Origin of the sequence: Adhaeribacter aerolatus (assembly GCF_007991635.1) — a bacterium.
GTDB lineage: Bacteria > Bacteroidota > Bacteroidia > Cytophagales > Hymenobacteraceae > Adhaeribacter > Adhaeribacter aerolatus.
The window spans coordinates 1-57,671 of record NZ_BJYS01000026.1 but is presented as its reverse complement, the minus strand read 5'-3'; the positions used below and the strand labels follow the sequence as shown (position 1 = coordinate 57,671).

47 protein-coding genes and 1 pseudogene are annotated in these 57,671 nt (G+C 44.6%); 24 read left to right on the top strand and 24 right to left on the bottom strand.

The genetic code is table 11. The features are described 5' to 3' along the window. Positions 1–8 precede the first annotated feature (8 nt). The 6 genes from AAE02nite_RS17015 to AAE02nite_RS16990 all read right to left on the bottom strand — a co-directional run bounded on the left by AAE02nite_RS17015 (position 9) and on the right by AAE02nite_RS16990 (position 8,940). Positions 9–377: a transposase gene (locus AAE02nite_RS17015; RefSeq protein ID WP_307725552.1), complete on the bottom strand. Its 369-nt coding sequence runs from the start codon at positions 375–377 to the stop codon at positions 9–11. A gap of 325 nt (positions 378–702) precedes the next feature. Next, the gene (locus tag AAE02nite_RS17010; RefSeq protein WP_146900280.1) at positions 703–3,972 is read right to left on the bottom strand and encodes a tetratricopeptide repeat protein; all 3,270 of its coding nucleotides are present in this window, start codon (positions 3,970–3,972) and stop codon (positions 703–705) included. 557 nt (positions 3,973–4,529) lie between these two features. Further along, positions 4,530–5,471 (bottom strand): TerC family protein, encoded by a 942-nt coding sequence (locus tag AAE02nite_RS17005; RefSeq protein ID WP_146900277.1) that lies wholly within the window; start codon positions 5,469–5,471, stop codon positions 4,530–4,532. Positions 5,472–5,932: 461 nt separating this feature from the next. Further along, on the bottom strand, positions 5,933–6,385 hold the full coding sequence (gene tnpA, locus AAE02nite_RS17000; protein WP_146900274.1) for an IS200/IS605 family transposase: 453 nt from the start codon (positions 6,383–6,385) through the stop codon (positions 5,933–5,935). Positions 6,386–6,756: 371 nt separating this feature from the next. After that, positions 6,757–8,070, bottom strand: coding sequence for a 30S ribosomal protein S12 methylthiotransferase RimO (rimO, locus tag AAE02nite_RS16995; RefSeq protein ID WP_146900271.1), 1,314 nt, complete (start codon positions 8,068–8,070; stop codon positions 6,757–6,759). A 405-nt stretch (positions 8,071–8,475) separates the two neighbouring features. After that, positions 8,476–8,940, bottom strand: a complete 465-nt coding sequence (locus tag AAE02nite_RS16990) for a carboxypeptidase regulatory-like domain-containing protein (protein WP_146900267.1) — start codon at positions 8,938–8,940, stop codon at positions 8,476–8,478. A 302-nt stretch (positions 8,941–9,242) separates the two neighbouring features. Between AAE02nite_RS16990 and AAE02nite_RS16985 the strand changes: the two genes are divergently transcribed. The 6 genes from AAE02nite_RS16985 (at position 9,243) to AAE02nite_RS16960 (ending at position 17,351) form a co-directional block, all read left to right on the top strand. Beyond that, positions 9,243–9,983, top strand: a complete 741-nt coding sequence (locus tag AAE02nite_RS16985) for a YoaK family protein (protein ID WP_146900264.1) — start codon at positions 9,243–9,245, stop codon at positions 9,981–9,983. A gap of 303 nt (positions 9,984–10,286) precedes the next feature. After that, a complete protein-coding gene (locus tag AAE02nite_RS16980; RefSeq protein WP_146900261.1) occupies positions 10,287–10,826 on the top strand; it encodes a DUF922 domain-containing protein in 540 nt (179 codons plus the stop codon). Positions 10,827–11,453: 627 nt separating this feature from the next. After that, positions 11,454–14,525, top strand: coding sequence for a T9SS type A sorting domain-containing protein (locus AAE02nite_RS16975; protein WP_146900258.1), 3,072 nt, complete (start codon positions 11,454–11,456; stop codon positions 14,523–14,525). A gap of 253 nt (positions 14,526–14,778) precedes the next feature. Then, positions 14,779–15,153, top strand: a complete 375-nt coding sequence (locus AAE02nite_RS16970; RefSeq protein WP_146900254.1) for a TM2 domain-containing protein — start codon at positions 14,779–14,781, stop codon at positions 15,151–15,153. Between the two features lie 126 nt (positions 15,154–15,279). Beyond that, a complete protein-coding gene (locus AAE02nite_RS16965; RefSeq protein WP_146900251.1) occupies positions 15,280–16,680 on the top strand; it encodes an RtcB family protein in 1,401 nt (466 codons plus the stop codon). Between the two features lie 110 nt (positions 16,681–16,790). Beyond that, complete coding sequence (locus AAE02nite_RS16960) at positions 16,791–17,351, top strand: DUF2911 domain-containing protein (RefSeq protein ID WP_246151123.1); 561 nt, start codon at positions 16,791–16,793, stop codon at positions 17,349–17,351. Between the two features lie 130 nt (positions 17,352–17,481). Here the strand turns inward: AAE02nite_RS16960 and AAE02nite_RS16955 are convergent, their stop codons facing one another. After that, on the bottom strand, positions 17,482–18,120 hold the full coding sequence (locus AAE02nite_RS16955; protein WP_146900248.1) for a hypothetical protein: 639 nt from the start codon (positions 18,118–18,120) through the stop codon (positions 17,482–17,484). Positions 18,121–18,726: 606 nt separating this feature from the next. On the opposite strand from AAE02nite_RS16955, the gene AAE02nite_RS26335 reads away from it, so the two are divergent. Continuing rightward, positions 18,727–18,873 (top strand): hypothetical protein, encoded by a 147-nt coding sequence (locus tag AAE02nite_RS26335; protein WP_170252628.1) that lies wholly within the window; start codon positions 18,727–18,729, stop codon positions 18,871–18,873. Positions 18,874–19,059: 186 nt separating this feature from the next. After that, complete coding sequence (locus tag AAE02nite_RS16950; RefSeq protein WP_146900245.1) at positions 19,060–21,216, top strand: PKD domain-containing protein; 2,157 nt, start codon at positions 19,060–19,062, stop codon at positions 21,214–21,216. Positions 21,217–21,269: 53 nt separating this feature from the next. Here AAE02nite_RS16950 and AAE02nite_RS16945 read toward each other — a convergent pair whose 3' ends face one another. Further along, entirely contained in the window at positions 21,270–22,685 is a 1,416-nt protein-coding gene (locus AAE02nite_RS16945; protein WP_146900242.1) for an APC family permease, read from the bottom strand. Between the two features lie 255 nt (positions 22,686–22,940). On the opposite strand from AAE02nite_RS16945, the gene AAE02nite_RS16940 reads away from it, so the two are divergent. From AAE02nite_RS16940 to AAE02nite_RS16930, 3 genes are all read left to right on the top strand, one after another. Then, positions 22,941–24,527, top strand: a complete 1,587-nt coding sequence (locus tag AAE02nite_RS16940; protein ID WP_146900238.1) for a hypothetical protein — start codon at positions 22,941–22,943, stop codon at positions 24,525–24,527. A gap of 97 nt (positions 24,528–24,624) precedes the next feature. Further along, positions 24,625–25,101, top strand: a complete 477-nt coding sequence (locus AAE02nite_RS16935) for an OsmC family protein (protein WP_146900235.1) — start codon at positions 24,625–24,627, stop codon at positions 25,099–25,101. Positions 25,102–25,222: 121 nt separating this feature from the next. Next, positions 25,223–25,636, top strand: a complete 414-nt coding sequence (locus tag AAE02nite_RS16930) for a hypothetical protein (RefSeq protein ID WP_146900232.1) — start codon at positions 25,223–25,225, stop codon at positions 25,634–25,636. 267 nt (positions 25,637–25,903) lie between these two features. Here AAE02nite_RS16930 and AAE02nite_RS16925 read toward each other — a convergent pair whose 3' ends face one another. The 4 genes from AAE02nite_RS16925 to AAE02nite_RS16910 all read right to left on the bottom strand — a co-directional run bounded on the left by AAE02nite_RS16925 (position 25,904) and on the right by AAE02nite_RS16910 (position 28,266). Further along, positions 25,904–26,656 (bottom strand): ZIP family metal transporter, encoded by a 753-nt coding sequence (locus tag AAE02nite_RS16925; protein WP_146900229.1) that lies wholly within the window; start codon positions 26,654–26,656, stop codon positions 25,904–25,906. Positions 26,657–27,073: 417 nt separating this feature from the next. Then, a complete protein-coding gene (locus AAE02nite_RS16920; RefSeq protein WP_146900226.1) occupies positions 27,074–27,367 on the bottom strand; it encodes a heavy metal-binding domain-containing protein in 294 nt (97 codons plus the stop codon). 49 nt (positions 27,368–27,416) lie between these two features. Beyond that, on the bottom strand, positions 27,417–27,710 hold the full coding sequence (locus tag AAE02nite_RS16915; RefSeq protein ID WP_146900223.1) for a hypothetical protein: 294 nt from the start codon (positions 27,708–27,710) through the stop codon (positions 27,417–27,419). A gap of 82 nt (positions 27,711–27,792) precedes the next feature. Then, positions 27,793–28,266 carry a YcxB family protein gene (locus AAE02nite_RS16910; RefSeq protein WP_146900220.1) on the bottom strand — a complete coding sequence of 158 codons (474 nt, stop codon included), beginning with the start codon at positions 28,264–28,266 and terminating at the stop codon, positions 27,793–27,795. 370 nt (positions 28,267–28,636) lie between these two features. Between AAE02nite_RS16910 and AAE02nite_RS16905 the strand changes: the two genes are divergently transcribed. Then, positions 28,637–29,821 (top strand): hypothetical protein, encoded by a 1,185-nt coding sequence (locus AAE02nite_RS16905; RefSeq protein ID WP_146900216.1) that lies wholly within the window; start codon positions 28,637–28,639, stop codon positions 29,819–29,821. A 398-nt stretch (positions 29,822–30,219) separates the two neighbouring features. Here AAE02nite_RS16905 and nadC read toward each other — a convergent pair whose 3' ends face one another. Both nadC and AAE02nite_RS16895 read right to left on the bottom strand, forming a co-directional pair. After that, positions 30,220–31,080, bottom strand: coding sequence for a carboxylating nicotinate-nucleotide diphosphorylase (gene nadC, locus AAE02nite_RS16900; RefSeq protein WP_146900213.1), 861 nt, complete (start codon positions 31,078–31,080; stop codon positions 30,220–30,222). A gap of 83 nt (positions 31,081–31,163) precedes the next feature. Then, complete coding sequence (locus AAE02nite_RS16895; RefSeq protein WP_146900210.1) at positions 31,164–31,568, bottom strand: DUF4783 domain-containing protein; 405 nt, start codon at positions 31,566–31,568, stop codon at positions 31,164–31,166. 160 nt (positions 31,569–31,728) lie between these two features. Between AAE02nite_RS16895 and gpmI the strand changes: the two genes are divergently transcribed. From gpmI to AAE02nite_RS16880, 3 genes are all read left to right on the top strand, one after another. After that, positions 31,729–33,255: a 2,3-bisphosphoglycerate-independent phosphoglycerate mutase gene (gpmI, locus tag AAE02nite_RS16890; RefSeq protein WP_146900208.1), complete on the top strand. Its 1,527-nt coding sequence runs from the start codon at positions 31,729–31,731 to the stop codon at positions 33,253–33,255. A gap of 5 nt (positions 33,256–33,260) precedes the next feature. Then, on the top strand, positions 33,261–33,860 hold the full coding sequence (locus AAE02nite_RS16885) for a hypothetical protein (RefSeq protein WP_146900205.1): 600 nt from the start codon (positions 33,261–33,263) through the stop codon (positions 33,858–33,860). Between the two features lie 84 nt (positions 33,861–33,944). After that, on the top strand, positions 33,945–35,450 hold the full coding sequence (locus AAE02nite_RS16880) for a M43 family zinc metalloprotease (RefSeq protein ID WP_146900201.1): 1,506 nt from the start codon (positions 33,945–33,947) through the stop codon (positions 35,448–35,450). Between the two features lie 23 nt (positions 35,451–35,473). Here the strand turns inward: AAE02nite_RS16880 and AAE02nite_RS16875 are convergent, their stop codons facing one another. From AAE02nite_RS16875 to prfA, 5 genes are all read right to left on the bottom strand, one after another. Beyond that, positions 35,474–35,893 carry an META domain-containing protein gene (locus AAE02nite_RS16875; RefSeq protein WP_146900198.1) on the bottom strand — a complete coding sequence of 140 codons (420 nt, stop codon included), beginning with the start codon at positions 35,891–35,893 and terminating at the stop codon, positions 35,474–35,476. Positions 35,894–36,221: 328 nt separating this feature from the next. Beyond that, positions 36,222–36,644 carry a secondary thiamine-phosphate synthase enzyme YjbQ gene (locus AAE02nite_RS16870; protein ID WP_146900196.1) on the bottom strand — a complete coding sequence of 141 codons (423 nt, stop codon included), beginning with the start codon at positions 36,642–36,644 and terminating at the stop codon, positions 36,222–36,224. A 3-nt stretch (positions 36,645–36,647) separates the two neighbouring features. Continuing rightward, complete coding sequence (locus tag AAE02nite_RS16865; RefSeq protein WP_146900193.1) at positions 36,648–38,078, bottom strand: hypothetical protein; 1,431 nt, start codon at positions 38,076–38,078, stop codon at positions 36,648–36,650. Positions 38,079–38,103: 25 nt separating this feature from the next. Next, positions 38,104–38,676 (bottom strand): DinB family protein, encoded by a 573-nt coding sequence (locus AAE02nite_RS16860; RefSeq protein WP_146900191.1) that lies wholly within the window; start codon positions 38,674–38,676, stop codon positions 38,104–38,106. Positions 38,677–38,788: 112 nt separating this feature from the next. Beyond that, on the bottom strand, positions 38,789–39,859 hold the full coding sequence (prfA, locus tag AAE02nite_RS16855; RefSeq protein ID WP_146900188.1) for a peptide chain release factor 1: 1,071 nt from the start codon (positions 39,857–39,859) through the stop codon (positions 38,789–38,791). A 168-nt stretch (positions 39,860–40,027) separates the two neighbouring features. Between prfA and AAE02nite_RS16850 the strand changes: the two genes are divergently transcribed. From AAE02nite_RS16850 to AAE02nite_RS16840, 3 genes are all read left to right on the top strand, one after another. Then, positions 40,028–40,651 (top strand): c-type heme family protein, encoded by a 624-nt coding sequence (locus AAE02nite_RS16850; RefSeq protein WP_146900185.1) that lies wholly within the window; start codon positions 40,028–40,030, stop codon positions 40,649–40,651. Positions 40,652–41,113: 462 nt separating this feature from the next. After that, positions 41,114–41,431 carry a thioredoxin family protein gene (locus AAE02nite_RS16845; protein ID WP_146900182.1) on the top strand — a complete coding sequence of 106 codons (318 nt, stop codon included), beginning with the start codon at positions 41,114–41,116 and terminating at the stop codon, positions 41,429–41,431. Between the two features lie 4 nt (positions 41,432–41,435). Beyond that, positions 41,436–41,678, top strand: coding sequence for a DUF6952 family protein (locus AAE02nite_RS16840; protein ID WP_146900178.1), 243 nt, complete (start codon positions 41,436–41,438; stop codon positions 41,676–41,678). Positions 41,679–41,764: 86 nt separating this feature from the next. On the opposite strand, the gene AAE02nite_RS16835 is transcribed toward AAE02nite_RS16840, so the two are convergent. Further along, positions 41,765–42,376: a TetR/AcrR family transcriptional regulator gene (locus AAE02nite_RS16835; protein WP_146900175.1), complete on the bottom strand. Its 612-nt coding sequence runs from the start codon at positions 42,374–42,376 to the stop codon at positions 41,765–41,767. Positions 42,377–42,791: 415 nt separating this feature from the next. On the opposite strand from AAE02nite_RS16835, the gene AAE02nite_RS16830 reads away from it, so the two are divergent. Both AAE02nite_RS16830 and AAE02nite_RS16825 read left to right on the top strand, forming a co-directional pair. Next, the gene (locus tag AAE02nite_RS16830) at positions 42,792–44,081 is read left to right on the top strand and encodes a serine hydrolase domain-containing protein (protein WP_146900172.1); all 1,290 of its coding nucleotides are present in this window, start codon (positions 42,792–42,794) and stop codon (positions 44,079–44,081) included. A gap of 421 nt (positions 44,082–44,502) precedes the next feature. After that, the gene (locus AAE02nite_RS16825; RefSeq protein WP_146900169.1) at positions 44,503–44,913 is read left to right on the top strand and encodes a hypothetical protein; all 411 of its coding nucleotides are present in this window, start codon (positions 44,503–44,505) and stop codon (positions 44,911–44,913) included. Between the two features lie 115 nt (positions 44,914–45,028). Here AAE02nite_RS16825 and AAE02nite_RS16820 read toward each other — a convergent pair whose 3' ends face one another. Beyond that, positions 45,029–46,504 (bottom strand): hypothetical protein, encoded by a 1,476-nt coding sequence (locus AAE02nite_RS16820; RefSeq protein ID WP_146900166.1) that lies wholly within the window; start codon positions 46,502–46,504, stop codon positions 45,029–45,031. Positions 46,505–46,762: 258 nt separating this feature from the next. Between AAE02nite_RS16820 and AAE02nite_RS16815 the strand changes: the two genes are divergently transcribed. Continuing rightward, positions 46,763–48,709 (top strand): glycoside hydrolase family 97 protein, encoded by a 1,947-nt coding sequence (locus tag AAE02nite_RS16815; RefSeq protein WP_146900163.1) that lies wholly within the window; start codon positions 46,763–46,765, stop codon positions 48,707–48,709. Between the two features lie 27 nt (positions 48,710–48,736). Here AAE02nite_RS16815 and AAE02nite_RS16810 read toward each other — a convergent pair whose 3' ends face one another. Continuing rightward, entirely contained in the window at positions 48,737–49,066 is a 330-nt protein-coding gene (locus AAE02nite_RS16810) for a type II toxin-antitoxin system PemK/MazF family toxin (protein WP_146900160.1), read from the bottom strand. Beyond that, positions 49,067–49,273, bottom strand: a complete 207-nt coding sequence (locus AAE02nite_RS16805) for a hypothetical protein (RefSeq protein ID WP_146900157.1) — start codon at positions 49,271–49,273, stop codon at positions 49,067–49,069. Positions 49,274–49,508: 235 nt separating this feature from the next. Here AAE02nite_RS16805 and AAE02nite_RS16800 point away from each other — a divergent pair, with 235 nt between their 5' ends. From AAE02nite_RS16800 to AAE02nite_RS16790, 3 genes are all read left to right on the top strand, one after another. After that, entirely contained in the window at positions 49,509–54,941 is a 5,433-nt protein-coding gene (locus AAE02nite_RS16800) for an alpha-2-macroglobulin family protein (RefSeq protein WP_146900154.1), read from the top strand. An 18-nt stretch (positions 54,942–54,959) separates the two neighbouring features. Next, positions 54,960–56,720 (top strand): hypothetical protein, encoded by a 1,761-nt coding sequence (locus AAE02nite_RS16795; RefSeq protein WP_146900151.1) that lies wholly within the window; start codon positions 54,960–54,962, stop codon positions 56,718–56,720. A 102-nt stretch (positions 56,721–56,822) separates the two neighbouring features. Then, entirely contained in the window at positions 56,823–57,032 is a 210-nt protein-coding gene (locus AAE02nite_RS16790; protein WP_146900147.1) for a DUF433 domain-containing protein, read from the top strand. Positions 57,033–57,131: 99 nt separating this feature from the next. Here AAE02nite_RS16790 and AAE02nite_RS26330 read toward each other — a convergent pair. Then, positions 57,132–57,671 (bottom strand): annotated as a pseudogene (locus AAE02nite_RS26330) (GNAT family N-acetyltransferase); the annotation flags it as partial.

The window sequence follows — 57,671 nt, the reverse complement described above, 5'->3', positions numbered from 1 at the left end:
CCTGAACATTACAGGAAAGTAATATTAATTAATCCTTTACCGCCAGCATAATCTGTTGCACTGGAATAAATATAATGCTCCGGCTCCGCTACCAATCCGGCTGCTACCGGGTTTTGGTGCAGGTAATACAGTTTTTCTTCCTTGAACCGGTTAGATTCCAAAGCTATTGGGTGGTTATCCTGTTGCCAGAACTGATATTTTGTGTTTTTGCTGTTCTTCTCGCCAGTAGCTTTAAATAGCCATAGCATCCAATTCCGTCGGCTTTCCTGTGGGTTCTGCTCAATAGCTTTCAAGATAGTACTAGAAGTAAACTTTTTGAAGTCACGCAGAATAGCTGATAAGCCAAACCCTTCGCCCGCCGATACAATCAGGTGCAAATGGTTGGATAGTATACACCAGCCATAGATAATTAATCCTTTTTCTTTCTGGCAGAACTACAAACTTTCTACTACCAGGTTAGCATATTCTTTTCGGGAAAAAAACATCCACCCACTCCACCACCGCAAAGGTGATAAAATAAATTCCGTTTTGGTCTCTGATTTGATAGCCCCCTTGCATGTAGTTTCCTTTGCTGGTATTTACCGGAACAGAGTTCTTCCGGTTTCATCAAAAGTTTGCAGTCATCCTGCGGAAGACTCAAAATAGCGGGGTTAAAATACTTGTAATGATTTTTCATACAACAATTACCTGAAGAACAAATTTTCAGTCTACAGAAACAAAGTCAGAGCCCATAAAATTTCTCATATTATTATAGGAATTCACTAATCTCGGTATCAATTGCTTCGTTTTAGATGGGTCCAATTCAATAGCTTTTGTGTAATCTGCTAATGCAGCCTCAAAATTATTCATCTCAAAATTAGCACAACCTCTATTTTGATAATATTCTGCATCACTTGGATTCAGCTCTATTGCTCTTGTATAGTTTATTATTGCCTTGTTGTAATTTCCATTTCTTTCTTTTGCAATAGCATTATAAAAGTATGCATATGGTAAAAGCCTTTTTAATTCTTCATTCCTTATCGAATTTAACTTTATTGCTTTTGTAAAATCTTTAGCAGCACCTTTATAATCCTTTGTATCACACCTTGTTAATCCTCGGTGGTAATAATACTCTGCATTACTAGGATTCAGTTCTATTGCTTTTGTGTAATCTTCAATGGCATAATCGAAATCGGTATACAAGCCTATTTCTAGGCTATCAATTGCCTTCTTAAAGTAAACTTCAGCCAAGGAAATTCTTAACTCATTTTCTTTTGTTGAATCTAGCCTTATAGCTTCCACATAATCAGCAACAGCATTATCGTAATCCTTAACTTCAAAACTCGCATATGCTCGGTATTGATAATAATCTGCTACATCCCAATCTAACTCTATGGCTTTAGTATAATCCTCTATAGCCCCTTTAAAGTTCTGTAAACTAACTTTCAGATCTCCACTTCGATAATAAAAATGAGCACTATCTGTATAATTACCATACCCCCTGAATTCATAATATTCATTATTATTCCAATGCAAGAAATCTTCTTCAATAGGTTCATGGTCTACAGCTTTAATAGATTCTATTAAGGCTATCTCAAACTCTTCTATAATATCTTCAATGGTTTCTTCTTCCGTAAAACAGGCCCAATTACCAGGGTTAAGCTCTATAGCTTCAATTATGGTATCATAACAACATTGTTGATTAGTATAGTAAACATCATCAGGTTCTAACTCACTGGCTATAGAAAAATCCATATGAGCGCCCAAGTAGTCATTAAATGTAAATCTAAGTAAGCTTCTTTCGTAATAATAAAAAGGATTATTGTGGTTTAGTTCTATCGCTTTGGAGAAATCTGCAAAAGCATTTTCAGGTTTGTACTCCTTTTTATTAATCAATGCCTTATTAAAATAAACTTCAGCTAATGCAATTCTTAAATCCTTATTATTAGTTGGATTTAGTTTTATGGCTTCAACGTAATTTATAATAGCATTTTCATAATTACCATACGAATTTTCATTAACAGCAATTCCTAGGTATGCATCTGAAAGCGACAACTTTAATTTATTAGCTTTGTCTGAACTAAGCTTAATAGCTATAAGGTAATCAGATATGGCACTAGTATATTCACCAATAGATTTGTAAGCAAATGCCCTAGAAGCATAAAAATCACCACAATTATATGGACTTTTAGTTAAACCAATGGCATCTGTAAAATCTTCAATGGCCCCAGAAAAATCTAACCTAAATTGTTTGGCTAAACCTGATTTGTAAAACACATTTGCATCCCTAGTGCCTGCGGCTATTATATAAGAATAATCTTCTATAACACCTTCGTAGTCTTCTAAATTTAATTTCGCTTCAGCTCTTTTAAAATATACCTCCTGTTTTAATAAATTCAGGGAAATTGCAACATCAAAATCTTCAATTGCTTTTTTATATGCTTTAAGTTCTAGTTGTGTCAGACCTCTTTTAAAGAAAGCTGCAGCATTACTTGGATTAACATTAATTACCTTTGAGAAGTCTTCAATAGCTCCCTTATAATCATATAATCCTTTCTTTATATCTCCCCTTCTAACAAAGATTAAATTATCATTGGGATTAATCAAAACATACAAATCATAATCCTTTAAGGCCTCTTCATATTTATTTAAAATTACTAATGCATTCGCCCTATGAAGAAGAACCTCAGAATATTTAGGTCTATATTTTAAGGCAAGCGAATATTCATTTATGGCTTCCTCCATGCTGCCACATGCCTCTTTAGCTTTACCTTTATAAAAATAAGCTTCAGGATTATTAGGTTTTGAGTGAATATATTCTGAGAAATCATTAACAGCCTCTTTATAGTTCCCGGCAATAAGATTTACCCGGCCTCTCTCAAAATAAGGCTCGTAATAACTGTGCTCATACTCTATACTTCTGGTGAATTCTTCCAATGCCGGGGAGTAATGTTCATTTGAGGCATGAATGGAACCTAATTTAAAATGTATTTGCGATCTTGCTTCTTTTACTGGTTTAGATTTATCATTTGTAATTCTGATATAATCCTCCATGGCCTTGTTATATTGTTTTAGGCTGAAAAAGGAATTAGCCCTACCTAAGAAAGCAGGTGAGAAATTTCTGCTAAAAGCTATGGCTTGGTTAAAATCATCAATTGCATTTAAATTTTCATCTAAGCTTTGATAACATAACCCTCTCTTATAGTAAGCTAAAGACTCAGATGGGTTTACTATTGTAGCTTGGGTATAAGCATCAATTGCTCCATAAAAATCACCTTCTATAAATCTAATATTTCCTAAGCTAATTAGTGCTGAAATATCAGGATGAATATTTTGGTGTTTAACCTCAATATCATTACCCTTTAATTCTTGATTATTAGTAAGTCGAGAGGTGTAAAGAAGTTTTTCCTTTCTATATTCTTCAAGGTGCAGGGCTTTAGGAAAATTAAGAATTTCACTTTCAGAAAGCTTTATTCTTAAACTAGAAAAATTATATAAAGTATCGGAAGCACTATCGATGTCTGCTATCCTAAACCAAGTTTTAATATTTGGTGGTAAGACAGCTTGATTGAAGTTAATAGTTTTATGAAAAAGGACTAATCCGCTGATATGCGGAAGAAAAGCTGAATCCTTATAATAAAAGATGTTGGAGGTGTGTTCTAGATATTGTTTAAAAATTCTTTTATTATCTTTAAGCTGTTCTAATGGATTAAGGTATGTTCCTCCCTTAATTATTGTATCATTTGTTTCCCATGCTGCATTTTCGGAAAATTTAATATCTCCTCCGTAATTTTTAAAGTCGATAATGGTTATGCTGTTTTTTTTAATAGCGATTGCGTCCATTTCCCTGCCATTACAATTAACATTACCTAAGAGGATTGAAAGGTAATTAGTGTCTCTATACCTGGCAGAAAGCTTTTCCACTAAAACATCGAAAATCTCGTTTTCGTGGGTATAATTATATGGGTTATTTAAAAATGCGTGGAATGCCATAACTTACATTTACTATTTTAAATATAATAGCATTTTTTAGCAATAACTCAGGCTTGTAATTTTATTTTTTATAAACGGTAAGTTTTCCTCATGTAATCTTTATCTAAAACACCTTTTCTCCACAAGTAAATTCAAGGTATGATATCAATACTTAGTAAGCACCTACATTATTGCCTTTGGGCTTATTCTTAATTGACTCTCCTCCCATGCCACCACATGCCGCAAGTTTAAGTGCAGCGGTAATTATTAGCTTATTTAACGGTCAGCTTTCAACTGGCTTAAGTTGATAACTGGCCAATATTTCTACTACAAGATACCACTGCGCTCAATACAGAAGTATGGTATTCTAATAATATCACATTAACAATGCCTTTTAGCACAGTATAATTGACGGCGCTACTGTTGGCGTAAATGGGCGTTGAGTTCGATAAGATGGTTATGTTGCTGTCAGGACTAACATGCCAGTGATTGCCACTGCGTTTACCGAAACATTTTAACAGCCAGCTTGCAAGGCATGCATTTCTGCCTCCTTCCAAACTGGCCGCTTTTATAGAGGTTTATACCGTTTCGTCTGTTGCGTCATTCTTTTCCTTTGCTGTTTTAATTAAGGAAAACACAATACTAACCGTAATGATAAACGCGATAACGAGCAAGGAAATAAACGTCGGAACTTTGAAGACATCTATCATTACCATTTTGAGGCCGACAAATATTAAAATAATGGCCAGGCCGGTAGAAAGAAACACAAACCGGTGTATTACGTGGGCCAAAGCGAAATACAGCGAACGCAAGCCCAGAATGGCAAAAACGTTGGATGTATAAACGATAAACTGGTCCTGGGTAATGGCCAGGATGGCGGGGATGCTATCCACCGCAAAAATAAGGTCAGATACCTCAATTAGGATAAGCACCAGGAATAGTGGCGTAGCATGTAACTTGCCGGCCTGCTTCACAAAAAACTTATCGCCCTCCAACTGGTTCGTAACGGGTATTATTTTCCGGAAAAACCGGATAACCGGATTTTTCTCCGGCTCCATTTCTTTATCTTTCTCGGTAAACATTTTGTAACCGGTATAAATAAGGAAAACGCCAAACAGGTAAATCGTCCAGTGGAACTTCTCGATTAAGGCCACGCCGGCAAAAATGAAAATCACGCGCATCAGCAGGGCGCCCAAAATACCCCAGAACAAAATTTTGTGCTGATACATAGAAGGTATCTGGAAGTATTTGAATATGAGTACAAATACAAAAATATTATCGACGCTGAGGGTCTTCTCTAAAACGTAACCGGTTAAAAACTCCACGGCCTTGTGCTCGCCGAACCAATAATAGACCAGGACATTAAAAACCAGGGAAAGCGATATCCAAACCGCCGACCATGTTAATGCCTCTTTAACCGATACCACGTGGGCTTTGCGGTTAAAGACGCCCAAATCCAGGGCGAGCATCAGGAGAACAAAAAGATTGAATCCAATCCAAAACGTGCTATTTACTTCCATTCTTAACTTATTATCTCAATAGGGTTTATTACATTTTTTTTGGAGAAAAAGAACCAAGGCGGCAGCAGAAAGAATAAAATTCTATCCACAACCGCCTAAAGCTCCGTTTAACGCCTGTAAAGGTACCAAGTTTTTCCGATTGTCAGCGGTAGGCAACGATTAATAGCAAAGCTGCTGCACCATCCACCGTGCCTTAAAAGGAAATTGATAATTAGATAGAAAAACGTGGTAAACCCACCTGCCGCAAGTGTGGACGCAGCGATATGTGGCAGCTTTTTAACGGCCGGTTTTACTTGGCGTCGGCTTAATAACTGCTTCCTCTGATAGCCCTCTTGGATGAGCAGGCCAAAGCTGAAGTAATTATCTAAGTCCTTCAGCCCTGAAAGGGCACCATAACCTAGCACAGGGTGCAGCCCTGTGAAAACAAGCATTATTTTCTAAGCCCTGAAAGGGCGAAATAGCTAATCCCAAACATACCGTTCATCATACGGCACCCGGTATTTCTTCAGAAAGGCCCGATACTCTTCCTGAAAAGTTTTATGCTGATGATGTTCTTTCTGGTTGGAAATATACGTTACAACTGTATCAACTTCGCTGGGGTTAATGGAGAAAGCACCATACCCTTCCTGCCAATAGAAGCTTGCATAATCATCTCCTTTCGTTTTTATCCATTTAGAAGAATGCGACTTCAATTCTTCCATCAATTTTATTAAAGCTATTTTCTTGGAGAGCAAACACAAAACATGAATATGGTCGGTATAGCCGCCTACGATGATAGGAATGCATTCCAGGTTGTTGCAGATACCGCCTAAATATTGATGCAATTCTGCTTCCACTCTTGGCTGTATCAAGGGCATCCGGTGCTTAGTACTGAATATGAGGTGAATGTAGTTCTTTACCAGTGACTGCCCCATTATTTGTATGATGTTCGAATTGATTTCCGTGAAATATTTCGCCCTTTCAGGGCTTTTAAATGTATCTGCATTTTCGATGGGCTACACCCATCGCTGGTATATTACGCCCCTTTGGGGCTTGTACGAAAGTTCTACATTGATCTGCTGGTACTTCTCCAAAATAGATTTTAGAACTAGACGAAGACTGATAAATCAAAATAGCTCTTCTAATCTAAAATTCATAATTTTTAATTTCTAATTAGGTGAAGCTCTAGCCAAGCATATTATAAATTCAAATAAAAATTAGCTTCGCTCATTTATGCCGGAATACCCGGAAACAAAAAATCCGCGCTGTGTCCAGCGCGGATTTCTTTGCATTCAATGTAATTCCGTTAAGCGATTACTTCGCCGTACAAATCAAAATCGGTAGAATCGGTGATGCGGACGTTGGCAAAATCGCCGATGCGCAGGTAAGCATTTTTGGCAGGTACCAGCACTTCGTTGTCTACTTCCGGCGAATCGTATTGGGTACGGCCCACGTAATAACCGCTTTCTTTCCGGTCGAATAATACTTTGTAGGTGTGGCCTACGCGTGCTTCGTTCAGTTCTAAAGAAATACCTTGCTGCAATTCCATAATGGCATCGGCGCGTTCCTGCTTTACTTCGGCCGGTACATCGTCGGGTAAAGTAAAGGCGTGGGTGCTTTCTTCGTGCGAGTAGGTAAAAATACCCAGGCGGTCGAAACGGGTCTGCTCCACAAAGTCGTACAGTTCTTCAAAGTCCTGCTGGGTTTCGCCGGGGTGGCCGGCAATTAAGGTGGTGCGCAAGGCGATGTCCGGTACCTGCTGCCGAATATTATCTACCAGTTCAATGGTGCGGCGCTTGCTGATGCCGCGGCGCATGGTTTTGAGCATGTTATCCGAAATATGCTGCAACGGCATATCTAAATATTTGCAAATATTTTCCCGCTCGGCCATTACTTTCAACGCGTCCATCGGGAACTGCGACGGATAGGCGTACTGCAACCGAATCCAATCGATGCCGTTTACGTCCGATAGCCGGCGCATTAAATCGGCTAACTTGCGCTCGCCATATTTTTCGAGGCCGTAATACGTTAAATCCTGGGCAATTAATATTAATTCTTTCGTACCCATGGCGGCCAGGCGCGTAGCTTCTTTTACCAAATCTTCGATAGAGCGGTCTACGTGCTTGCCGCGCATCAGCGGAATGGCGCAAAACGAACACGGCCGGTTACAGCCTTCGGCAATTTTAAAATAAGCGTAATGTTTGGGTGTGGTCAGCAGGCGCTCGCCAATTAATTCGTGTTTGTAATCGGCTTCTAAGGTTTTGAGTAGTTGGGGCAATTCCAGGGTACCAAAAAAAGCATCAACCTGCGGAATCTCGGTTTCCAGCGAATCTTTGTAACGCTGCGATAAACAACCGGTAACGTATAATTTATCAATATGGCCGGCTTCTTTTTCGTCGGCGTATTGCAGAATGGTATCAATGGATTCCTGCTTGGCGTTATCGATAAAGCCGCAGGTGTTAATAATAATGATGTTGGCATCGTCTTTCTCCGACTCGTGCACCACGGCCATATCGTTGGCGCGTAACTGGCTCATCAGCACTTCGGAATCTACCAGGTTTTTAGAACAACCTAAGGTAATAACGTTTACCTTATCTTTTTTTAAACTTCTTACTTTCACGTATTTTCTTGCAAAATTGGCACTATCAAGCTTAATCCTAAACCAATGGTTAAATAGAATGGTTCGCCTGAGAAATAATTTGCAAAGGTACGATTTGTTTAGGGAATAAAAGAAGTACTGCCTCTAATTGATAAACTTATTTAAACGGGGATAAAATAAAATTCATAAAATAGAAATAGGTGTAGTAGCTATTCTGAATAATTTTTTCGTCTCCTTTTGGAGGGGGCAGGGGGAGGATTTTACAGCATATAATTCTAAAATAAAAAACTGAACAGGTATTTTACTCCGCCTGCCCTCTCCAAACAGGATTTTCTCCTTTTTGCGCAATTGCAATTTTAGAAAATAAAAATCTAGCTTATCGTTAGATAAAGGCAAGCAAAAACTAACTTCTAATTAGCTACCTATTTAATAACTAGCGTTATAATCAATAATAAAATCAATCAGCGTCAGGCGGCTTTCGGTAACTTCTACGGGGTAAATATTGCCGTCGCCGTCGAGGCGGTTGGCAAACAGGCCACCGGGCTCTTTCGAGAAAACCGAATATTTACCGGGTTTTAAATCTACCCGGAATAAGCCATCTTCGCCGGAAACTACTTTTGCCACCAGGTTAGATTTTAGTTCGCTGTAAAACGGCCCGTTGGCCTTTACTTGTTTCAGGTTGGTTAATTCGTACACAAATATTTCGCGGGGAGCTATTTTACCCGCCGCTACCGGTTGCATTTTGTCTTTCCGGTTGGGGCCCGGCATAAAATTACCTTCCCGCAGGGTAATGGTACCCAGAATGCCCTGGCTGGCGGCCGGCGCCTGCTGGTTCTGCGGGGCAAAAGCGAGGAATATCAGGCTTAGGATTAGTTGGGTTAATAAATTCATGCGCTCGCTCTATGCTTCTAAATTATGGCTCAAACACTTTACTTCTGTTTAAAGCTTTTCAATTTATTAAAAATTCAACATTTTACCATTAACTTTTGCCGAATTAATAATTTGTAAAAACGATTAGCTAAAACCGGATAAAAACCACGGGGGTAACACCTTGGGTTTACTTAATTTCGGGGGTACCGGTTTGCCGTTGCCATTAGAAATTTATAAAAACGGCGAATGATCCTGGCGGCTTTATACGCGCTGGTTCATCATAAATAAAACCATCTGTAAAGGTGCGTTGATTGGTAAAGAGTATGTTCAGACACCGGGGAAAGAACCGAACAATAAGCCATAATAAGAAAATAGCCTCTCTCCTTTCCTTTGTGGCTGGTATGGTTAATGTGGCCGGCTTTTTATCGGTGCAGCGATTAACCACCAATGTTACCGGGCACTTTGCTTTTTTTATCGATGAAGTTTTTAAGCTTCAATTCGCGCAAAGCCTGGTATATTTTTCTTACATCCTGTTTTTCTTTTTAGGTTCGTTTGTCTCTAACCTGCTCGTAGAAATAATTACCCGTAAAAGTGAGCGCTTTGTTTATGTTATTCCAACCCTGATAGAAAGCCTGATTCTGTTTACGGTGGCCTTAACCGGTAACCTGTTAAAACCCGGCAACGCGAATCTGATTGCCTTTAGTTTGCTTTTTGCCATGGGTTTACAAAACTCGCTGGTAACCCGCATTTCCGGCGCGCTGGTCCGGACTACGCATTTAACCGGGCTTTTCACCGACCTGGGTATCGAATTATCCCAACTCTTCTTTTACAAACTAAAAGAGCAAAAGCAAAAGTTATTGGCTACCATCCGGCTTCGGTTAAGAATTATTATTTTTTTCTTCACGGGCGGCGTAGCCGGGGGCATCTTCTACCCTTATCTAGAATTGTACGTTTTACTTATACCGGCCACCATGTTATTATTAGGATTGTGGTATGATAGCCTAAAATTCAGAATCATCAATTTAAGACGGCAGCGCGACACGAAGGAAAGAAAGCTCCGCTAACCGGTCCAGCCCTACAATTATTTAATTCTACGAAGTGCTCGCCTGGTTTATCAGCGGAAAGCTGAACATACGGGTATAATCAGGTAAAGGAAACGGCGAAAGCTGCTGCACCAGGGAACAACCCTATGAGTAAAACAAATTTGTAGCGTACGGTGCGGGCGGAAGAGCAAATTTGGGAAAGCCAACTTGGCTTACGGAACAGTATTTGCATAAACGTAGAAAAGTTTAACCGTATTTACTAAAGGCCATTTTTGCGCCTGCGGTAAGTACCGCTGGTGGTCGGTAAAAATTAAAAAAGATTAGATGAGAAGTTGCCTGCTGGTTGTGTTCGGTTTGTTTTTATCGTTGCGTGGCTTAGGCCAGCAACGGGATACTCTGATTTACAGTATGGAGCGGAAATTAACCTGGGCCGATTTTAAAGGTAAACCAAAACCTGCCGACCGGCATAATGGGGCACAAATTACCGTAACCATTAACCTGCAGGTTAAGAAAGTAAACTTCTGGACCGGCAAAGCCCGGTACGATGCTGTGGCGGTAGCCTTTACCGATGCTTCGTGGGTGAAAGCTGCTTATAAAGAGGCCTATACCCTGGCGCACGAGCAACTACATTTTGACATTGCGCATCTATATGCCGAAACCCTGGAACTGGAGCTAAACAGTTTGGATAGAACCGCCCGGCAAAAAGAACAGGTAGAAAACCGGCTGCAACAATATATAAAAGACATGACCGCTTACCAGGAATTGTATGATCAGGAAACCAGCGGCGGTAACAATATTGCCCGGCAAAAAGAATGGGCCGCCAAGATTAAAAAAGACGTGAGCATTATTAACAAAGCGCTTTAACAACAAGCCAGCTTACTGAGGTTTACTAACGCGTCAGCCTTCTGCCAGGCATAATTTGTACCTACCCAAACCTCATATTTTATACTTTACGCCGGCTCAAGGCTAAACAAATATTCCAGCGGCAAAACAAACCTATTATTACGGAACAGCCCAATATTAAAGGCAAGGTGCTATAGCTATCCTTCTTCTTTACACCAGCTACTAGCTGTTGGTTCTAAATAAATTCGCCTGCCGGCTTGCCGAAGCTTCCGGCTTTAAACAGAAGCCCTTACCCACCCCTTATTCAAGGTCTGATACCAGTTATTCAAACCGCTAATTCCGGCATTAATCAGATAAAAATTGATTTGCGCCAGAGGCCGATGCAACTTTAAAATGCCGGATGGTATCTTGTTGAAGCGGGCGCGCCAGTTTGGGCCCAAATCCGGGAGAAAAATGCCGGCCGTAAACAGAAACCTCAAAAATATAACCGGATGTGCCTATGCAAAATGCTTTTTAGAAAAGTCAGATAAATACAACACTGTTTAAAACAGCATCCGGGCAGGCTTTAGCCGCCTTATTGGCGCCTGCCGGATAAACGAATAACCGCTCCAGAATACCCGATCTGATAAAATAACACTATTGAAAAAAATGAATTACAAGCCCTTAATCCGGAAAAACAAAAGGACTTTAAAAGACCTTTCGGCCATGTTACTGTGGCTTTTTATTTTAATATTCCTCATCCAATACACTGCCCAAGCCCAAGCTACCAACCCAGCATTAGATCCCAATTTTCAGGTACCGGATGTTTGGGCCAACGGCACGGTTACGCAACTGCTGCCGTTGCCGGAAAACAAAACCCTTATTCGCGGCAATTTTGAGAAAGTACAGGGCCAGCCTAAAGTCGGATTGGCCCGCCTCACCACCGATGGCCTCCTGGATAATAGTTTCACCGCCGATATCGCCCACTATACCATTCAGGTAATGGCGGCGCAATCGGATGGGAAAATATTGATTGGCGGGTATGTTAAAACACCTAATGGTACCCAGCAGCCGGCCGTTGTGCGCTTAAACCCCGACGGCACCCCCGACCAAAGCTTTTTTATACAACTGGGGCCCAATGCCGGCGGCTTTTTGCTGACGAAAATATTGGTACAGCCCGACGATAAATTCCTGCTGGTGGGTGCTTTTACCGTAAGAGACTCGCCCAAACAGAATGTCGTGCGATTTAATGCCAACGGTGCACCCGATGCAAATTTTAACCTGACTTTAGTACCGGCCATTCCGGGCCAAACCCCGGCAGAATTTATGCAGGGCATTGGTTTACAGCCGGATAATAAAATATTGCTGAGCGGCTTTTTTACCAGCGTAAACGGCGAAGCCATTGAAGATTTGGTGCGCCTGCTGCCCGATGGTTCGGTGGATAAAACCTTTACCGGCGTGATTCTGGGCGGCATTCATACTTTTGCCTTCCAGCCCGACGGAAAAATTCTGATAGCCGGTCTGTTTAACTACAACAGCGACCTATCGTTCGTACTGGGTCGCTTACACCCCAATGGCACTTTCGATACCAGTTTTGATGCCGTAGAGGAACACGACCCGGGGCACACCTCCTATTTTAATACGGTTAAAGCCATGCAATTACTACCGGACGATAAAATATTAATTGCCGGTTTTATTCATAAGGTAAACGGGGTAGATAAAGAAGCGCCGCTGGTTCGGTTACATGCCGGCGGCACCCTGGATAATACCTTTGATTACCAGATGCCTTTCACAGCGTTTAATTCTTTCCGGGTATTACCTTTTGGTATGCTGGTAGCCGGCACTTTCAACAAAACCGTTGGCGGCGAATGTATCCACCTCGCCCGGCTGCGATCTAACGGCAGCGAAGATGGCAGTTTTAACGTGTCTTTACAGTACCGTACCGGGGCCTATATAGCAGCGCATCCCGATAACAAAATATTATTGTATGGCCAGTTTTACCGGGCCGGCCTCCTGGACCGGGCCAGTTTAGTGCGGTTGCTGGCAGATGGTCGGCTGGACATGAGCTTTACTCCCCGTTTCGAAAGCAAGGGCCCGCTACAGCTATATGCGGTAAATGTGCTGCCGGACGGTAAAATATTGGTGGGCGGGAATTTTACAAAAGTAAATGGGCAGCCCCGCCCGGCGCTGGCAAAACTTAACCCCGATGGCACCCTGGATAACACAGCTAATTTCCCGGATTTTGAAGGCTACCCCGACCTGGTACCGGAAATCAGGAGTATGCTGGTGTTGCCGGATAACCGGGTAATAGTGAGCGGCATTTTTTCTAAAGTAGCGGATAAAGCCCGGATTAGCCTGGCCCGGCTAAACAGCAATGGCACTTTAGACGAATCTTTCAACCCTGCCGTGGACCGGGGCGCTGCCCTGCGAATGTTTTACCAGCCCGGCGCTAACCAAAACGCCGGTAAAATTATACTGGCCGGTACCTTGCGGTTTACGGAGCCGGGCGGCCAATCTTTCTATAAAGTTATTTCGCGCTTAAACCCCGATGGCAGCCTCGATAATGGTTTTGCTTTAGATGAAAAGGCTTTTACCTCTTTTAATAGTCTGGCCTTATTGCCGGATGCCAAAATATTGCTGAGTGGCCGGCTGGGTGCCAACGATCCGTCTAAACTTTTCCGGTTAGATGCTGATGGCCATATTGAAACAAGCTTTAACGTGCCTCTCCATGATGCTAACGAAAGAATTTTAGCAATTGCTCCGCAAACAGATGGCAAGATAATAATTGGAGGTTCTTTTACCACAGTTAACGGTACCAGCCAAACGAATCTGGCTCGCCTGCACGCCAACGGCACCGTAGATACCGAATTTTCCGTCAACCTGAGCAGCCCCGCTTTTGTCAGCAGCCTGCTCACCTTACCCGATAATAATATGCTCCTGGGCCGGTATGCGTTGCTGCCGGGTTCGGGTAATTTACCGGCCGTACAAAAGCTGCTGTTAAATAGTGTACCGCCACCGGCATCAGACCAGACCATTACCTTTACCGAAATTCCGGATAAAACCCTGGGCGATGCGTCTTTTCTTTTAACGGCCACGGCTTCGTCGGGCTTACCGGTTAGTTTTGTGGTGGTATCGGGGCCAGCTACTTTGCAGGGAAACCAGCTTACTTTAACGGGCGCCGGCGAAGTAAAAGTAAAAGCCGTACAGGCCGGAAATTCGGCTTACCACGCGGCGGCAGTCGAAAAAGCTTTTTGCATAAAGCCGGTAAAACCAACCATAACGGCTACCGGTAATTTGCTGGCGGCGGCAGAGCCAGCTAACCCGGCTTATACTTACCAGTGGTATCTGGGCGGAACGGCTATACCGGGCGCTACGGCGGCTACTTATCCGGCGCTGCAAACCGGCGATTATACCCTCACAGTTGAGGTCGGTGCCTGTATTTCTGAAACTTCAGCCGTACATCGGGTAGATAAGGCGGCAGAACCGCCAGCTACGCAAATTGTGTTATTTCCGAACCCGACCCGGAAAGATTTACAGGTAAAAGCAGGCGCTATTTTGAGCGATAAAATTTTATTCCGGTTAGTTTCCGGAGCAGGTACCCTGGTGTGGCAAAAAGAAGCCATGGTGGTAAATAAACAGGTAGCCGAAAAAATCAACATTCAGGAATTAAGTGCCGGCTTATACGTGCTGCAAATAAATACCGGCAGCGGTTGGTCCAGTCATAAAGTGGTAAAGCTTTAAGTTGATTTAAATAAGGTTTCAACCCATATTTTAGCAAAACCTCCTGCGCAGCAGACGAGAGTATATAAATAATGTGCTGCCTTTTCCTGATTGCCGTTGCCGAATATAGCTGGGGCAAATGGATTTACCCAGCCAAACCGTGGTTAAAATATTCATTTATAAAGATTTTTTTGAAATAATTTATTTACGTATAGTTTCTTTCTATAAATTTAGAAAGTGATAAGCCTTCTATAACTAATTAATATATAATGCCATGGCCAATGTATTAAACTTTATGCCCGAACTGGAGCCCGACGAAATGGCTTTTGTGCAAACGGTGATGCAGAACATGAACGATGCGCAAGCCCAGCAGTTTACTAATATTTACCGGTCGCGGCGCAAAGATCCCATGCTAATTTTAATTACGGCAGCCATTGGCTTTTTCGGCGCGGCTGGTATTCACCGGTTTATTACCGGCGATATTGGTATGGGGGTTGTTTATCTTTTAACGGCGGGTTTTTGCTTTATTGGCACCATTGTAGACGTTATAAATTATAAGCGCCTGACGTTTAAATACAACACCAAAGAAGCCCAGCGGGCCGCCGCCCTGGTGATGGGGCAATATGGTGGCGCACCCAGTTTTTATTAACGTTCAGCAAATATATTTTCCGGAAAAGATGGGGCAACAAGGTAACGCAAATAACTAAAACACCAACACTCCGCCGCCGAATGCCGTAGCTATTTAGCACCTAATTATAAGCGCTAAAGCAGATTTATGGCACGTGAGAAACTGAAAGGCAAAGACATCCTGGATTTAGGCTATCCCGAAGGCAAAGCCATCGGCCTGGCCCTGAACTTAATGGATAAATATTACAAGAGTACCGCCAAGGACGAGCAGCTCGCCATCCTGAACGATTTATTTCATAATCCGGAAAAATACCGGCACCACAAGAAACTCGAAAAACTGGTGCAGGAGCTGGACGCCGAAAAAAACAAGCTGCGGGAAATTGCCTTAACCGAAGGTGCCCTGGATTTTAAAACGTACGGGGCCGAATACATTGAGCCGGGCGCGGTGTTTCAGATGGAAACAGCCATGAGTTTACCCGTTACAGTAGCCGGGGCCTTAATGCCGGATGCGCACCAGGGTTACGGTTTGCCCATCGGCGGCGTTCTGGCCACGAATAATGCCGTAATCCCTTACGGGGTGGGCGTAGATATTGGCTGCCGCATGTGCCTCACTTTGTACGATTTGCCGGTACATACGCTCGATAGAGATAAAGCCAAGCTCAAACAATTTTTAAACGATAACACCCGTTTTGGGGCCGGCAAGGGCTTTGAAAAACCGATGGACGATCCCATCTTTGCACGCCAGGAATTTAAAGAAATAGCCGTAGCCAGAGCCAACAAAGATAAAGCCCGCGAGCAAATAGGCAGCTCGGGTTCGGGCAACCATTTTGTGGAGTTTGGCATTGCCGAACTTTCCAGCGAACAAAACGAATTTGACTTACCCGCCGGCAGTTACCTGGCGGTATTATCGCATTCCGGTTCGCGGGGTTTAGGAGCAACTATTGCCAACCACTACACCAAATTAGCTACCCAAAACCGCAAGTTGCCGCCCCATGCCCGCCACCTGGCCTGGCTCGATCTGGATTCGGAAGAAGGGCAGGAATATTGGGCCGCCATGACCCTGGCCGGCGATTATGCGTCGGCTTGCCACCACCAGATACACGAGCGCCTGGGAAAGGCTCTCGGCGAAAAGCCGCTGGTTATGATAGAAAACCACCACAACTTTGCCTGGAAAGAGAAACTAGGCGATGGCCGGGAAGTAATTGTACACCGCAAAGGCGCCACCCCGGCCGGTAAAGGTGTATTGGGTATTATACCGGGCTCTATGACCTCACCGGGCTTTATTGTGCGGGGCAAAGGGGTGGAAGAAGCCGTTTATTCAGCTTCGCACGGAGCGGGCCGCATTATGTCCAGGCGGCAGGCAATGGATACGATTTCGGCCAAAGATGTAAAAGAAATATTGGCCCGGCACGGCGTAGAGTTAATTGGCGGCGGCCTCGACGAAGCGCCCATGGCTTACAAAAATATTCACCACGTTATGGCCAGCCAGGCCGATTTGGTAGAAGTACTCGGCACCTTTACCCCCAGAATTGTCCGGATGGACCGGTAATAATTCCGGTATTTTCACTGAATGAGGAGCAATCCAAATAATAGGTATTATCCGTACAATATATTGTAAGAATTAACGATATTTGTTTTAGAGACCAAATTTTTAGCGCTATGACCAATACTTCTGTTTTTAGATTATTTAAAACCGGCTTGCTCGCGAGCCTGGTAATGTTATGTTCGTTTGTGGCGGTAGCGCAGGAAAACAAAGCGCCTGCCAGTCCGCCGGCCACTGCTTCGGGTAAAATTGGAGCAGCCGAGGTAACCATTAACTATAGCTCGCCGGGTGTAAAAGGCCGCACCATTGGTAAAGAAATTGCCCCTTACGGCCAGGTTTGGCGTACTGGCGCCAATGCCGCTACCAAAATTACTTTCTCCAAAGATGTAACCGTAGAAGGCCAGGCGTTGAAAGCAGGTACTTATGCACTCTTTACCCTGCCTAGCGAGAACGAATGGGTTATTATCTTTAACAAAACTACCGACCAGTGGGGTGCTTTTAAATACGAACAGGCCCAGGATGCGCTGCGCGTAAAAGTGAAACCGACTACCTCGAAAGAAAACAACGAACGCTTTAAAATTACCGTAGCCCCTAAAGGTAAGAATGCCGGAGTTATTACGCTTTTGTGGGGAAATATTGCCGTTCCGTTTAATGTTAAAACCACTGCCGGTGTTTAACTAACGCCAGCGATTAAATTTAAAGAAGAGGCCCGGGAAAATATTCCGGGCTTTTTATTTGCGCTTTACCGGTGCCGGCGCGACAACCAACTGGGTCTGTTCAGGCGAGCATAGGGCAGGCTCAAGTCTTTTAGCGTTCGTATTTCTGGTACATGCGCGCGCCGTAAAAGATATGCAGCACCCCAAACCCGATGGCCCACAAAAACAAACCATATCCCACCACAAAAGAAGCCAGCAAACCTAACGAAATTTCGCTTAAGGCCAGGTAACGCAAATCGGGGTAGGTATATTTGCTTGTATTCAGCAGCGCCAGGCCGTAGAACAACAGGGTTGCGGGTGCTACCAGCGTAAATATGCCGTGGTCTAGCAGTATCAGGCAGAAAATACCACCCGCCGACAATGGAATAAACATGTTCCAGACTACCCGCTGGGCAGTTTTATCCCAAATAGGCAGTTTGTGTTTGCGGGCCCGCATGGTTGTTAATAAAATGGCTACCGCCAAAGATGCAAAAAGCACCAGCAAGGCTACCCCAAACAGGAAAATGAAGAATTCGGCATTCGGTATGCCCGAACTAAGGGTAGCACGGGTATAATATTCTTCCATGGTAAAAGAAAGCCGGTACCGGATAGCTACAGCGGCGGCCCCCACCAAGGCAAAAATACCCGCAAACACCCCCGACAAGCCACTCAGGGAAATAAAGCGGGAAGAGCGCTCCATCATCGACCTAATATCTGTTAAGGTTTCCAGCGGATCGGGCTTACGTTCCATAAAATATTAATTAAGGGTACTTGCGTTTGCAACGTTATGACAACGATAACCGGAACCTAATGTTTTGGTTTAAAGTTTCTGTGAAGCAAGAAATAGCTGTATTTTTTTGAGAGATAAATATTGGCCGAAGACGCGGTCTAGCCTTTTAACAATTGACTTGTCTGTAGGCTTTGCTGTGCCTTGGCGCTGCTAAGAAACCGGGCGAAGGTTTAAAATTGGCGATGAAAACACCACCAATGGCGACTAATAACACCACTAAAGGCGACTAAATTGCTTTTCGTCCAAATACCAAAAAGCTTCTTAAACAACGTTCCGGTAAGCCATTATTCGGCGGGCGCATCAATATAAATAACTACTGGAAGGATACCGCTTGGTGAGCTAACCAGGTGGCAGGTTCTTTTAAGTCTAAAGTTTTAGCGGCAAAATACCAGCAGCATTCAGGTTCATATTTGGTTTATTCAGACCCGGAATTCCGGCATTTACCTAATTAAAATTGATTCCGCCTTTTAGCTAATGCTACTTTGTAACGCAGGAAGGCAAAAACAGCCTTGTTAAGCGGCCTTTTGCTTCTCTTGAATTACCCGACCCATTAGCCAAAATAAAACTATGAACACCATTACAAACCTTTTTAACCTGCCCGATGCCCTGGAATGGGTGCCCTGCTACCGGGAAGTATTTTCTGTTCTTTCCCCAATATTTACCTCGCTTGGCAAAAAATTAATGCCGCTTCTGGTAGCTGCCCGCGTGAGCTGAGATAAAAGCCAGTTGCATTCGGGCTTTATTTATTTCGGGCCCTTTCGGCTACCGCTGTATTCCGGCAAAATCCAAGTACTTCTAAAATATAATAATTAAAAGCAGCCAACCTGCTTTGCTCAGAATTTCATTGTCTAACCTTTTCTCCTAATCTAAAAAAACACACCTGCCAAATTAACTAAAACTATGAAAAACAACAGATTACCCAATGCTATTAACACCAAAAACCAACAGTTCCGCCAGTACCTGGCGCAGTATAATTTATCTCTAAAAACCTTTATGTTGCTGCTGGTGGCCGTGATGGCCACCTTAACCAGTTGCGAAGAAAAAGAAAAACCCCAGCCAACGCCTACCGTAACCGCTAAAGCCGGCGACGACCAAACCATTACGCTAGGCACCCTGGTTACCTTAGATGCCAGCGCCTCTTCCGACAGCGAAGGCAAAACCCTGACTTATAGCTGGGCCCTTGTAACCAAACCCGCTACCAGCAATGCCACTTTAACCAACCCCAACCAGGCTAAGCCAACCTTTACGCCCGATATAGCCGGCGAATACGAACTGGAAGTAACCGTTTCGAACGGCAGCGGCTCGGCTAAAGATAAAGTAAAAATTACGGTAACGGCCCCCACCGGCGGCAACGTAAACCTGAACGAGCCCATTGACCAGGACGTGGTACTGGCCAACGTAGTAGCCGATCCCACTAAACCAGATTACCGCATTACCCAAAACCTGCTGGTAAATGCCAAATTAACCATTATGCCGGGCGTGGTAATAGAACTAGACAGCGACAAAGGCATTTACATTAACAAAAATGGCGCTTTAATAGCCAAAGGTACGGCCACCAATAAGATTGTGTTTACCGGTAAAGATAAAACCAAAGGCTATTGGGAAGGCATCATGGTTGTTTCGGGCAACCCCTTAAACGAAATGGATTTTGTAGAAGTTAATTATGCAGGCAGCAGTAACTTATCCGGCGTAGGTTCGGCTATCAAATCCGCTATGGTTATCTCTTATGATGGTTCTATTCCGGGCCAGGTGAAAATAACCAACACTACTTTTGCGCACAGCAACGGTTATGGCTTGTACCTGACCAATATTGGACAAGTATCTACTTTTGCCAACAACACTTTCTCAAACAATGCTGGTACTGCCATGTACCTGTCGGCTAACCTGGCACATAAGCTGGATGCTGCTACTAAATTTAAAGGCGGCAACGGCTACGAAGGCGTAGAAATTGCCGGCGAAGTAGAACAAACCAACGAAGTTACGTGGCCGGCCTTTACCGATGGCGCTTCCTACCTGGTTACCGAAGATGTTATCCTGGAATCGGGTGTGAAGATTGCGGCTGGCGCCAAAATTGAATTTGCGAACGAAACCGGTTTTTATGTGAGAGACAACGGCGCTTATATTATCGCCAAAGGCACGGCTGCGAATAAAATTGTGTTTACCGGCCGTAACAAAGTAGCCGGTTTCTGGAACGGGGTAATGATTGTATCTTCCAGCCCGTTAAACGAAATGGATTACGTAGAAATCGCTTACGCCGGCAAACGCAATTTATCCGGTATCTCCACTACCATTAAATCTAACCTGGTGTTGGCAGGTTTCAGCCCCGGCGCTAAGTTAAAAGTTACCAACTCCAGCTTTACCAACGGTGGCGGCTACGGTATGTATGTGCAGGATAGCCACGCCCAATTAACCGGTTTTGCCAACAACACTTTCAGCAACAATGCCGGCGCAGCCCTGTACGTTACCGCCGACCAGGTACATAAATTAGATGCTGCCTCTAAACTGAAAAACAGCAACGGTTTTGACGGTGTTGAAGTTGCCGGTGAAGTATCCGGCGAAAACGAAGTTACCTGGGCTGCCTTTGCCGACGGTGCCGGCTACTACGTAACCAACGATTTATTCTTCGATACCGGCGTAAAACTGGAAGCCACTGCCAATGCCGCTCCTACTTTTTACTTTGCTACGGATAAAGGCTTGTACGTACGGGAAAATGGGTACCTCATTGCCAAAGGTAATGCCACCCAAAAGGTAACTTTTACCGGTAAAACGGCTCAAAAAGGCTTCTGGAAAGGTATTATGATTGCCACCGACAACCCGCTGAACGAAATGAACCACGTACAAGTATTAAACGGCGGCAAATCTAACTTGTCGGGGGTAAACGAAAAATCGAACGTAACCGTGCGTTACGACGGTGCCCTGAAAGTAGTTAACTCCAAATTTGGTAACAGCAACGGCTACGGCTTATTTGTCAAAAGAAATGGCGTGATTAACGCCGATGCCGGAACTGCCAACGTTTTCGAAAACAACACCGGCACCGGTTACCACAAAGAAAATTAAGATTTTACATGCAGTTTGTTTTTAAGGCCTCCTGGTTTCCGGGAGGCTTTTTTTTATACCTGCTCTACTGTTTCCGGAACTGTTTTTTGCCGGTTAAACCACCAGTAAAGGGGTACGCCCGTTAGCATCAGTACCAAGCCCAGCATGGCTTCGCGGGGCCGCGCAAAAAAGGTATTAATTACCAGGGCTGCGCAAAACAAAATCATGAAAGCCGGTACTACCGGGTACCCCCACACTTTGTAAGGCCGCGGCGCATCGGGCATTTTTCGCCGTAAAATAAAAACACCCAGCGTAGTAGCCCCATAATAAATAAAAACCGCAAAAATAATCATATCGGTTAGCTGGTCGAAAGTGCCGGACAATACCAGCAAACAAGCCCAGGTACACTGAAACCACAACGAATTAGCGGGCGTTTTAACCCGGTTGAGTTTGGCGGCTGGTTTAAAAAATAATCCTTCGCGGGCCATGGCAAAATAGGTGCGGCAGCTGGCCAGAATTGTAGCGTGGGCACAACCCAAGGTGGTAACCAGAATAAGGATCGAAATAAAGAAGGCACCCCGGGAGCCCCAGAAACTCCGCACTGCCTCCACAGCCGCAATTTTATTCCCGGCAGCATGAATTTCGGCTAACACCGGTACCGGCAGCAGGGCCAGGTAAGTGGCATTTATCAGCAGGTATACAATAATGACGGAAAATACCCCAATGGCAATGCCGCGCGGAATCTTACGGGTAGCATCTTTTATTTCGCCGCCTACGTACCCAATGGCCGCCCAGCCCTGGTAAGCCCAGAATGCCGATAGCAATGCCGTGAATATAGCACCGGGCGTAACGGATTGCTGATTAGTGGTAGCAAACTGCCAGCTTTGGCTTAGTTCCGCCTGCGGGCTGCTTAACCCAAAAACCACAATTAGTAAAATACCTACCGAAACCAATATTAAAATACCCGTGCTGATTCCTGCTCCTGCCCTAATACCCCGGGTATTAACTAGGGTAAGACCTAAAATCAAAAAAATAGCTGTTAGTTTTACCGAGAAATCGGCGAAGGGGTAAAATATACCGCCAATATTAAAACTGGCCAAACCGGGTAGCAAAGTGGGCAAAGGCCCCAAACTGTTTAGCGATTGGGCAAATACATAAGCCAGCGACGAGATAGCCGCCGTTTGAATAACCGTAAATAACGACCAGCCGAAAATAAAGGCAAAAAACCGGTTGTATATTTTTTTGTAGTAAGCGTATTCTCCGCCGGTATCGGCCAGCAGCCCGGCTACTTCGGCATTGCTTAGGGCGCCAAACAAGGTAATAATACCGCCCAGCAACCAGCAAAGCAGCACCCAGCCTGGCGAAGGGAGTTCGCTGGCCATGGGTGCAATTTTCTTGTAAACGCCCGAACCAATAATATTACCCACTACCACTACTACCACCAGGCCCAAGCCCAGTGTTCGATTTAATCCGGATGGTTTATCGCGCATAAGTAAAAACTAAAGTGCCCGGATTAAGCTACTCAATCTGAATACAAAAGCCTATTTTGCGGCAATAGTTTTTAGAAGAAATAGGTTACAGTATATTTAACTATAAGCAAGTGGCTGTTACGCTTGCTCTATTATCGGAGCTCATTAAACTGGACAACATCATTTAATTTAAAATTTTGGCGCGGGTACTTGCGGCGTTTGCCTTAACTTACCGGCAAAATCAAAAACTTTTCCTGATCAGGAATATTAAAAGAGATGACAAAAAATATAGGTGCTATACTTTTTTTTACCATTGTTATCGGCATCTCTAACTTAACAGCGCAGCATAAAATTACCCCCGCCGATATCGGGTTTGTGCGGCAGGGCGTGCAACGCCTTATTTTCGATCCGAAGCAATCTATTTTATTGGCAACCCTGGAGCCAGCGAATATAATTGGTTTGGCAGCCATGCACCCTCAAACTGTCTATAGCCCCGATACTGCTAATATTACCATAAATAAAGATGTATTAACTGTAAAATCGCAGCAGTTTACCGAAACAGGTATTTGGCTGGGTGGCTGTAATCCGTTTGCTACTTATTCTATGCAGGTAGCGGCTTTAAAAGGAACCGGTGCAGTGGGGTTCGAATTTACAAATGCCGGTAGTACCGAACGTTTCCAGGTGTTTATGAAATTTGCGGCGGGCCGCTTCACCGATGTAATATTGAAAATTGTCCGGAACCAAAAAATCGTTCTGGAAAAATCGATTCGGACCAACCCCATACCCGAAACCAATGGGTCGGGCGAGTTAATTTTGCAGTTGTTTGGCAGCGGCTTAAACTTTTTTGTAAAAGATACCGGGCTGCCCGTTATCGTAGCACAGGCCAATTTTAACCAAACGCTGGATTTGCGCCAGCGAACCGTGATAAATACCTTCCAGTCGCGGTTGCTGTTTAGTTTAACTGGCGGCGAAGTAGCAATCCGGAAAGCACAATCGGCTATTACTACCGGGGCCGGGCAGGCCGATATCCGGGTAATAACGCGCAAAGATGGCTCTCCTTACCTGGACCAGGGCCGTTTGTGGTATACCTTGTCTATCCGTGGCCGGGCTTTGGACCACCACGTACAAGGCGTATTTAGCCTGAATCCATCGGCTTTTGATTTAAAGTTAGAGGGAATTATCGTGTTCGACCGGGAGGACGGTCTGTTGCGTAATGAAATTTCGTCGCATCTGTTTTATGACGGCGACAGCAAAACCTGGCGCGGCTTTACAACGGGTTTTTCGTTTGCAGCTAATCCCCAGACTGAGAAAAAACAAATCTGGGCTATTGAAAGCAAAACCGATCCGCGCTTTGGTCTTTCGGTGATGAAAGCGAAACCCACCAATATTATCGGCGACTTTGAAGATTCGCATGTGCTATACGACGCAGCAGCTAAAAAATGGCGGATGCTCACCTGCGAAAATATAGACGGCTACAAAGCGGTGCTGCTCCAATCTGACAAGTGGGATGGCGTTTACAAACGCCTGGCGGGTCCGGTGAAAGAGAATTCAACGGGCACCTCTATGCAGCAAATTGGCGGCAAATGGTATTGTTTTTCGGGTAGCGCCGAACGTAAAATATTTGTGTACACCTATCCGGATTTAAAACCGGCCGGTACCCTGAAAATGGATTTACCGCCCTGGGATGCCAAAGCCGGTACCCGCGTGTGGCCCAATATTGTCGCTTTACCCGATGGTTATCCGGTTAAGTATGTAGCCTTAATGATGGACCGCTATAACTACCCGGGTATGAAAGGGCCAAACTGGACTTACGGCGCACTTTACCTTTATCACGGCAGCACTCCATCAGATAAAAATAATTAAATTCTTGCCGGATAAAAGGTTAATTGAATATAGGAAACCTGCATATTCTCATTTTGGGAGTTGGAATTAAATAAATAATAACAGTTAAAAGAGACTCATGAACGGACAGCATGTTTACAAAGTAGCCATAACCTGGACCGGGAATAAAGGAGAAGGCACGGTAAATTATAAAGCTTACGACCGCAGCCATACCATCGCGGTTGAAAATAAAAGCGATTTACCTGGCTCTTCTGACCCAGCCTTTCGGGGTGATAAAACGAAACATAACCCTGAGGATTTATTGGTATCTTCTCTATCGGCCTGCCACATGCTCTGGTATCTGCATTTATGCGCCGAAGCCGGCGTGGTGGTAACCGCTTATTCCGACAAGGCTACTGGAACGATGGTAGAAACCCCGGAGGGTGGTGGGCATTTTGTAGCGGTTACTTTAAACCCCGAAGTAACCGTAACAGAAGCCTGGATGGTTGCAAAAGCCGAAGCCCTGCACCAGGAGGCAAATAAACGTTGCTTCATCGCCAATTCCGTTAATTTTCCGGTGCACCACCACCCTGTTTGTAATGTGCTTAAACAATAGCTTTGGCTCTTTTTAGCCCATTATCACAAAGGTTAATTTATGTAAATTGCCGCGCCGGCGCGCCCGTCTGGTATGCTGATGAGGAATAAATTTGCCGGCAATTAAAAGCCAACCCCTATAAATGAACAACCTCGATACTACCCGCATTGCTGCTACCGGTATGTTAATTATTCTGTCGCTGATAATATTATTCCATTTATTGGTAATGGTAGGCATTATACCCTACGACATGGTGTGGGGAGGCCGGCTAAAAAATTCCGCCCAGATGCTTTCTTTTGAGGCGATATCTATACTGCTGAATTTAATAATGCTGGCCGTGGTAGGCATTAAGGCAGGTGTTTTTAAAGTAAACATACACCGAACCATTATACAAGTGGCACTGTGGGCCATGTTTGGTCTTTTCCTGCTCAACACGCTTGGTAATCTGTTGTCGCAAAATGAGCTGGAGAAACTAATATTTACGCCGCTAACCCTGCTCTTAGCCGTATTTAGTTTGCGGCTGGCCTTAAGCAAAGAGCCCAAAGTTTCCTATTAATATTCTGTTTGCTACCAGGTAAATAGCCTAGATTTAGAGGCAAATAGGATCTCGCCATTCAGGTTGGAGTTCTGTAATTTACCTGGTCCCAGGACCCAGGACTACACCCTGGGCTAAGTTATTACGCCCTTTCAGGGCTATTTATATTCTAGCTAAAATACTTCAGGTCCAATCCCTCCCCTAAATCATTAATAATTATTCCTTAACCACTAACCACTAACAACTAACAACTAATAACTAACCACTAATAACTACCTACTTAAAACCCTAATGCGCCAAATCACCGGCCAGGGCCAGGAGCGCGCCGGCAAGGGTAGCCAATATTTTGTTGCGGTTAAAGCGGTGTTCGGGGCTGGTTTCGAACAGGATGGTAGTGGAAATGTGCAGGAAGTTACCGGCAACTAACCCGGAGAGCACCGTAAAAGCATTGCCTTCCTGTAGTTGTTCCGGAATAATATAGTTACTGAATAAAATGCCCAGCGGTGAGGCAACGGCAAAAATAAGCAGATAAGCAAAGGCCTTGGCAAAATTATTTAACCGGAAAACCAGAATGGTCATGAGCGCAAAGGCCGCCGGAATGTGGTGAATGGCAATACCGGCCAGCACCTGATAAAAGTTTTCGGCTAAGTGCGAGTGCGGCGCTACCGAGCGGTTTTCCAGCAGAATACTGCCCTCCAGAAAAGAGTGAATGGTAAGGGAAAGCAATAATAAAAAAGGTACCGAATTGTTGCTTTTTTCGTGAGCGTGCAGGTGCATGTGGCCGTGCTCAATACCCTGCGAGAATATTTCGAGTACCAACTGCAGAAAGAAGCCCGCCAGTACGTAATACCCAACGGTATGCGGGTCGGAACTGGTCATTAACACATCGGGCAGAATGTGAATAATGGTAAGCGTAAAAAGATAGGCCCCGCTGAACGCCAGGATAATTTTTAACCAGCTTTGTTTGCGTTGCGGAAAGAACCGTACGAGCCAGCCCGCCAGAACTACCGTAAAAAAAAGAATAAATATAGCTGTCAGCATTTGCCGATGAGGTTTTTGCCTGTGAACAGAACTTATGTAAACAGAACTTAAGTGATTAAGCCGTTGCCGCTGGGTTCTTCTGAATATACCATCTTTTAAAGGCCTTTGCCTAAATCCCGGCTGCAGGCATCTGCCTCAGCCTTGTCTGTTCCCTAACCACAGGTACTTTAAACGAGTTGGCAAATTTTAATATAAACCGGTTTGGCACAGCCCGGGTAAACCTTGAGATGCAAGATTCACAAAAAGATTATTGTGCTTTTCGTAGCCATCTTTAAAGCCGGTAAGTTCTTAGTCAGCACACCATAAGCCATTAGGCCGCATAGGTGTATTATTTAACACTTGCGCCTGTAATAGAATAATGTGCAAAAAGGCAGGTTTGCACCTGCCTTTTCAGTACCAAAATATCGGCTAAAAATGTTAATTAGTTTTTTGAGCCGTTGAATCGGCAGTTGCTCCTTTATAATTCGGGTTTTTTACCAAATCCATGGCGCAAACCGGGCATTTACCGGGCTCGTGGCTGGCGCTGCCTTCACATTCCATGGGGCAGATATAAGCCATTTGGGCCGCTGATGACGCGTCGGCATTGTTCGTTTCGGTGGCTGATTGGTCGTAAGCACTTTCGCCGGGCAACTTTTCGGTTTTATTGCTGCTGCAGCCAATGCCCGCCAAAAGGGTTACCGAAAATAATATTCCTAAAAATTTAGTTTTCATGGGCAATAAAAAACGGAGCCTCCTAACCGGAAAAACTCCTCCTAATTAATTATTCGTGATTTTCTACCGAGTCTTTAACAGTAGTTTCTTCTTTCTTATCCACAGACTTGGCTCCGCCTTCTAACTCATTGGAGTGTTCGTCGTGGTTAAGTTGTACTTGTTGCTGGGTATCATGGGCGCTTTTATCAGCGGCATTATCCAGATTGGGCGTACTGCGGGTTCCGGGAGGTACGGCATCCACCGATACTTTCTTACCGGGACGCAAATCCGATGGTTCACTGCTACAGGCTGCCAGCGATAAACCGCCTATTACAAAAGCTATGGTTAAAATCCGTTTTGTCATGTGGGTTATTTTTTAATTTATTAGCTGCTACAAAAAAGTATATTTATAAATTAAATATGCCGATAGAACAAATACGAGATGCTTACGCAATAAGGTTTTTGCGTTTCAGGTAAGCCTCCATCATTTTAACATCGTTGGGGTTGTTAAAAATACGGAAAGGCAGGTAAATGAATTGGGCTTTAGAAAGCGAGAGCAGAAAATGGTCTTCGGCTTTTTTGGCACTTTTAATCATATCCCAAGTCACGGGCATACCCTGGCGCTCGTTCAGTTTCATTAATATTTGCCGCCCGTCTATCTCGTACGACATTTTTTCGAACATCACCTTATTCTGTTCCAATTGGGTTACCCCGGTAAACTGAATAGCCCAGAACAACAGGTACAACACCACAATAAGAATAGCGCCCGAAATAAACCACCACGATGGCCAAATAAAAGCCAGACAAGCCACCGCAATAGGACCAATAATGTACCACCATTGCTTCCGCAACAGTTCTACCATGGCCATTTTAATATATCGGCTGGTCTCCAGCTTATATTTTTTTGTTTTAATAATCACCGGTAAAGAAATTAAATATTTATTCAGAACAGAAACCCACGCTGCAAAGCCTGCTTTTCCATTTCGAGCACAAAAGTAGTTAATTTTTAACTTCTAACAATTAGCTTTTTAATCATGCGCCCCTATTCCTCGTAAGCTTTTAAATTTTTCTGCTGAAGACAAAGGGTATGCTTGGTTAAATAGGACGATACCATCTTAAATCTAACTGTAAACCTGGTAAGCACCTGTAAATCCTCTTCCCGTAAATTAAGAGCTGACCTGAATAAATATTAAATATTATTCAAATGCGATAAATATATATTTTGTTTAATATATTAATTAACATATATTTATTTCGACATTAATAATATTTGATAATTAAGCACTTGGTATGAAAGATTCTAAGAGGGGTTTAAATACTAATTGGGCAGTGAATTGGGTAAATATACTGGCAGTTGGCTTGGGTATGATTTGCTCCCTGTTGCTCCTGGTAGCGGCCGGTATTATTATCCGGTTTCCCGAACTGGTAGATTTTATTCAGGTGCCGTATTTTGCCGCCGGAACTGCGGGCATTGGGTTGTTCATTTTTACATTTTCGTTTGTTTGGCTACGGAAAATTTTACGAACCCAGCAGAAATATAAAAGATTACGGCTGGAGAACTGCGAAATTATTGAGTTGGAAGTGCTGGACCGGTTTACTTATATAAAGCTGCTGCCCGGCGAAGAAGGCAATATTGCGTACCGGTATTTTGTAAAAACCGCGACCGGTAACTGGCAACTAGCCAACGGCCTGCATGCTATCTTCGTGCGGTTACAACCCGGTACCCGCATCCGGGCTGCCGTGAAGAAAAGAGAAACTATCCGCGAAATATTGGATCTAGAGATATTGTCTGAACCTGCGAAGAAAACAAATTCGGGTTGGCTAAACCAAGTTACCGATAAAGTAGCCAGCGAAGTAAAAGTAATTGGCTACCGGGACGGGCAATATTTAACTAACAGACTGCATCCGTTGCCGGAATTAAAATATTACTTGGTAGTAAATAATACACCGCAATTGGCCAGTGGTGCAGCTTTTAGCCGAATCAGGCTTAATCAGAAATATTATGAAGGGCTGGAACGGGCTACCACACTGCAAATAACCGTAAAAGATAAATATGTATTTCTGGGTTTACCCTCCGGCGAGGATGGACCTTTAACGTACAACTACTTTGTGGTAAGTACGGCCAGTTCCTGGCGATTAAGCACCCATTTAAAAGAATTATTTTCCGGTATTACCCCGGGTGCAGCCTTGCAAATAGCGGTGGTGGACAATTGTATAATGGATATTGATTTTCTGGAGAATTCGTATCCGGTTCCGGCGAAGGTTGCGGGTATGGTAATAGGAAAAGTAATCAGCGATGTAAAAATTACCGGCTATCAGAACGGCCGGTATTCTATTAAAAGAACCAAACCTGCTTATCCGTATCGGTATTATTTAACAATAAATAATATACCCGTTGAGGTAAGCGAAGCCGTTTTTAAAAGCACCCCATACTATGCCTTATTTGCGCCGGCAAAAAAGCAATTCGCCAGATAATCATGCTTAATACGCCGGTTATTTATTTGCTACCTATTTTCTCTGCCGGTGTTATTAAGTCTAAATATCTTTTCTTGTTGGCTTTATAATACCAATGAGCAAATAATACCCCCAGTAAAAAGTGGAGGGCTATTCTGAATAAAAGCTCGGTATATATTATTTCGGAAAATTCAAAATCTATTTGGAACAAATAACCTGGTACTGCCACTGCCAAACCCCAAAAACTGGCGGATTTTAGCAGAAAAAACCTTTTAAATGGCCGGCGCTTTGCCCAATAATTTAAGAATTTCTGGTCTCTTTCCAGCATATTTGCCATGGTTGCGCACTCATTTAGATCTTCATTCAGATTTGGCCAACGATAAACAATATACCAAACAGGTAAAATTGGCTACTCAGAATTAGTAAGCTTTGAGGCTTAAATCGAGGCTCCGGTTAGAGTGCGTTAGCGCCCCTACTGAAATATAATCTACCCCGGTAGCGGCTACTTCGGCAATCGTTTCTTCGGTAATGCCGCCGGAAGCTTCAATTTCGAAACGGCCATTAATCAGGGCTACGGCTTCGCGCATCAGGGCGGGGCTCATGTTATCCAGCATAATGCGGTCGATGCCGCCGGTATCCAAAGCCTGTTGTACCTCGTTCAGGTTGCGGGTTTCTATTACAATCCGCAGCTGCTTGTTATGCTGCTGCAAATATTGGTGGGTAGCCGTAATGGCCTGCCGGATACCACCGGCGTAATCTACGTGGTTGTCTTTCAGCATAATCATATCAAACAACCCATAACGGTGGTTTAAGCCGCCGCCAATTACCACCGCCCATTTTTCCATCATCCGGAAATTGGGGGTGGTTTTGCGGGTATCGAGCAAACGGGCTTTGGTGCCCGCTATTAACCCGGTAAGAGAATGCGTGTAAGTAGCAATACCGCTCATGCGCTGCATACAATTCAGGAGCAGCCGCTCGGCGGTTAATATGGCCTGGGCCCGGCCACTAACGGTAAAAGCCACATCGCCGTGCTTTACGGGTGTGCCATCGGGCAGCAACACTTGTACCGTAAGCGAAGGATCTACGGCCTGGCATATTAATTCGGCTACGGCTACGCCCGCCAGAATACCATTGTCTTTTACCAACAAACGGGCCTGGTTGCGAGCATTGGCCGGAATAGCGGCCAGCGAGGAGTGGTCGCCGTCACCGACGTCTTCCTGTAAAGCATTCTGAATAAATCTGGTTAAGGCGGCTTCGGTAATATAAGGTGGTCTGTTCATGGCGGCGTAAAAGTAAAAAGGCCCGCCTGTTTTGCGAGCCTTTTTACTTACTTTTTATTTACCGGTGTAGTTACAAAGCCGGTTTATTTCTTTGTAAAATCAATCGTATCTATCAGGTAAGAGCCGTTAGCCTGTTTTACCACTACAAAAACCCGGTACGGGCCGGCTTTGCTGTTATACGTACCAATGGCGTAACGCTGGCCCTGGTTAGAGCTGCCCTGGTGGTCGAACTCAAAACCGACAGGCGCATTTTTGGAGAAGAAATTCTTCAGCACAAATTCGGCCTGCGTTTTACTATAACTCGATTTTTCGCCGTCTAATCCAATTTCTACGGTATTATTAAAATAACGAGCCAAATCATTCGACGAACCGTTGCGGATTGCTGTCTTAATCTCGTCCGGCACATCGCCTTGCGCGCTTGCAGAACTTGTACCGACCATCATAACCAGCAGCAACACCCAGATTAGTACAAGCTTAAAATTTTTCATGTGTATTCGTGAATCAAATATGTTCTTTGTTGTGGTTTATAAACAAGCTAAAACTATGCCAAGCCCAGTATTACCGAATCAAATCGTTTTTATTTAGGGTTTAAGCGTACCCAAAGTAATAATTAATTTAACATTTTGCTAAGATGCCTATATTTGCATCATGGAAAAAAAGGTAATTCTGCTTATTTTAGACGGATGGGGCATTGCAACCGATCCGCGCGTATCGGCTATCGACCAGGCCAAAACTCCTTTTATTGATTCGTTGTTTCAAAATTATCCGCACGCCACGTTGCAGGCTTCCGGCGAAGCCGTAGGTTTACCCGAAGGACAAATGGGTAACTCCGAAGTAGGCCACATGAATATTGGCGCCGGCCGGGTGGTTTACCAGGATTTAGTTAAAATAAATAAATCTATCCGTGAAGGTGAGCTGGCGCACATGCCGGTTTTAGCCGATGCCTATAAATACGCGAAAGAGCAGAATAAAAAAGTACATTTAATTGGGTTGTTGTCTGATGGCGGGGTCCATTCCCATATTGAGCACCTGAAAGCGTTGTGTACCATTGCCGCCGATGCCGGTGTTACGCAACTATACGTACACGCTTTTACCGATGGCCGCGATACTGACCCGAAAGGCGGCGTGGGCTATTTAAAAAATTTACAAGCGCACTTGGCCCAGACCGGCGGACAGGTAGCATCCGTTATTGGCCGCTATTATGCCATGGACCGCGATAACCGCTGGGAACGGGTAAAATTAGCTTATGATTTAATGGTACACGGCACCGGCACGGCGGCCACCGATATTATTCCGGTAATACAGGCCTCTTACGCCAGCGGGGTAACCGACGAATTTATTCAGCCCATTGTAGCGGTGGATGCGAACGGCCAGCCTTTGGCTACCATTCAGGAAGACGACGTGGTGATTTGTTTTAACTTCCGGACCGACCGGGGACGGGAAATTACCCAGGCCTTAACCCAGCGCGATTTTCATGAGCAAAATATGCACAAGCTGCGCCTGTACTACGTTACGCTTACCAATTACGACGATTCTTTTGTAGGTGTAAAACCTATATTTGATAAAGACAACTTAAATAATACCCTCGGCGAAGTAGTGGCCAATGCCGGCCGCACCCAAATCCGGATTGCCGAAACCGAAAAATACCCGCACGTTACCTTCTTTTTCTCGGGTGGCCGCGAACTGGTTTTTGACGGCGAAAGACGTTTGTTATGCCCTTCGCCCAAAGTAGCTACCTACGATTTAAAGCCTGAAATGAGCGCTTTCGAAATCCGCGATGCCATTGTGCCGGAACTGCAGAACCGCAGCGCTGATTTTATTTGCCTGAACTTTGCCAATCCCGATATGGTGGGGCACACCGGCGTTTTTGAAGCGGCTGTTAAAGCTTGCGAAACCGTAGATGCCTGCGCCCAAACCGTAGTTACCACAGCCCTGCAAAACGATTACGCCTGTATTGTAATAGCCGACCACGGTAACGCCGACATGATGATAAACCCGGACGGCACCCCTAATACGGCCCATACCACTAACCTGGTACCCTTTATTTTAGTAGATAACGCGTACCGGAACGGCTTAAAGAGTGGTAAACTCGGCGATTTAGCACCTACTATTCTGGAACTGATGGGCATTCCGCAACCCGCCGACATGACCGGAACTTCATTATTACAACGATAAAAATATTGGTTAAAAAAATTCGTGTATTATTTTTCCTGATAACAGCTATGTATCTGGGTGCTTGCGGCGAAAAAAAATCGCCGGAGGCATCGGTACAGCCTACCACCGGACAATATTTTGATGTAGTTGGTTTTGTGCAGAAGCAGGCCGCTTTGCTGGAAAAAGAAAAGCCAGGTGCCGTTAAAACCGTATCGGAAAACCAGGAAGTTACCGAAACTAAAAAAATAACCAACCTGGATTGGCAGGAAGAACTAGAGACATTCCGGGAGCTGGATATTAATAAACCGGCTTTCCGGAATGCTTATGCCAGCACCCGGCAACCAGACCCCAATACCGGCAATATTACGATTACCTACCGCAAAAAGCCTGGTTACGATGGTACTGTGCAATATTTGTCGGTTACTACCACTAGCAGCGGGCAGGTACTGGAAGTAAAGGGGTTGCAGGAAAGCGAGAATATCTTGCTAAGATCGCGCCGCGAAATGAAGCTGCAATGCCATACCGAAAACGGAACGGTCCGCGTTACATCCTACACCATTAAGGGCTTTCAGAAACCTATAATTTTCGGAGCCCTGCAATATACTATATTCACCAAAATAGGTTAATTTGGGGTAGCGGTAGTTTAGCCTCTATTTGTGTTAATTCCGCCAGGTGTCTATCTGTTAACTTGCCCCTTTTAGCCGTAGCGGATGTCTAAATTATTTTACTTGTTTTTCCTGCTAGGGGTGCTTAATAGTCCGTTGGCTTGGGCCCAAAGCACTACTGGGGTTGCTACCCGCACCTGCGGGACAGCTCAGTTACGGGAAAAATTAACCCGGCAACAACCTGGTTTAAAGTTACGCCAGGAGCGCGTCCGGAAGGTAGCCGACGATTTGTTGTTAGCGGGAAGAGCACGACTAAAACAGCCGGTCATCCAAATCCCGGTGGTCTTTCATGTAATTTATCATACTCCCGAAGAAAATATTTCAGACGAACAAATTCAATCGCAGCTACAAGTTTTAAACGAGGATTACCGCCGCCGCAATGCCGATACCGTAAACACGCTGCCAGCTTTTAAGAAACTGGCGGCCGATACCGGCATTCAGTTTTGCCTGGCTACCATAGACCCAACCGGAAAACCTACTACCGGCATTACCCGCACTTACACCGATAGCCTCGGGTTTACCACCGACGAAGCCATGAAATTTACGGCCAAAGGCGGCCACAATGCCTGGGATGCGAATCAATACCTGAACATCTGGGTTTGTAACATTCAGAACGGCTTTTTAGGTTATGCCCAGTTTCCGGGCGGCGACCCGGCCATCGACGGGGTCGTATTGTGGTACCAAACCATCGGCAAGTTTCCGGCTAACCCTTACGTATCTGTTTTTAACCAGGGGCGCACCGCCACGCACGAGATAGGACATTGGCTAGGCCTGGAACATATCTGGGGAATAAAGGATTTTGGCTGTGAAGATTCGGATGGGATAACCGATACGCCGCCCCAGGATAACGCCAACAGCGGCTGCCCAACCGGCACCATTAATTCTTGCAACAATAGTTTACAAGGCGGCGATATGTACCAGAATTTTATGGACTATACCGATGATGCCTGTATGAACTTATTTACACAAGGGCAGTCCGCTTACATGCAGGCCATAGTCAGCTCGGCCCGGCCCGGCTTATTAAGTGCCGTAACGTGTGCCAACCCCATACGGGCCGATTTTAGTGCCGCGGATTCGGTGGTGGTAACCGGCTCTACGGTTCAGTTTTACGATAATTCGATTGGGCTGCGGGCTACCGATTGGCAATGGTCCTTTGCCGGCGGCACGCCGGCCTCCTCTTCGGTGCAAAACCCAGCGGTAAATTATAGCAAGCCAGGGCGCTACACCGTAACGCTCACGGTTAAAAACGGACCATTGTCCGACACGCAAAGCAAAACGGCTTATATATTTGTTACGGCCGGCGAGCCCCGCATTTACCCCAATCCGGCCCACCAGTTCACCAATGTTGAGCTGCCCGCCGATTACGAAGTAGAAAATATCTTATTATTAAATAGTCTGGGGCAAATCATCCGGTCCGGTGTTCCGAAAAATGCCTTGCTGCGCATGAATCTGGAGGGCTTAGCCAGTGGGATTTATTACACCAAAATAATACTCACAAATGGCCGGGTCGTTACCAAAAAATTATTGGTACTGCAGGAGCAAACGCAGTAAAGATTGCCGGAATATTATGCCCGCTAATTTATTCGTTTAAGCTTTATTTCACCTAATCCTTTTAGCGTTAGTACATCGGCCTGCACGTAATAGGTACTTACGTGGTGGAAAAGCGATGCCAGTTCCTGGGCCAAATCCGAATCGCAGCAGATTTCGGTATAAGACATCCGGGTTATTTTTATCCGGCCCGGCTGGTTTACGGTGTAATTTCCTTCGCAGTGGTTAACATCCAACTTCAAGGTTAAACTTTTATTTCTTTTAAACTGCAGAATATAATCCTTAACCGGGTATAGCTGCGAAGCGCTGTTGGGCCGCCGCATACTTACTACCTGCCATTTCTGTAGCAAGTCTTCCGGGCTCACGCTTTCTTTTTGGCAAGCTTCTATTACCAGTAAAGAAAACAAAATAGAAATTAATAAGGTGATGCTGGCTGAATTTTTCATGCTGGGCTGATTTCAAATAATCTCACCTGCCTCCCACTCCGCTCCCGAAAATAATAGTTGATTATAAATATAGGGCTTGATAGCCAATTCTGGCAAAAAACGAGCAGCCCCCTTTCTTCTCCAGGCAACTGTTTCGTATTCAGTTAAAAGTAATATTTAAAGCCTTTATTGGTGCTATCGCCGCAACCACCGCACTCTCCCGATAATTGTTTAATAATTTGTCAGGGAAAACGCGCGGCAAGAAAAATATATTATGAATTTAAGCTAATGAACGGGTTCTATCCTAAATTATAATATTCAGGCGGCAATTACCAGCTTTAATTAAAGTTTATTTGCCTTGCAAGGTAATTACCAGCCAGCGGCGGGTAGCCTGATCGCGGTGTTCGCACAGGTAAATGCCTTGCCAGGTACCTAGGTTTAATTGCCCGTTGGTAATGGGTACCGTAACGGAACTGCCCAGCAAAGAAGCTTTCAGGTGCGCCGGCATATCATCGGGTCCTTCGGAGTTGTGGCGGTAGTAAGGCGCATTCTCCGGTACCATTTTGTTAAAGTGGCTTTCGAAATCGTGGCGTACGGTAGGGTCGGCATCCTCGTTTAAGGTAAGGCTGGCAGATGTATGCCGGATAAAAATATGCGCCAGCCCCACATTAATATTTTCCAGTTCGGGTAGTTCGGCTAAGATTAAATCGGTAATTAAATGAAAACCACGTTTAAGAACGGGCAGGCGAATACTTTTCTGGTACCAATGCATCTTTTAAGGTTTTAAGCGTTCGTAAGCCCCAATATCGGGTTTTCCCTCATCGCGGGGCAGGTCTTTAATATCTGCTTTTACGGTTGGTAAAGGCCGGGCCGCGCCATTAGCCACCGATAGCGTATCAAGGCTGTAATCAAAAGGAATATTGTTGCGGGGGCTTTCCGGCGTGTACCGGAAGCTAGGATCCTGGTTAATAATATTGGTTTGCTCCAGCAGGGTTTTATAACGCTCGGTTTGCAGAATATTCTGGTTCAGCGCCAACTCAAAGGGGCTGCTGCTTTGGTTCAGGAACAATATTTCGTCGGTTAGCTTGCCCCCTCGCGTACCGGCCCAAACAATAGAATTTACCATGCTAAGCTTTACCCGGTAATCTATGTGCTGGCCATTGTCCAGTTCAATGCGATCGGTAAAAGCAAAAGAAGGCGTATCGCGCCGGAAATCAGGTGTGTAATTAGCAATGGTGCAATATTTAAAATCGAAGGTGCCGCCGCCAAAGCCAGCTACAGCGTGCTGCCCGCAGTTGGTTATCAGCGTGTTTATTGCCTGAATATCGGTGGTATAACTTAAAATACCAATGGCATACATGTTGCGAATGGTGCATTGCTCCAGTTTAATTTCGTAGGTGTTGGGATTACGGTCGGGGCTACCGGCCCAAATGGCTACTTCGGCATTCCGGATATCGGCGTAACGGATTACGTTGTCTTTGCTGTTGGTAAAAAAACGGATACCGCTCCACTGACCCGGAATATCTTCGTAAAACCTTTCGAGGCGGTCGCCGGTAAAAACAACCCGCTCCTGGGCGGTGCCTTCTACCCGCAAACTGCCATCTACCAGCATACCGGCACCTTTGTGCGCGTAAATGCGGGCGCCCCTCTCAATGGTAAGCGTACAGCCTTTGTTAATGACAACCTTATCAAAAATAATATGGGGTTTATCGGCTTTCCAGACGGTATTGCAAGCTAATTCCTGGTCCCGGTAAAAATAAGCATCCTGTCCGTACGCCACCAGTTTCACATCCTGCACGTTGTTGTTTTGGGAGAAAACCAGCGAATCTTTCACCAGGAAAGGTGAATTACGATTATTGGGTTCGATAAATACTTTCACCAGCACCAGCAAACTGTCGTTGCCGCGGATGCGGACCTTCTGGGCCGAAGGTGTTTCCACACCATTAATAATAACGCGGTAAGCCGAGTTGGTTAGCTTACCTAGTTTTATTTCGTCTACCTCTACGGCGTTTTTGTTGAAGTTGTACAAGTAAACCCGCTTGGTAACGCTGCCGGTTTTTACAAATACGGTATCAAATATTAAAGAATCGGTCGAAAACTGGAGGGTTGCTTTCGGGTTGCGGGTCAGGATTTCTTCTTCCGGTTCGCAGGAAAAAAGCGAAAACAGCACCAGCAAAGAAGAAAATATAGAAAGCAGGTATTTCACAAATAGAAAAAGTAAATGGCGGTTGTTAAGCCGTTACGGGCTGACCAGGAAAGCCTTTTTGTTTCATTACGCGCTTAGCCTGCAAAAAATGCCGCTCTTCGTGCACCGCGCAAATATTTATGCAATCTTTCAGGGTATAAGTAATTAAGAAACTGGCCGGGCTGGTAACAATGGTTTTTTCGTGGTTAACGTGGTCGGTAGCTTTTATGAGCCGGGTTAAGTTCTGTTGGTGCCGCACAAAATCCGCTACAATACTATCCGGAATATTGCTGACTGAAGGCCTGAAAATGGCCGGCGATTTGTATTTTTTGCTCGTAGAGGAGAGTGCTTTCAGCATCATCCGGCCCCAAAAGCCCGGCAGCACCGGCAGCATTTCCCAGATGGTACGCTTTTTCCGGCCCTGGCTTACCGCTTCAAAAACAGGAAAATACTGGTGGTTGGTTTTAATTATATGGTCGAGGCACTGGCTAATGCTCCAGGAGTCTTCGGCGGGTTTCCAGTTTAGCTGGCCCGCCGAAAGCCGCCCGAATTCGGCCTGTACTTTTTTCGTAATCAGGCCAATTTCGTGAAGCGTATCGTCTAAATATTCATTTGCCATTCAGGTATTAGCAGTTAGTAATTAGTTGTTAGGTATCGGCATTGTACAACATTAAATAATCTAACAATTCAACACTTCAACAATCCAGCAACTCAACAATCCAACAATTTACCTACGCAACGCCTTCTTTCAGTCTTTCGGCGCTTTCGGCTATACGTAATTCTTCTACAAAATCATCGATAGCACCATCCATTACAATAGGCAAGTTATAAACCGTATAACCAATGCGGTGGTCGGTTACGCGGCCCTGCGGGTAGTTATAAGTCCGGATTTTATCAGAGCGATCGTTGCCACCCACCATGCTCTTGCGCTGGGCACCTTCTTCTTCGTTTTTCTTCGCCAGTTCAACTTCATAAATCCGGGAGCGCAATACTTTCAGGGCTTTATCAAAGTTTTTTAACTGCGACTTCTGGTCCTGGCACTGGGCCACAATTCCAGATGGGATGTGGGTTAAACGTACCGCCGAATAAGTAGTGTTAACCGACTGGCCACCCGGTCCGGAAGCACAGAAAAGGTCTTTCCGGATATCGTTCATGTTCAGCTCAATATCAAATTCTTCTACTTCGGGCAATACTACTACGCTGGCCACAGAGGTATGAATCCGGCCCTGGGTTTCGGTAGCTGGTACGCGTTGTACCCGGTGTACACCCGACTCAAACTTCATTTTGCCGTACACGTCTTCGCCCGAAATACTGCTGATAATTTCTTTATAACCGCCGGAGGTTCCTTCCTGGGCATCAATTAATTCCATTTTCCAGCCCTGTTTTTCGGCAAAGCGGGAGTACATGCGGTGCAAATCGCCGGCAAAAATAGAGGCCTCATCGCCACCGGCGCCGGCCCGGATTTCAATAATAATATCTTTACTGTCGTTGGGGTCTTTCGGAATCAGCAGGTTTTTAATCAGCTCTTCCATTTCTTCCTGCTGCGGAATCAACTCGTCGAGTTCTTCTTTGGCCATTTCCCGGAACTCTTCGTCTTTTTCGGTGGCAATTACCTGCTTGGCATTTTCAATATTGCTGAGCAGGCTCAGGTATTTTTTATATTCGATAACGATTTTTTCGAGGTCTTTGTACTCCTTGTTCAGCGCCTTGTATTTTTTCATATCGCTCATGGCATCCGGCTGAATGAGTTGCTGGCTGACATCTTCAAATCGCTCTTTTATCGCTTCTAACTTATCTAACATTTCTTCAAAACTTGGGTTTAAACTACAAAGATAATAAATAACATTGGTGTTTGCTTATAAGTTGCCTTGCTGTAAAATAGCTTTATTCTGTACGAATATTAACCCGGTTTTAGTCTAAATCGGAGCAGGCTTTTTAACTTGCGGCCTTATCTTTTAAATTTAACTTTTATGCGGAAATTAATCTGGGCCGGTGCAATCTTTTTGGGGGTGTTACTAAGTTTTTTGCTCTTTTTCCGGCCCGAACCTTTAGCGGTGCGGAAGCAACTGGAGGCGGAAGCCGAAATGCACAAAGTAAAGCGCATAACGCCCGCCCGGATGCAGGCCGAAGTCCGGCATATAGGCGATAGCCTCGTGCTTACCGCCGACAGCCTGCTGCACGTGCGGCTCACCAGTGTCTTTCAGGCCGGGGGGCTGACAGCGGCCCTTAAAAATTACCCGCCCCAACAATACCCCGAAGTTCGGGCTCTTGCCCAAAAATATGGTGCTACCGTAGTCCGCACGGCTGAGCAGGCACCGGATACGGCTACGGTAGAAACTGTCGGGCAAACCGAAATACTTTATACCAAGGGTATCTTTTTAAACCAAACGGAGTGCCTGAAATGCCACGGAACGGTGGGGCCGGAAGTAACAGAAGCAACGCTGACCGAATTAAGGAGAACTTATCCGGCGTTTAAGGCTACCGGGTTTAAAGCAAATGCAGCTATTGGCAGTTGGCAGATTAAGGTAAGCCGCCCGGCCATTCTGGAAAGCCTGAGCCGCCGCAGCCGGAAGAGTTTACAGATGCCCGAATAAATTCCTGATACGCCGAATGGCTATATTATAAAGTCATCCGGCTTACTACTGGCAAATATTGTCTCGTTATGCGTAGTGCGCTGCGCTAACTCTACGCATTTTCCGGAAAGCCAATCTCCCGATTGGCGTATAGCAGAAAACTTATAGGTATTTGTAATGCCCTTGTGGCACGGGCTAAGTATCTACCGTTTAATAAATCAAGATAGTCTTTATTTTGCCACTTCTACTGCAGATTACCAAGACTAGTACTTCTTATCTTTTAATACCAGACACGCCAATCGGGAGATTGGCTTTCCGAAAAGTGCGTAGAGCGCTACGCTAACTCTACGCACAACAGAGAATTTATTAATACCTATTCAATATCAAGCATTTATATTTGTACATTTTGCGGTATTATAGCGCATTTTATAAATAATTCGTAATTTTGCAGCCAAATAGTTAAGTACAAACACATAAATTATTATGGCAGTTATTCAAGCAACCGATTCTGATTTCAATAATATTCTGGCGGAAAACGAAAAAGTAGTCGTTAAATATTACGCCGACTGGTGCGGCAATTGCCGTTTGTTTTCACCTAAATTTAAGCGTATGGCTGATAACGAGCAGTTTAAAGGCATTGTGTTTTTAGATGTAAACGCCGAAGTAAGCCCCGAAGCCCGCAAAGCTGCCGGCGTAACCAACCTGCCTTTTTTCGCCGTGTTTAAAAACGGTACGCTGGTAGATACCGTGGCCGCCAGCAAAGAAGAAGCCGTGGTAAACTTAATTAACAAACTGAACTAAGCTTATGAAAATACCAGCCATTAAAAAGTTAGTAGAAACGCAAACCATCGACTCGTTGCGGCACGCCGAAGAACTGCTGCTGGAAGAGCAACAGCCGGGTTTTGAGGTTGAAGGAGCCGACGAGGGCGAGCAGTTAACCCACGTATTTGGTGCCATCTGGATTCTGAACCACATGCAGGACCACGGTTCTGATTTTAAAACCGCCCTGCGGGAGTTTACCCAAAAAGTACGCGTTTCTATAAATTAAAGAAACCCCAATTGATTACAAAGCCGGTTGGTAAGCTTAAGTTTTACCAACCGGCTTTTGCTTTCCGGCAATATTCCCTAACAGGATTAAATCTGGTTGTGGGCAAAAAAGTGTTCGGCCTGGCGGGCACCGGTATCGGTGCAAAGGCCGCGCAGGTAATACAAAAAGATGCTCCGGAACACTTCGGCTAAATTATAACGGTCGGGCGGAAATAGTGTCGGATTAAGCAGCATGTTAAGCTGCTCCATAATAATTTTAGTTACCAACGGTATATTGATGTCCTTCCGGAAATTACCTTCCAACACGCCTTTGTTGATAATACCGTGAATTTGCGGGTAAGAATAAGAATATAAATGCGATATGCCTATTTGCCAGGCTTGCGGATAATGTTGCTGCAGGTGAAAATAATACAGCGGATTAGTACTTTTAACCTGCTTAATGCCATGCACCAGCAGGCACATAATATCTTCCACGGCGTTCGGCGATTTAGCCAATATTTGCTGATGCTCGTTCCGCTGTAAAGTTAAATCATATTCCATAACTTGATTTACCAGGTCCGGGATGCTCCTGAAAATCTCGCGAAAAGTGGCCTGCGAAATGTCTAGCCTGTTCAGAAGGTAAGGTTCGGATATATTTTCCAATCCTTCTTTTTTAAAAATGGTAAGTGCTTCCTGGGTAATTGTCTCTTTCAGTGTCATGCAGCAGCGGGCGCGTTCATTAGGTAATGCAAATATAACTTTTTATAAGATATGGGAGATAAAAATCAGGGATTCTGTTGCCGTATATTAGGTAATAATTAGTATTTAAAACAGGCTGCTGCATTCGTTTATGCTGGATTTTTCCTGGGCTTTCGCCAGCCTGCTAAAATAGAAAAAATATAATAATAGAAGCTGTTTAGCATTTAAAAAGTTGTAATGTATGGCGCGGGATCTTGCTTACATCAGAAATACGAAACAGCCTCCTATTCTACCTGGCAAATTGCTGCTGCCGAAAAAAACAATTCTTCAGGAACAGGCACTATTTTATTTTGACAAAACCCAGAAAAATAACGGCTGATTAATGATATCTTTTAGACAGAATCTTATTTTAGCTACTCTTAAGCAAAAGCCATTTATGCGACATCTTTTACTTTCTTTTATTTTTTCCTGCTGTTTCCTCTTTACGTTTGCCCAGAAAGCCAAAACGCCGGTATTACAGGAAAGTAAGCCCGAAGCCGTGGGTATGAGTACCGAAAGGCTGCAGCGCCTGGATCGGGTTTTACAGGAATATACCGAAAAAAATTATGTGCCGGGGGCCATTGCCCTGATTGCCCGTAACGGTAAAATTGTTTACCACAAAGCCGTTGGCCTGGACGATACAGATAATAAAAAACCTCTCAAACGCGATGCCATTATGCGCATTGCCTCGCAAACCAAAGCCATTACCAGTATTGGCCTGATGATGCTCTATGAAGAAGGTAAATTTTTGTTAGACGATCCCCTCTCTAAATATATTCCGGCCTTCCGCAACCCCAAAGTGCTGGATAAATTTAACCCGAAAGACAGCAGCTACACCACCGTACCCGCCCGCGGCCAAGTTACCATCCGGCAGTTACTAACCCACACCTCGGGCATCGGTTACCCCGCTATTGGTACCAAAGAGGCCACGGCCATTTACGCCAAAGCCCATGTTACCAGTGGTATTAGCACGCCCAACGCTAAACTAGCCGATGCCATGAATACCCTGGGAACACTGCCCTTAATGCACCAGCCTGGCGAACAGTTCACCTACGGCTTAAGCACCGATGTGCTGGGTTATCTCATCGAAATATTATCGGGTCAGCCGCTGGATGTGTATTTTCAGAAGCGGATTTTTGAACCGCTGGGTATGAAAGACACTTATTTTTATCTGCCCGCCGAAAAGCATAACCGTTTAGCCATTTTATACGCCGAAGATGCTGCCAAAAATACAATAAAAGCCAGGCCCCGCTTCGGAGCAGGACCGGATTACCCCAAAGTGAATGGCACTTATTTTTCGGGTGGGGCAGGCCTGTCGTCTACGGCTTACGATTATGCTATTTTCCTGCAAATGCTCCTGAATGGCGGCGAATACAATGGCAAACGATTACTTGGTCCAGCTACCGTAAAACTGATAACCACCAACCAGATTGGCGACGTAAACCAGGGCGATAATAAATTTGGCTTAGGCTTCGGGATTATCACGGCTAAAGGCTCGGCTAAGTTTGGCATTCCCGCGGGTAGTTTTGAGTGGGGCGGTTACTTTGGCACTACTTACTGGGTAGATCCCGCCAATGGCATAGTAGCTTTGTTATACACCCAGAAAACCCCTAACAGCTACGGTAATCTAAGCGATAAATTCCGGGCACAAGTATACCAGGCCATCACCGACCTAACTTTACCTTAAAGCGTTTGTAGCGTTTTATGAAATTGAAAACAGGTTTATTCAGACTATCATTTTCGGATATAAAATAGTAGCGCCGTTCTAGACTATTTATAGTCTGTTCATCGGTTAAATCCGGCCACTTACCCAACTAAAATTGCTTTAGGTATCTGGCGGTGACATCTTTGTAATGTCATTAGCCGAAAGGTAGCAGTGAAGTTGTAACAATAGCGCCTAGGTTCGTGGTTAATGTGCCTGCCCTGGTCAAAATATACTATGAAAAGAATCTGAAGGCCCGGTTTATCCGGGCTTTTTTATTCTATAATTATTCTGATGAACGTGGGTTAGATGAAGTGGTGGCCTTTATACAACCCGAATACCGGTTATTGCCGTTATAAAACACAGCTTTAATACTAATTGGCCAGACAACTGCACCATACTGCCGATGCTTAACTTTTTCTATTATTTCTACTACCGCATCCGGGAAGCGAACAACCCGTCGGGGACAGTTTCTGCCAATGGCGGGTGGGCAGCTTATTTCACCATTGTTATTCTGCTCATCCTAAACTGTTTATCAATTTACTTTCTTTTGCTGGGGCTTTTTAACCAGCAATTAGGTGCCTGGTTATGGCAGGATAAACAGCTAAATCGGTTTATTACTTTATTTTTGGCCCTGGTGATTTCGATTGGTGTTTACGGATGGTATAAGTTGCGACAATCGCAGATAGAACAAACGCTAACCGGTTTTAAAACCGAAAGCTCCGACGAACGTCGCGTAGGCGGTGCTTTAATTATGGCCTACATCTTCACATCCTGTGGTTTGTTGATTTATGCCCTCTTTCTGCCCCTTCTCTAAACAAGTACAAAAATTAAATGAAGCCTAAAAATATAGTGCCGGCATATATTGAATTGGTAAAAAGCGTTTCTGCTATAAATTAGGACTGGCGCCATTTTTTACTTTAACTAATTATTTACCGGTTTAAAAACCGAATAGCCTTCACCAGAAACTCCGCCAAATCGGTGTGGTCGTAAATTTCGCCCATGAGCGAAATAGGCCGGGAATATAAAGAATCGCTTTTAAAAATCTGCGTCCACTCCTGGTCGGTGAAAGGCGTGAGTTGGTTCAGGCCGGCCGACCGCATTACTTTTATAAATTCAGTGGCTACCAAACCTTGCCCAATAGCCGAGGGATGGACCCCATCTAAACTAAAAATGCCGCCTTGCTTTAAATGCCCCTCTTTATCGGCGTGGTAATATTTGGTATCTACTTTGGGATAAACAAACCTAAAATATTGCGGAAAATCGTAAGTGGGCTGCGCATTGTTCCGTTTCCAGGCCATGTTTTCGAGGGCTGTGGCTATATCTACCACAAAGTAGCGTTGTTTGCCACCAGCTAACTCGTTAAACCGGGTTACCAACCGGTTAATAATAATATTGTACTCGCGTATGCAATCATCGATGTGCAGTACCTGTTGCAGGTTTAAATGGCGGCCGGTTTTTACGGCAAAATCCTCGTCGAAAGGTACATAGGTGTAATATTTATAATAAGTGCCTTTACCCGGAATGTGGGTAGTGGGGCCCACCCCTTTCGCCAGCGGCGCAATAGTTACCAGCGGCACATTCCCCAGAAACACTTTCCAATCGGTTTGCTCGGGCTGGTTGCTCATGATAGTATGTACCCGCTGCAGCATTTCTTCGTATTCCACGGCAAAATCGGTGGGGTGCCAGAGGTTCCAGCGATTGGCTACTTTTTCGTTGTGCGTTTTGGTAAGCGGGCTTTTATCGCCGGGCGTTTGCCTGATTTGTAAATCCACAATGGTACCCAAGGCATTATTACCACCCAGCCACAAACAAACATTTTCCACGCCTTCTTTTTGGCAATGATATTTTAACCACTCTAATTGCGAAAAATTTTGTTTAAAGGCGCCGGTAGCCGTGCGGGTTAAAGCCGGGCTCAACACTTTTAAAGCCGTACGGTAAAGCGAAGCATCCGCTACGGCTAAAAATTTATCGTTACCGGGTTGCGGCACCGCGTTTTGAATATTATCCCAGGCTATTTCGGGCGTTACTTTCCAGGAGTCGGTTACGTCGAAGCCCCGGACCGCCACGTTGTGGAAATAATTTACTTTGCCCGGGTAAGGCAAATTGGCCCGCCCCGGTCCGCGCTCGTAATATTCCTCGCTGGTATCAATTACCCGGTTTACGGTGGGTAAAAAAGTAAGCCACTCCAGGCCGCTTATATTAGGGCCGTATCGTTTGTTTAACGACCGCAAAACATCTTCCATGTTTAAGGGCAAGCCGCCCGCTTCCCAAACCGGGTACAGATAATCGGTCAGGTTCAGCTTACGGGCAAGCAGGGTAGAAAAACTTAAATCCGTGCGGGCTGCCGCTCCCGACATAAATCCCTGGGCCACACTATCGCCAATGGTAAAAAGCTTAATGCTCATAATTATTTGGTTAGAAGTTCGAGACTGGTACAGCTAGTTAGCCCAAAAGCATGTTTGAATAAAATATTGCAATATAATAAACCTACTTACGATGCTGGGTTAAAGGGGGGGCTAATTCTGGGGAATACTTTTATAATTTCCTGGAGAAAAAATGCAGTCGCAGAAAGATTTAACCACTTATTGCGGAATACGTCGGCAAGATGGGTAAAGGCAACCGTCAAGCTGGTAAATACAGTTTTATTTTTAATTTTGGCAACTATGATAAAACTGCCATCATTGCTGCCGCTTCCCGAAAATATCGCTGTCATAAAGTTCCACTTCCGGATTTTTTGGTTCTTCCTGATTTTGTTTCTGCCCGGAATAGTTTTTGCGCAAACCACTCCTGCATCGGCCCAAATAAAATCGCCGGACGGCAAAGTAGTGGCTGTTTTTTCTTCCCAAACGGCTGATAAGAATGGCCTGGTGTATTCCTTAACCTACGCCGGAAAACCCGTAATAAGCAATGCCGGATTGCAATTGCGACTAAAAGGTATGCCCCGGTTTATGCAGAACCTGAAAATAATTGAAACGCATACGGCCACCCAAGATACTACCTGGACACCCGTTTACGGCGAACAAAATAAAATCCGGGACCACTACCAGGAATTGGTGCTGGACCTGCAGAGTACTTCCGAGAAAAATCGCTATTTTCAGGTAATGGTGCGGGCCTATAACGAAGGGCTGGCCTTTTGTTACCGCATTCCGGAACAGCTCTCGTTCCAGAATTTTGAAATTATTGCGGAAAAGACGGAGTTCTCTTTACCAGCCGGCACCCAGGCTTATACCGCAGCCCACTCCCAGGCCGAATATAAACTACAGCCTTTAGAAAACTGGAGCGGAACCACCGAAAGGCCGCTAACTTTGGTGCTGCCGAATAAATTATACGCCAGCATAGGTGAAGCCGCCCTGGTAAATTATACCCGTATGAAACTGGCCTTACAGGCGCCCAACGTACTGGTAAGCGAATTGGACGGTCCCGTACTCGAAACGTCTCCGTTTGCAACTCCCTGGCGGGTAATTATGGTAGCCGAAAAACCTATAGCTTTACTTCAGCATAACGCCATATTTCTGAACCTGAACCCACCTTCCCGGCTGAAAGATACCATTTGGATTAAGCCCGGCAAAGTAATTCGCGAAACCACGCTTTCTACCGCTGGGGCCAAATCTCTCGTCGATTTTGCGGCGCAGCAAGGCCTGGATTATATTCATTTTGATGCTGGCTGGTACGGCCACGAAAACGAAATAGCTTCGGATGCGACCAAGGTAAACGTAGACCCGCGCCGCAACCCCAAAAACGACCTGGATTTGCAGGAAGCCATTCGTTACGCCAAAAGCAAAAATATTGGGGTTTTACTGTACGTAAACCATCGGGCACTGGAACGGCAACTCGACGCTATTTTGCCTTTGTACAAAAGCTGGGGCGTAGCGGGCATAAAATTCGGGTTTGTACATACCGGCTCCCACCGCTGGACTACCTGGCTACACGATGCCGTAAAAAAATGCGCTGAGTACAATTTAATGGTTAATATTCACGATGATTACCGTCCCACCGGTTTCAGCCGCACTTACCCCAACCTAATGACGCAAGAAGGAATCCGGGGCAACGAAGAATTTCCGGATGCCACACATAATACCGTTTTGCCTTTTACCCGCTTCCTGGCCGGCCCCGCCGATTATACCTTCTGTTATTTCCAGCGCGAAGAATTTGGCTTTAAAGGCCGCGTCCTGAAAACCACGCCCACGCACCAGTTGGCTTTGCCGGTGGTTTATTTCAGTCCGTTGCAATGGCTGTACTGGTACGATACGCCCAGCCGCTACCAGGGCGAACCCGAACTGGCGTTCTGGAAAACCATGCCCACTACCTGGGACGAAACCAAAGTACTGCAAGGCGAAATTGGGCAATATATAACCGTAGCCCGCCGTCGTGGCGATGAGTGGTACGTTGGTACCATCACCAACAACGATGCCCGCACCCTGCAAATACCACTAACGTTTCTGGAGAAAGGAAGAAAATATACCGCTGAAATTTACGAAGACGGCGGCGCAGAAATTAAAACCCGTACGCATGTAAAAGGTACTACGCAGATGGTAAACAGTAAGAAGAATATTAAGGTCGTTTTAAAACCAAGTGGCGGACAGGCAATTCGGTTGGTGCCGGTGAAATAATTGTTTGGGTATTAACTGCCGAATTACTTATATACTTTTCAAAATTTCTGCTATGAGCCTTCTTATTTCAATTGCATCAGTTGCTTGTAGCAGACCGATCTTTTGGTCAATTAATGGTTTTTCAAGAGTAGCAATTTTATGTAATCGCACGATAGAAGGAAGTTTTAAACCCGCGGTCTGCCAATGTCTTACAACTATGTCGTACCAATCAATTTTAGCCTGGCTGGTTACCCGTGCTACAATTACATCAGCATCGCCACTATCAAACGAAATTAAAGCAGGACGTTTTTTATAGCCTATTCCACCGGTAAAAGGAAATTTCAGTAAGACAATTTCACCAAACTCGTAATGTCTCATTTAGTAATTGTCGTAAACAGAATCAGCGGCATCATAGCCATTTAAAAATTGTTGCGTAGTTTCTTTCTCCCACTCACTATCTTCCGATTCCTGAATTAATAATATCACCTTTATTTGCTTGCTTTCATTCTTTAGTTGCAGACGTATGTATTCAGGAATTTCTATGTTATTGTCTGCTATTCTTGTTGAGAACTCTAACGCTTTCATTTGGCTTAATTTAAATGATTCTGGTTTAATTTCTATCTGATATTTATTCTAATTAACGAAAAATACTATTTTCAGATGTAAAATATTTGCCCCTTAAAGATTCCGGTATTCTTCCTACTCCTAAACTAGCAATAAATATAGCAGAAATAAAGTATACCTCCTCTACGTTTTAAATCTAGAATATTTCTACATTTAAAACAATAAAACCGGCCTTTTTACCCTCCCCAACTAAGTTATGGATTTCCGTAAACCCTTTTCCGCTACCTTACAATTAACCTTCCGGCTGCTGGTTTTAACCTGTATGATTGCAGGCTGCCGCAGCAAAAGCAACGAGCTTCGGGTAGAACATAAAAACTTCGCCGAGGAGATACAGCAGGAGCAAAACCTGGTTTTTACCTTCGATAAAGCCCTGGTGCCGGAAGCACGCTTACAACAATGGGATACCATCAATTACCTGAACTTTACGCCCGCGGTAAAAGGCCGCTTTAAATGGACCGCTCCGAACGAACTGGTTTTCTCACCGCTGCAGCCTTTTGCTCCCAGTACCAGTTTTCAGGCCGAACTTTCACCCGAACTCCTGCGGCACAGCGAGAAGAAATATAAAATTGCCACGGACGAGGTTTTTCGGTTTCATACGCCGTACCTGAACTTAGGCGATGCAAAAGCTTACTGGGCCAAAATCGAAAACAGCCCTAATGAACTGGAAGCCCGCTTAGGCCTAACGTTTAATTACCCGGTAACTTTTGCTTCCTTACGGGATAATTTGCACGTGTACCAGGGTGCTAAAGAAGTACCCGTAGAACTGGTAACGGCAAACGGCAAAAACATTGCGGTTAAGTTAAAAAGTGTGGTTAATTCCAACCGCGATGCCACACCCATACGAGTTAATATTACTCCTGGCTTAACCACGTCCGGAAGCGCGTACCGTACCAAAGAAGCAATTGCGCAGGAAATATTACTGCCCAGCCGGCAATATTTGCAGGTATCGGAAGTAACGGCCAGCGTGGTGGAAGGGCAGGAACAGATTTTTGTGGCTACTACCCAACCGGTGCGGATGGATAATTTGTACGACCAAATAAAAATAGAACCGCGGGTAAGTTTTAGCCTGGAAGAACAGGAAGGCGGTTTTGTGCTAAAAGGCGCTATTCCACAGGCCAATACCTACACCCTAACCATCTCTAAAAACCTGACCGGCCTGGAAGGAGCTAAACTGGGCAAAGATTACACCCATTCGGTTTCGTTTGCGGCGGTGCGGCCGGGTATTAGTTTTGTAAACAGCAAAAGCATTTACCTGAGCAGCCAGGGTGCCCGCAATATTGCCCTAAATGTAGTTGGGGTGCCGCGCCTGAAGGTAAGCATTGGCCGGGTTTACGAAAACAATATTTTGCGGGTACTGCGCGAAGGCAAGCAATACAACGGCCATTACGACGAAGAAGCCGACGAATACAACGAGTGGAGCTACTACCCGGTAGATGAAACCAACGGCAACACTATTTTCGAGCGCGAGTACGACACCAAAAGCCTGCAGAAACAAGGCAACGCCTACCTCCTGAACTTAAACCTGAACGACCTCGATTTCGACAGCGAGTTTAAAGGCCTGTACGTGCTCACGGTTACCAGCACCGATAAAAAATGGCTCGGCGATTCTAAAATTATTTCGGTTTCGGATATTGGTTTAATTGCGAAGCAAGGCCGGAACGAGGTAACCGTATTTGCAAACTCTATCCGGGAGGCGAAGGTGCAGTCCGGCGTGGAAGTGCGGTTTATCAGCACCAGCAACCAGGTAATTTATAAAACCACTACCAACCAGGACGGCGTAGCCCGCTTTATGGAAATTGATAAAACGGCTCCTGATTTTAAAGTAGGCATGATTACTGCGCGACTGGGTCAGGATTTTACCTATTTACCTTACAGTCAGACCCAGGTAAATACCTCGCGGTTTGAAGTGAGCGGCAAGCGCCTGAACGATATTCCGTACGATGCTTTTATTTACGGCGACCGCAACCTGTACCGTCCCGGCGATGTGGTGCACGTGAATACCGTAATCCGGACACCGGATTGGAAAACGGTAGCCGGGCTGCCGGTTAAAATAAAAATGCTGCTGCCTACCGGCAAAGAATTCCGGAGCCTGAAAGGTAAACTAAACGCCCAGGGCGCCTGCGAATTTACATTTGAGTTGCCCACCACTACGGTAACTGGCACTTATACTTTAGAGGTTTACTCGGGCAACGATGTGCTGCTGAACAATAGCAAAATTGGCGTGGAAGAGTTTATGCCCGACCGCCTGAAAGTAACCCCTACCCTCAACAAAACTCTTTTTAAAGCGCCGGATAGTTTGGTAGCCAGCTTTACGGCTTATAATTTATTTGGTCCGCCGGCCGTGGGCCGTGATTACGAACTGCAACTCAGCCTGAAAAAGAAGGTTTTTGAACCCAAAAATTACCTCGATTATACCTTTGATATTGTAACCGCTGGCTCGATAGATATTCAGAACAGTGTGCGCCAAGGCCAGACGGATGCGCAGGGACAAGGCCGGGAAACGTTTGCCCTCACCGGCTACCAGGATATTGGCCTGCTGGATGGCGCTTTGTACACCACGGTTTTCGACGAAACGAGCCGGCCGGTAAACCGCCTCAGTAAGTTTGAAGTAAGCACCCAAGCGGCCTTTTACGGCATTAAAAATTTTGATGAATACGTGAGTACGCGGCAAGCCATGCGCATTCCGTTGCTGGCGGTAAACCAAAACGGAAAGCCCATGGCGGCTACTGCCCGGGTGCAACTAGTGCGGTTTACCTACGAATCAATCATTGAGCGGTCGGTGGAGCGGTACGGTTATAAATCGCAACGCAAGGAAAATATTATCAGCAGCAAAATATTAACTATTCCGGCTAGCGGCACCACCTTTAATTTCACGCCGGTTTCTTCCGGCGAATACGAAATTAGGGTAATGCGGCCGGGTTCTTTTAACTACGTGGCCCAAAAGTTCTACGCCTACGGCTGGGGCGATACCGAAAGCACCTCGTTTGAAGTAAACAACGAAGGCGAAGTAGATATTTCCTTAGACAAAGCCACGTACGAAGTTGGCGACGAAGCCAAAATATTGTTTAAAGCGCCTTTTGCCGGCAAAATACTGGTAACCGTAGAGCGCGACAAAGTGCTAAGCTACCACTACCTCCAAACCGATAAAAAAGCCGCTTCACTTACCCTGCCCATTAAAGACGAATATTTGCCCACGATGTACATTACGGCCACGGCGCTGCGGCAAATAAAAGATAATACCTTGCCGCTTACCATTGCTCGGGGCTTTGTGCCACTATCGGTTACCAAGAAGAATACGCAGTTAGCTGTAGCCATTACCGCCCCCGAAGTGTCGCGCTCTAAACGGGTACAACCGGTAAGCGTACGCACCGCGCCCGGTGCTGAAGTAACCCTTGCCGTGGTAGATGAAGGGATTCTGCAACTAAAAGATTACTTAACCCCCAACCCGCACGACTTTTTCTACCAGAAACGTGCCCTGGAAGTAAATGCTTATGATTTGTACCCTTTCCTGTTTCCGGAACTCACCGGCCGCCGGTCCAGCTTTGGGGGCGATGGTTTCGATTTAGCCAAACGTGTCAATCCGCTTACCTCCAAACGGGTAAAATTAGTATCGGTGTGGAGCGGCCACCTGAAAGCCAATAGCAACGGCGAAGCAAAAGTAAACGTGACTATTCCGGAGTTCTCGGGCGCTTTACGCATTATGGCCGTGGCCTATAAAAATAGTGCCTTTGGCTCCGCCGATAAAACCATGCGCGTGTCGGACCCGGTGGTTATCAGTACGGCCTTGCCGCGGTTTGTTAGTCCGAAAGATACCTTGCTGGTGCCCGTAACCTTGAGCAATACCACCGCTAAACCTGCCACCGCCAGTAGTAATATTTCGGTTACCGGGCCGCTCCGGGTAGTGGGCGAGGCAGGCCAATCGGCTACGCTTAAGCCTAACAGCGAAGCCCAGGTGGTATATAAATTGGTAGCCAGTGCGGGCATCGGGCAGGCTTCCGTAACGGTAGGCGTAAATGCGCTCGGTGAAAAATTCAGCAACCAAACCGATATTACCGTGCGGCCCATTGCGCCATTAACCAAACTTACCGGAGCCGGCTCTTTAAAAGATGTAGCCAGTACTACCATAAGTCCTTCGCATGATTTTATTCCGGCTTCTACTGCTTCGCGTTTGGTGGTGAGCAGCTCACCCATTGCCCAGTTCACCGATGATATTACTTTTTTGCTACAATACCCGCACGGCTGCCTGGAACAAACAGTTTCCAAAGCTTTCCCGCTGCTGTATTATTCCGACTTAGCCAAATCATTGCAGCAGAACCGGAATGCCCGCACGTACAACCCGAATTATTTAGTACAGGAAGCAATTATTAAAATAGAAACCATGCAGCAGTACGATGGCGGTTTCACTTACTGGCCCGGCGGTACCGATACCGATTGGTGGTCCAGTGCCTACGCCAGCCATTTTCTGCTCGAAGCCCGCAAAGCCGGTTACCCCGTAAACAAAGCCGTACTGGAAAAAGCCCTGACTTACTTGCAACGCAAAGTAAAAACCAAGGGCATGGAAGAATATCGGTTCTACAACGTTAGTCGGCAGGTGCAAAGCAAATTTATCGCGGCTCACGAAAATACGTATTCGCTGTACGTGCTCAGCCTGGCCCAGCAACCCGACTGGGCCACCATGAACTACTACAAAGCCAAACCCGAACTGCTCTCGCTCGATGCCCGGTATTTGCTCGCCAGCACTTACGCCCTTTCGGGCCGCCGCGAAAGTTTTAACCAGCTATTGCCCCGCAGCTTTACCGGCGAAAGTGCCTTACGCGCCCTCGATGGCAGCTTTTATTCTGTTACCCGCGATATGGCACTTTCGCTGAATGGCTTACTCGAAGCCGACCCGGATAACGCACAAATTGGCACCTTGGCCCGGCATTTATCGCAGGAGTTACGCTCTACCCGCTGGTACAATACCCAGGAACGCGCTTTTGCCCTGATGGCATTGGGCAAAATGGCCCGCCGCAGCCAGGGTAATCTTACCGCCACAATAACCCAGAACGGTAAAAATATTGGTTCCTTCTCGGGCAAAGATGTGTCGCTGGCAAATAAACTGAACAGCGGCAACCTAAATATTCAAACCAGCGGCAAAGGCACGCTGTATTATTTCTGGGAAGTGGAAGGTATTAGCCAGAGCGGCAGTTATAAGCCCGAAGATAATTTCCTGCAGGTACGCCGGACCTTTCTCGACCGCAACGGCCACGAAATACAAAACAATACGGTTAAGCAAAACGATTTGGTGGTGGTGCGCATCGCGCTGCAATCGCTCGACGGCCGCAATATACCCAATGTAGCCATTACCGATTTGCTACCCGCCGGCTTCGAAATTGAGAACCCGCGCCTGCTAACCGAACGCGAATTTAATTGGCTGAATGACCAGAAACCCGATCGCCCCGACTACACCGATATCCGCGACGACCGCATTAACCTCTACGCCACCGCCCGCCCCCAACCCCAATATTTTTACTACCAAGTCCGCGCCATTACCCAAGGCAATTTCCAGTTAGGCCCCGTTGGTGCCGATGCCATGTATAATGCGGAGTATCATTCGTATAGTGGAGGTGGGGTGTTTAGGGTGAGGTAAATTTAAATTATTGTATAAATGGAGCTTGTTGCAATACCGTCTTATGCAGACGTTTTTGGTGAGGAACCACCTGAAATAAAAGACTTAATTGCTGACGTACCTTCGAAAGCAGTAATTGCGCTATTATCTGCAATCAATGCAGAGTTATTTTTGGAGGATAGAGATGAGGATACCCAACTTAAATTATTTCGATTTGTAACAAAAAGGTTTACTGAAAAACAAAAAAATCAAATATTCAAAAGTTTTTACCCCTTTGTAAAAGAGGGAAAAAAGTTTTTTCCTTTATTTAATCTTGCTTATACAACCACTTTTATAGAGTACGAGCTGCTAAATTTTCGCAATTTTCATATTGAAGATACTAATCCTGAACAGGAATTCAGAGTCTTTAAATCTTATTTGATAATTATTCAAAAGGTTAATGATGAAAGCAAAAATATATTTAATGGAAAGCCTTTGGATAATGAAGAGAAAGAGCAGTTTTTCCAGATAAAGACATGGCCATTTTTTATAAAGCAGTTTGATTTTAGTTATAAAGTCGAACCGATATTTCAGGCTATTAAATCATTGGTAACATTTGACCATTTATATAGAAATGAAGACACACAAATATATGTTAAGAGTTTTCTCTCTAAAGTTGGCAAGAATAATTTTTGGCAATATGTATTTGATTTTATAGAATTAGTTAAAATAAGCTTTGATTCTAATATTGAATTGAATTTTAGAAATTTTAGTATTATAGCTAAGTCCGAATTTGAACCTTTTCTTGATTTTTTATCAATAGATTTATTAGAATTTCAAAATGATAAAAAATTACAAATAGATTTCTTAGGTATTAGGAAAAAGCCGTTGCTTAAAATTGATAAAAGTACATATTTGGTTATGTATTGGAATTTTCTATATAATCAAGTGAATCTAGGTATGCTTTTTGATTTTTACGCTCGATCAGGAATAAATAGTAAATTCAAATCCTTTCCAGATTTTAAAAATTACACAGCAACAGCTATATCAGAAGATTTGCTGTTTAAAAATATTATCAGAAAGTCTTTTAGTAAAAAAGGTTCTAAGTTAATCTTTGATAATAAAATATCTGACGGTTTACCAGATTGTTATTACAGACAAGGTAAATATATTTATTTATTCGAATTTAAAGATTGCTTAATGCCTGCAGATGTAATACATTCTTCTGATTATAAAAAGATTAAAGCTGATATTGATTCAAAGTTTATTTCTAATAATTCAGGTAAAAATAAAGGTATAAGACAACTTCTTCAACAGGTTAAAGAGTTAAATATTAAGCCTTATAAGTCTGATGATTTCATAGAAGAAGGAATTAAGAAAAGGAATATTGTGGTGTATCCAATTTTAGTTTATACTCACTTTATGTACTCAATGCCTGGTATAAATAATTATTTGAACAAACATTTCAGAAAAGAATTTGAAAGCTATTTTTCTGAGAATAAACTGGAATTAGCTCAAGTACGTGATATTACTATGATTGATTTTGAGTTCTTCTATCGTAACTTCCTGAACTTAGCTGAAAATCGCATTAAATTCAAAGACTTACTTGATGAGTATCATAAAAGAATTAATAGACAGGAAAAGAAAGCCTCTAAAAGTGCTGATATAAATGAATTTATAAATTCATTCTCAAGTTTTGATGAAATTAAGTTGGATTATAAAAACAACATCTCACAAGGATACAGCAAAGGGTATATAGGAAGTCTTTTGGAAGTGCTTCAAATATCACCTAATATCAATAATTCTGAAAGCAATATTTAATATAATTGATAGTTAATAATTTCTGCTGCAAGTTACGTTTCACTTAACTGGTAACACAGAACATTTTTTAAGTATAATCTTGATTATTGCGTATAATAACTTATGAATTGGCAGGAATATATTGTAGAAGACAAGAATATTATAGTTGGCAAACCTACTCTTAAAGGTACCAGAATATCGGTTGAGTTTTTGGTTGGACTATTGGCTCAAGGCTGGACCGAGCAGCAAATATTAGATAACTACCCGCGCTTAAGCAAAGAACATCTGACAGCCTTATTCTCTTATATGCAAGATTGTAACTTTCCTAAATAATAAGGAAAGTATTTGTTCTTATTCAAAAAAGGTAACGAAAGCTATAGTTATCATAGTAGAACTCCTTGTTCTGTTATAGTAATCAGCTTGTGAAGCACCTCAACTAAAATCAAAAGCTGAAGCATAAATAGGCTGCTCGGGGTAGCTTTTGATTTCTTGTGGAGTGATGCCGTTTGGTTTAACCATAACTTGGGTATAAATGCTTTTGTTAAGGGTATTCATCAGGCCAAGGTTACCTAAGTTTTTCAGTTGCTGGCGCAGCGGGCAGTTTACATCCAGCATCAGCAATGCCGAGGTATAGCCAAAGTAAGCTAATACGCTCTCCAATAAAGTTAATAATTCTTTTTCGCGGCCCGGTTTTACGTAAACGGCTTCCAAGGCTAAAAATTGATGATTCCGTGGATTTATTAATCGGTTAAGAACGGGCACGTAGGGTAAAACTTGCATTACAATTTTGCCGGTAAGGCCGGGCATGTGCACGATGTGCCACGCCACCGGGTTGGCTTGTACACCCGCTATTATTTCGCCGTTTTCTTTTAATACAAAATAGTGCTGCTGGTAAAATACCCGGTCAAGCTGCACCAAAGTATAATCCTGGTAAGTTGCCTGCAATCGCACAAGTATTTCGGGGTATTCGGC

Coding starts and splice junctions, on each gene's coding strand:
- AAE02nite_RS17010 (WP_146900280.1), bottom strand. CDS start 3,972: ATGGCATTCCACGCATTTTTAAATAACCCATATAATTATACCCACGAA.
- AAE02nite_RS17005 (WP_146900277.1), bottom strand. CDS start 5,471: ATGGAAGTAAATAGCACGTTTTGGATTGGATTCAATCTTTTTGTTCTC.
- tnpA (WP_146900274.1), bottom strand. CDS start 6,385: ATGGGGCAGTCACTGGTAAAGAACTACATTCACCTCATATTCAGTACT.
- AAE02nite_RS16990 (WP_146900267.1), bottom strand. CDS start 8,940: ATGAATTTATTAACCCAACTAATCCTAAGCCTGATATTCCTCGCTTTT.
- AAE02nite_RS16985 (WP_146900264.1), top strand. CDS start 9,243: ATGTTCAGACACCGGGGAAAGAACCGAACAATAAGCCATAATAAGAAA.
- AAE02nite_RS16980 (WP_146900261.1), top strand. CDS start 10,287: ATGAGAAGTTGCCTGCTGGTTGTGTTCGGTTTGTTTTTATCGTTGCGT.
- AAE02nite_RS16975 (WP_146900258.1), top strand. CDS start 11,454: ATGAATTACAAGCCCTTAATCCGGAAAAACAAAAGGACTTTAAAAGAC.
- AAE02nite_RS16970 (WP_146900254.1), top strand. CDS start 14,779: ATGGCCAATGTATTAAACTTTATGCCCGAACTGGAGCCCGACGAAATG.
- AAE02nite_RS16965 (WP_146900251.1), top strand. CDS start 15,280: ATGGCACGTGAGAAACTGAAAGGCAAAGACATCCTGGATTTAGGCTAT.
- AAE02nite_RS16960 (WP_246151123.1), top strand. CDS start 16,791: ATGACCAATACTTCTGTTTTTAGATTATTTAAAACCGGCTTGCTCGCG.
- AAE02nite_RS16955 (WP_146900248.1), bottom strand. CDS start 18,120: ATGGAACGTAAGCCCGATCCGCTGGAAACCTTAACAGATATTAGGTCG.
- AAE02nite_RS26335 (WP_170252628.1), top strand. CDS start 18,727: ATGAACACCATTACAAACCTTTTTAACCTGCCCGATGCCCTGGAATGG.
- AAE02nite_RS16950 (WP_146900245.1), top strand. CDS start 19,060: ATGAAAAACAACAGATTACCCAATGCTATTAACACCAAAAACCAACAG.
- AAE02nite_RS16945 (WP_146900242.1), bottom strand. CDS start 22,685: ATGCGCGATAAACCATCCGGATTAAATCGAACACTGGGCTTGGGCCTG.
- AAE02nite_RS16940 (WP_146900238.1), top strand. CDS start 22,941: ATGACAAAAAATATAGGTGCTATACTTTTTTTTACCATTGTTATCGGC.
- AAE02nite_RS16935 (WP_146900235.1), top strand. CDS start 24,625: ATGAACGGACAGCATGTTTACAAAGTAGCCATAACCTGGACCGGGAAT.
- AAE02nite_RS16930 (WP_146900232.1), top strand. CDS start 25,223: ATGAACAACCTCGATACTACCCGCATTGCTGCTACCGGTATGTTAATT.
- AAE02nite_RS16925 (WP_146900229.1), bottom strand. CDS start 26,656: ATGCTGACAGCTATATTTATTCTTTTTTTTACGGTAGTTCTGGCGGGC.
- AAE02nite_RS16920 (WP_146900226.1), bottom strand. CDS start 27,367: ATGAAAACTAAATTTTTAGGAATATTATTTTCGGTAACCCTTTTGGCG.
- AAE02nite_RS16915 (WP_146900223.1), bottom strand. CDS start 27,710: ATGACAAAACGGATTTTAACCATAGCTTTTGTAATAGGCGGTTTATCG.
- AAE02nite_RS16905 (WP_146900216.1), top strand. CDS start 28,637: ATGAAAGATTCTAAGAGGGGTTTAAATACTAATTGGGCAGTGAATTGG.
- nadC (WP_146900213.1), bottom strand. CDS start 31,080: ATGAACAGACCACCTTATATTACCGAAGCCGCCTTAACCAGATTTATT.
- AAE02nite_RS16895 (WP_146900210.1), bottom strand. CDS start 31,568: ATGAAAAATTTTAAGCTTGTACTAATCTGGGTGTTGCTGCTGGTTATG.
- gpmI (WP_146900208.1), top strand. CDS start 31,729: ATGGAAAAAAAGGTAATTCTGCTTATTTTAGACGGATGGGGCATTGCA.
- AAE02nite_RS16880 (WP_146900201.1), top strand. CDS start 33,945: ATGTCTAAATTATTTTACTTGTTTTTCCTGCTAGGGGTGCTTAATAGT.
- AAE02nite_RS16875 (WP_146900198.1), bottom strand. CDS start 35,893: ATGAAAAATTCAGCCAGCATCACCTTATTAATTTCTATTTTGTTTTCT.
- AAE02nite_RS16870 (WP_146900196.1), bottom strand. CDS start 36,644: ATGCATTGGTACCAGAAAAGTATTCGCCTGCCCGTTCTTAAACGTGGT.
- AAE02nite_RS16860 (WP_146900191.1), bottom strand. CDS start 38,676: ATGGCAAATGAATATTTAGACGATACGCTTCACGAAATTGGCCTGATT.
- prfA (WP_146900188.1), bottom strand. CDS start 39,859: ATGTTAGATAAGTTAGAAGCGATAAAAGAGCGATTTGAAGATGTCAGC.
- AAE02nite_RS16850 (WP_146900185.1), top strand. CDS start 40,028: ATGCGGAAATTAATCTGGGCCGGTGCAATCTTTTTGGGGGTGTTACTA.
- AAE02nite_RS16845 (WP_146900182.1), top strand. CDS start 41,114: ATGGCAGTTATTCAAGCAACCGATTCTGATTTCAATAATATTCTGGCG.
- AAE02nite_RS16840 (WP_146900178.1), top strand. CDS start 41,436: ATGAAAATACCAGCCATTAAAAAGTTAGTAGAAACGCAAACCATCGAC.
- AAE02nite_RS16835 (WP_146900175.1), bottom strand. CDS start 42,376: ATGACACTGAAAGAGACAATTACCCAGGAAGCACTTACCATTTTTAAA.
- AAE02nite_RS16830 (WP_146900172.1), top strand. CDS start 42,792: ATGCGACATCTTTTACTTTCTTTTATTTTTTCCTGCTGTTTCCTCTTT.
- AAE02nite_RS16825 (WP_146900169.1), top strand. CDS start 44,503: ATGCTTAACTTTTTCTATTATTTCTACTACCGCATCCGGGAAGCGAAC.
- AAE02nite_RS16820 (WP_146900166.1), bottom strand. CDS start 46,504: ATGAGCATTAAGCTTTTTACCATTGGCGATAGTGTGGCCCAGGGATTT.
- AAE02nite_RS16815 (WP_146900163.1), top strand. CDS start 46,763: ATGATAAAACTGCCATCATTGCTGCCGCTTCCCGAAAATATCGCTGTC.
- AAE02nite_RS16810 (WP_146900160.1), bottom strand. CDS start 49,066: ATGAGACATTACGAGTTTGGTGAAATTGTCTTACTGAAATTTCCTTTT.
- AAE02nite_RS16805 (WP_146900157.1), bottom strand. CDS start 49,273: ATGAAAGCGTTAGAGTTCTCAACAAGAATAGCAGACAATAACATAGAA.
- AAE02nite_RS16800 (WP_146900154.1), top strand. CDS start 49,509: ATGGATTTCCGTAAACCCTTTTCCGCTACCTTACAATTAACCTTCCGG.
- AAE02nite_RS16795 (WP_146900151.1), top strand. CDS start 54,960: ATGGAGCTTGTTGCAATACCGTCTTATGCAGACGTTTTTGGTGAGGAA.
- AAE02nite_RS16790 (WP_146900147.1), top strand. CDS start 56,823: ATGAATTGGCAGGAATATATTGTAGAAGACAAGAATATTATAGTTGGC.